The sequence below is a fragment of the Photobacterium sp. BZF1 genome (assembly GCF_014349205.1).
Taxonomy (GTDB): domain Bacteria; phylum Pseudomonadota; class Gammaproteobacteria; order Enterobacterales; family Vibrionaceae; genus Photobacterium.
Genome location: NZ_JACSOF010000043.1, coordinates 1 through 43047, shown reverse-complemented (window position 1 = coordinate 43047; position 43047 = coordinate 1). Strand labels below are relative to the sequence as shown.

The 43047-nt window shown below is 50.4% G+C and carries 38 protein-coding genes; 6 read left to right on the top strand and 32 right to left on the bottom strand.

Annotation, left to right across the window (positions count from 1 at the left end; translation table 11 throughout):
- Nucleotides 1-200: 200 nt before the first annotated feature.
- The 4 genes from glnB to purL all read right to left on the bottom strand — a co-directional run bounded on the left by glnB (nt 201) and on the right by purL (nt 5972).
- Nucleotides 201-539 carry a nitrogen regulatory protein P-II gene (gene glnB / locus BIZ37_RS11695; RefSeq protein ID WP_107301208.1) on the bottom strand — a complete coding sequence of 113 codons (339 nt, stop codon included), beginning with the start codon at nt 537-539 and terminating at the stop codon, nt 201-203.
- Nucleotides 540-656: 117 nt separating this feature from the next.
- A complete protein-coding gene (locus BIZ37_RS11690) occupies nt 657-1061 on the bottom strand; it encodes a hypothetical protein (RefSeq protein WP_187461660.1) in 405 nt (134 codons plus the stop codon).
- Between the two features lie 160 nt (nt 1062-1221).
- The gene (locus BIZ37_RS11685) at nt 1222-1935 is read right to left on the bottom strand and encodes an HAD family hydrolase (RefSeq protein WP_187461659.1); all 714 of its coding nucleotides are present in this window, start codon (nt 1933-1935) and stop codon (nt 1222-1224) included.
- Nucleotides 1936-2075: 140 nt separating this feature from the next.
- Entirely contained in the window at nt 2076-5972 is a 3897-nt protein-coding gene (gene purL, locus BIZ37_RS11680; protein WP_187461658.1) for a phosphoribosylformylglycinamidine synthase, read from the bottom strand.
- Between the two features lie 387 nt (nt 5973-6359).
- Between purL and mltF the strand changes: the two genes are divergently transcribed.
- Together mltF and BIZ37_RS11670 are read left to right on the top strand one after the other, a co-directional pair.
- Nucleotides 6360-7889 (top strand): membrane-bound lytic murein transglycosylase MltF, encoded by a 1530-nt coding sequence (gene mltF, locus BIZ37_RS11675; RefSeq protein WP_187461664.1) that lies wholly within the window; start codon nt 6360-6362, stop codon nt 7887-7889.
- A 167-nt stretch (nt 7890-8056) separates the two neighbouring features.
- Nucleotides 8057-8206: a hypothetical protein gene (locus BIZ37_RS11670; protein ID WP_187461657.1), complete on the top strand. Its 150-nt coding sequence runs from the start codon at nt 8057-8059 to the stop codon at nt 8204-8206.
- Nucleotides 8207-8234: 28 nt separating this feature from the next.
- Here the strand turns inward: BIZ37_RS11670 and tadA are convergent, their stop codons facing one another.
- A complete protein-coding gene (gene tadA / locus BIZ37_RS11665) occupies nt 8235-8771 on the bottom strand; it encodes a tRNA adenosine(34) deaminase TadA (protein WP_187461656.1) in 537 nt (178 codons plus the stop codon).
- Nucleotides 8772-8836: 65 nt separating this feature from the next.
- Nucleotides 8837-9706, bottom strand: coding sequence for a LysR substrate-binding domain-containing protein (locus BIZ37_RS11660; RefSeq protein ID WP_187461655.1), 870 nt, complete (start codon nt 9704-9706; stop codon nt 8837-8839).
- Nucleotides 9707-9908: 202 nt separating this feature from the next.
- On the opposite strand from BIZ37_RS11660, the gene BIZ37_RS11655 reads away from it, so the two are divergent.
- Complete coding sequence (locus BIZ37_RS11655; protein WP_187461654.1) at nt 9909-11039, top strand: S-(hydroxymethyl)glutathione dehydrogenase/class III alcohol dehydrogenase; 1131 nt, start codon at nt 9909-9911, stop codon at nt 11037-11039.
- A gap of 57 nt (nt 11040-11096) precedes the next feature.
- Nucleotides 11097-11939, top strand: a complete 843-nt coding sequence (gene fghA, locus BIZ37_RS11650) for an S-formylglutathione hydrolase (protein ID WP_222939646.1) — start codon at nt 11097-11099, stop codon at nt 11937-11939.
- Nucleotides 11940-12030: 91 nt separating this feature from the next.
- Here the strand turns inward: fghA and BIZ37_RS11645 are convergent, their stop codons facing one another.
- The 4 genes from BIZ37_RS11645 to guaB form a co-directional block, all read right to left on the bottom strand.
- A complete protein-coding gene (locus BIZ37_RS11645; protein ID WP_187461653.1) occupies nt 12031-13587 on the bottom strand; it encodes an AbgT family transporter in 1557 nt (518 codons plus the stop codon).
- A gap of 402 nt (nt 13588-13989) precedes the next feature.
- Complete coding sequence (locus BIZ37_RS11640) at nt 13990-15549, bottom strand: AbgT family transporter (RefSeq protein WP_187461652.1); 1560 nt, start codon at nt 15547-15549, stop codon at nt 13990-13992.
- 509 nt (nt 15550-16058) lie between these two features.
- Entirely contained in the window at nt 16059-17642 is a 1584-nt protein-coding gene (guaA, locus tag BIZ37_RS11635; RefSeq protein WP_187461651.1) for a glutamine-hydrolyzing GMP synthase, read from the bottom strand.
- Between the two features lie 114 nt (nt 17643-17756).
- A complete protein-coding gene (gene guaB / locus BIZ37_RS11630) occupies nt 17757-19220 on the bottom strand; it encodes an IMP dehydrogenase (protein ID WP_107301197.1) in 1464 nt (487 codons plus the stop codon).
- Nucleotides 19221-19490: 270 nt separating this feature from the next.
- Between guaB and xseA the strand changes: the two genes are divergently transcribed.
- Entirely contained in the window at nt 19491-20858 is a 1368-nt protein-coding gene (xseA, locus tag BIZ37_RS11625; RefSeq protein WP_187461650.1) for an exodeoxyribonuclease VII large subunit, read from the top strand.
- A gap of 104 nt (nt 20859-20962) precedes the next feature.
- Here xseA and BIZ37_RS11620 read toward each other — a convergent pair whose 3' ends face one another.
- The 22 genes from BIZ37_RS11620 to trmJ all read right to left on the bottom strand — a co-directional run bounded on the left by BIZ37_RS11620 (nt 20963) and on the right by trmJ (nt 41841).
- Nucleotides 20963-21187, bottom strand: a complete 225-nt coding sequence (locus BIZ37_RS11620) for a zinc ribbon domain-containing protein (protein WP_187461649.1) — start codon at nt 21185-21187, stop codon at nt 20963-20965.
- A gap of 406 nt (nt 21188-21593) precedes the next feature.
- On the bottom strand, nt 21594-22469 hold the full coding sequence (locus BIZ37_RS11615) for an alanyl-tRNA editing protein (RefSeq protein WP_187461662.1): 876 nt from the start codon (nt 22467-22469) through the stop codon (nt 21594-21596).
- Nucleotides 22470-22558: 89 nt separating this feature from the next.
- Nucleotides 22559-24061, bottom strand: a complete 1503-nt coding sequence (gene der, locus BIZ37_RS11610) for a ribosome biogenesis GTPase Der (protein ID WP_107301194.1) — start codon at nt 24059-24061, stop codon at nt 22559-22561.
- 181 nt (nt 24062-24242) lie between these two features.
- Entirely contained in the window at nt 24243-25400 is a 1158-nt protein-coding gene (bamB, locus tag BIZ37_RS11605; RefSeq protein ID WP_187461648.1) for an outer membrane protein assembly factor BamB, read from the bottom strand.
- A gap of 10 nt (nt 25401-25410) precedes the next feature.
- Nucleotides 25411-26022 (bottom strand): YfgM family protein, encoded by a 612-nt coding sequence (locus tag BIZ37_RS11600; protein WP_187461647.1) that lies wholly within the window; start codon nt 26020-26022, stop codon nt 25411-25413.
- Between the two features lie 13 nt (nt 26023-26035).
- Complete coding sequence (gene hisS, locus BIZ37_RS11595; RefSeq protein WP_187461646.1) at nt 26036-27304, bottom strand: histidine--tRNA ligase; 1269 nt, start codon at nt 27302-27304, stop codon at nt 26036-26038.
- A gap of 102 nt (nt 27305-27406) precedes the next feature.
- Nucleotides 27407-28522, bottom strand: a complete 1116-nt coding sequence (ispG, locus tag BIZ37_RS11590; RefSeq protein WP_187461645.1) for a flavodoxin-dependent (E)-4-hydroxy-3-methylbut-2-enyl-diphosphate synthase — start codon at nt 28520-28522, stop codon at nt 27407-27409.
- A 12-nt stretch (nt 28523-28534) separates the two neighbouring features.
- Nucleotides 28535-29509 carry a cytoskeleton protein RodZ gene (gene rodZ, locus BIZ37_RS11585; RefSeq protein WP_187461644.1) on the bottom strand — a complete coding sequence of 325 codons (975 nt, stop codon included), beginning with the start codon at nt 29507-29509 and terminating at the stop codon, nt 28535-28537.
- Nucleotides 29499-30257, bottom strand: coding sequence for a type IV pilus biogenesis/stability protein PilW (pilW, locus tag BIZ37_RS11580; RefSeq protein WP_187461643.1), 759 nt, complete (start codon nt 30255-30257; stop codon nt 29499-29501). Before pilW ends, rodZ begins: the two co-directional genes overlap by 11 nt.
- A 77-nt stretch (nt 30258-30334) precedes the next feature.
- On the bottom strand, nt 30335-31456 hold the full coding sequence (locus tag BIZ37_RS11575; protein WP_107301187.1) for a bifunctional tRNA (adenosine(37)-C2)-methyltransferase TrmG/ribosomal RNA large subunit methyltransferase RlmN: 1122 nt from the start codon (nt 31454-31456) through the stop codon (nt 30335-30337).
- Nucleotides 31457-31785: 329 nt separating this feature from the next.
- Nucleotides 31786-32214 (bottom strand): nucleoside-diphosphate kinase, encoded by a 429-nt coding sequence (ndk, locus tag BIZ37_RS11570; RefSeq protein ID WP_107301186.1) that lies wholly within the window; start codon nt 32212-32214, stop codon nt 31786-31788.
- A 29-nt stretch (nt 32215-32243) separates the two neighbouring features.
- Nucleotides 32244-33521 (bottom strand): aminopeptidase PepB, encoded by a 1278-nt coding sequence (pepB, locus tag BIZ37_RS11565; protein WP_187461642.1) that lies wholly within the window; start codon nt 33519-33521, stop codon nt 32244-32246.
- A gap of 57 nt (nt 33522-33578) precedes the next feature.
- The gene (pepB, locus tag BIZ37_RS11560; protein ID WP_187461641.1) at nt 33579-34874 is read right to left on the bottom strand and encodes an aminopeptidase PepB; all 1296 of its coding nucleotides are present in this window, start codon (nt 34872-34874) and stop codon (nt 33579-33581) included.
- 378 nt (nt 34875-35252) lie between these two features.
- Nucleotides 35253-35453 (bottom strand): Fe-S cluster assembly protein IscX, encoded by a 201-nt coding sequence (iscX, locus tag BIZ37_RS11555; protein ID WP_187461661.1) that lies wholly within the window; start codon nt 35451-35453, stop codon nt 35253-35255.
- A 192-nt stretch (nt 35454-35645) separates the two neighbouring features.
- On the bottom strand, nt 35646-35984 hold the full coding sequence (gene fdx, locus BIZ37_RS11550) for an ISC system 2Fe-2S type ferredoxin (RefSeq protein ID WP_036816639.1): 339 nt from the start codon (nt 35982-35984) through the stop codon (nt 35646-35648).
- 2 nt (nt 35985-35986) lie between these two features.
- Nucleotides 35987-37837, bottom strand: coding sequence for a Fe-S protein assembly chaperone HscA (hscA, locus tag BIZ37_RS11545; protein WP_187461640.1), 1851 nt, complete (start codon nt 37835-37837; stop codon nt 35987-35989).
- A gap of 38 nt (nt 37838-37875) precedes the next feature.
- Complete coding sequence (gene hscB, locus BIZ37_RS11540; RefSeq protein ID WP_187461639.1) at nt 37876-38391, bottom strand: co-chaperone HscB; 516 nt, start codon at nt 38389-38391, stop codon at nt 37876-37878.
- Between the two features lie 94 nt (nt 38392-38485).
- Nucleotides 38486-38809, bottom strand: coding sequence for an iron-sulfur cluster assembly protein IscA (gene iscA, locus BIZ37_RS11535; protein ID WP_107301180.1), 324 nt, complete (start codon nt 38807-38809; stop codon nt 38486-38488).
- Nucleotides 38810-38827: 18 nt separating this feature from the next.
- Nucleotides 38828-39211 carry a Fe-S cluster assembly scaffold IscU gene (gene iscU, locus BIZ37_RS11530; RefSeq protein WP_107301179.1) on the bottom strand — a complete coding sequence of 128 codons (384 nt, stop codon included), beginning with the start codon at nt 39209-39211 and terminating at the stop codon, nt 38828-38830.
- Between the two features lie 33 nt (nt 39212-39244).
- Nucleotides 39245-40459: an IscS subfamily cysteine desulfurase gene (locus BIZ37_RS11525; RefSeq protein WP_187461638.1), complete on the bottom strand. Its 1215-nt coding sequence runs from the start codon at nt 40457-40459 to the stop codon at nt 39245-39247.
- Nucleotides 40460-40490: 31 nt separating this feature from the next.
- Entirely contained in the window at nt 40491-40997 is a 507-nt protein-coding gene (iscR, locus tag BIZ37_RS11520; protein WP_107301177.1) for a Fe-S cluster assembly transcriptional regulator IscR, read from the bottom strand.
- A gap of 112 nt (nt 40998-41109) precedes the next feature.
- Complete coding sequence (gene trmJ, locus BIZ37_RS11515; protein ID WP_187461637.1) at nt 41110-41841, bottom strand: tRNA (cytosine(32)/uridine(32)-2'-O)-methyltransferase TrmJ; 732 nt, start codon at nt 41839-41841, stop codon at nt 41110-41112.
- 242 nt (nt 41842-42083) lie between these two features.
- On the opposite strand from trmJ, the gene suhB reads away from it, so the two are divergent.
- On the top strand, nt 42084-42884 hold the full coding sequence (suhB, locus tag BIZ37_RS11510) for an inositol-1-monophosphatase (RefSeq protein ID WP_187461636.1): 801 nt from the start codon (nt 42084-42086) through the stop codon (nt 42882-42884).
- Nucleotides 42885-43047 lie beyond the last annotated feature (163 nt).

Below are 43047 nucleotides of genomic sequence, written 5' to 3'. Positions count from 1 at the left end.
GTGCTGGGTGCTGGGTGCTGGGTGCTGGGTGCTGGGTGCTGGGTGCTGGGTGCTGCAGGATGTTGAAAAGACTATAGAACGTCAAGTTCTTTCTTTGCCTTTTGCTTTACCTAGGATCTAGGACCCGCTCTTCCTATGGCCCTCTGTCATCGCTGTTATTCACTGGCAAAGAGAATAAAACAGCGATGACAGAGACGGTTTTAAATCGCGTCTTCGTCTTCCTCGCCGGTACGGATACGTACCACACGATCTACATCGAACATGAAGATCTTGCCGTCGCCGATCTTGCCGGTCTGGGCGGTTTCGATGATGGTATCGACACATTGGTCGGCTACTTCATCGGCCACGACGATTTCCAGTTTCACTTTAGGAAGGAAGTCGACCATGTACTCGGCGCCACGGTAAAGCTCAGTATGGCCTTTCTGACGACCGAAACCTTTGACTTCAGAGACGGTCATACCGGTGATACCAACATCGGCTAGCGCTTCGCGGACATCATCAAGCTTGAATGGCTTGATGATGGCTTCAATTTTTTTCATTCTCATCATCCTTTGCTGAGCAAGGTACTGCTGGCAGATGCTTTTGGGGAAACTGCCAACAACCTGTTTAATTTAAGCTGAAGTATATCAAAAGCCTGGCGCTGAAAGATCAGCGTTTCAGTATTTTTCTACCGAGAATATGACATCGTTGTCCATCATTTTCAGCAGTAGCAAGACAGCAAAAAGCAGTACGCTACTATTGAGGAAAAAAACGGCCATGCCACGAAACTCGGGGGCAACCAACTGAGGGAGATAAGGGATCAGGCTATAGTTGAAAAACATAGTGATCGCGGGAATAAAAAAGTAAAGCGGGATGAATCCCCAGCGGTTTCCGCGGCTAAGACCCAGTATCGCACCGATACCGGAGAGTAGGACCAAGATAGCGATATAACTTGGCACGATGCCTACCTGATTGAGACTAAATATCAAGGCAAAGCTGTCGGCGTATCTTACCAGGCAAATCATTACTAGTACTGCCAGGCCCTTGGTGGCCAAATGCAGTCCACGACGTGTTACATCCATTATTGTCTCTCTTCCATGAGGTAATGACATTTAGAGCCCGCAAAAATAAGCGCATATTCTATGCGGGTATTTTAACCAGTACAACAATTATTCAATCAATTCTTAGTTTAATTTTGCTCCTCTTGATTAGACCTCGGTTTGGCAATAGGTTCCCTCTCAGCTAGTAATGCACGGTAACCAGATCAACCAATCCTTCGAGGCTTCTGACCACCCGGGTTGGCACCTTGGTATCGTTGTTGTGCCGATTGAGCCATACCGCCTTGAACCCCAACTCGCTGGCTGCCGTGGCATCATTGAGCGGGTGGTTGCCGATATACCAACACTCAGCGGCTGATTTACCAGATTGCTTCAATGCATGCTGGAAAATTTTCGGATCGGGTTTCGCCGCCCCTACTTGCTCGGAGATCACCAGATACGAAAAGAACTCACGGATCCCTGTCGTCTTTAGCTTCGCTTCTTGATGGTAGGTAAAGCCATTGGTAATAATGGCAAGCGGAGAGACATTCCTCAGCTTTTCCAGTGCTGGTTGAACATCGGGGAACAAACGCCAATACTGGCGGTAGCTCGAGTAATATTCGTCGATCAGTCTGTCAGCCAGCTCTTCACTGAGCGGGCGACGAAACAAGGCACTGATCCTCGCCCGGCGCAGCCCTTCGAAGTTAAGCTTTCCGGTCCGCCACTGCTGACGCTTCTCATCAGTAATTGTCCGCCACATCACCTCGATACCGTCAGGACAATCAATAATTTCATCACGGTAACGCTTGGCAAAATCACAAATGGCGTCTTGCTCTGCACCATCATGATCAAGCAGGGTGTTATCCAGATCGAAGAAAATCATTGCACCTCCAGTACCGGCTTTTGGCTTAAGCCACATTGGTTATTCACCAGATGGATAAGTTCAGCTTAATCATAGTCTTGCATTTGTTGCTACTTTTATTTCCCAAAAATGATACAGATAATAAAAAACCGCTCACTGGGAGCGGTTTTTTTCATCAATATTAAGCGATTAGCTTATTAGCCGATATTCACACGGGCATTGCGGAACATGCGCATCCATGGGCTGTTCTCGCTCCAGTCATCTGGATGCCAAGAGTTAGCCACGGTACGGAATACACGCTCTGGGTGAGGCATCATGATAGTCACACGACCATCTTGAGTTGTCAGACCGGTGATAGCGTTTGGCGAACCGTTCGGGTTGTTCGGGTACTGCTGGGTTGGGTTACCGTGGTTGTCCACGTAACGAACCGCAACTGTACCAGATGCTTCAATCGCAGCCAGGTGGTCGGCGTCACGTACTTCGACGCGACCTTCACCGTGAGATACTGCGATTGGCATGCGAGAGCCTTCCATGCCGTTGAAGAACACAGAATCAGACTTCTGTACTTCAACTAGGCTGAAGCGTGCTTCAAAACGCTCAGATTCGTTACGAACGAAGCGCGGCCATAGGTCAGCACCCGGGATAAGCTCTTTCAGGTTAGATAGCATCTGACAGCCGTTACACACACCTAGCGAGAAGGTGTTGTCTCGGTTGAAGAATGCCTGGAACTGCTCGCGAGCCTGGCCATTGAACAGGATAGACTTCGCCCAACCTTCACCCGCACCCAGTACGTCACCGTAAGAGAAACCACCACATGCCACTAGGCCGTGGTACTCATCCAATACTGCCTGGCCTGTCAGGATGTCGCTCATGTGGATGTCTGTTGCTTCAAAACCAGCACGGTCAAAAGCTGCCGCCATCTCAACGTGCGAGTTAACACCCTGCTCACGCAGGATAGCCATCTTAGGCTTGGCACCCTTGGCAATGAACGGCGCTGCCACGTCTTCGTTGATATCGAAGCTTAGCTTGGTGTTAAGGCCTGGGTCCGTGTTGTCTTTCTTCGCTTCAAACTCTTGGTCGGCACACGCTGGGTTGTCACGAAGACCTTGCATCTTATGCGTGGTTTCAGCCCAGATGGTACGAAGCTCAGTACGAGAGCGCTCAAGAACAACCGCATCGCCTGCAGTGATAACAACGCTGTCAGAAGCTTCAACGCTACCGATAACGTGCGAGCAAGCTTCAAGACCATTTTCAGCCAATACCGCTTTAACTGCGTCAAGGTCGTCGTTCTTAACCTGAACAACCGCACCTAGCTCTTCGTTAAATAGTGCAGCTAGTACATCGTCACCAAGAGCTGCAACGTCCGCTTTCACACCACAGTGACCGGCAAATGCCATCTCTGCCAGTGTAACGAATAGACCGCCATCGCCCTTGTCGTGGTAAGCCACAAGCTTGTCATTACGAACCAGGGTCTGCATCGCATCGAAGAAGCCTTTCAGCTGCTCTGCATTGTCGACATCAGCAGGCTTGTCACCCAGCTGCTTGTAAACCTGTGCCAGTGCGGTTGCACCCATACGGTTCTTACCGTTACCTAGGTCAACAAGAACCAGAGATGAATCGCCTTTGTCAGTGCGAAGCTGTGGCGTCACGGTCTTACGTACATCTTCAACACGGCCAAATGCAGTGATAATCAAAGATAGCGGTGATGTAACTTCTTTGTTTTCGCCATTCTCTTCCCACTTGGTCTTCATCGACATTGAGTCTTTACCAACAGGGATAGTCAGACCAAGCGCTGGACACAGTTCTTCACCAACAGCCTTAACCGCTTCGTATAGGCCCGCATCTTCACCTGGGTGGCCCGCAGGAGACATCCAGTTTGCAGATAGCTTGATGCGCTTGATATCACCAATATCAGTACCGGCGATGTTAGTTAGGGACTCACCCACAGCGAGGCGTGCAGAAGCACCAAAGTCTAGCAGGGCAACAGGCGTGCGCTCACCCATAGACATGGCTTCACCATGGTAAGAGTCGTAGCTTGCTGCTGTTACAGCGCAGTTAGCTACTGGCACCTGCCAAGGACCAACCATCTGGTCACGGGCAACAAGACCGGTCACGGTACGGTCACCAATAGTGATCAGGAATGTCTTCTCGGCAACGGTTGGAAGGCGCAAGACACGGTCTGCCGCTTCATTAATTTCGATGCCGTCACGGGTGATCGCCGGGCTATCAACTTTCAACGTTTTCGCATCACGGTGCATCTTAGGTGTTTTGCCAAGCAGGATGTCCATCGGCATATCGATTGGCGTGTTGTCGAAGTGTGAGTCTTCCAGTTTCAGCTCACGCTTCTCTGTTGCTTCACCAACGACTGCGTACGGTGCACGCTCACGCTTACAGATAGCATCGAACGCTGCCATGTTCTCAGGCGCGACAGCCATTACGTAACGTTCTTGTGATTCGTTACACCAGATCTCAAGTGGGCTCATGCCCGGCTCGTCGTTTGGCACATCACGTAGCTGGAAGATACCACCACGCTCACCATCATCGACAAGCTCTGGCAGTGCATTCGAGATACCGCCCGCGCCTACATCGTGGATAAAGGCAATTGGGTTAGCATCGCCTAGCTGCCAACAACGGTCGATCACTTCCTGACAGCGACGCTCCATTTCTGGGTTCTCACGCTGTACCGAAGCAAAATCCAAGTCTTCTGCCGACTGGCCTGATGCCATAGAAGAAGCTGCACCGCCACCAAGGCCGATGTTCATCGCAGGACCACCTAGTACGATAAGCTTCGCACCAACAGGGATCTCTTTCTTCTGAACGTGCTCGTCACGGATGTTCCCCATACCGCCAGCAATCATGATTGGCTTGTGGTAACCACGTACTTCTTCACCAGCATGTGAAGTCACTTTTTCTTCGTAAGTACGGAAGTAACCAAGAAGGTTTGGACGGCCAAATTCATTGTTGAATGCCGCGCCGCCCAGAGGGCCTTCCAGCATGATATCCAGGGCGTTTACAATACGGCCCGGCTTGCCGAAATCCGTTTCCCATGGCTGTTCGAAGCCAGGGATACGCAGGTTAGAGGTTGTGAAACCGACTAGGCCAGCTTTTGGCTTACCACCAATACCGGTTGCGCCTTCGTCACGGATCTCACCGCCTGAACCTGTTGAAGCACCCGGCCAAGGAGAAATGGCGGTTGGGTGGTTGTGCGTCTCAACCTTCATCAGGATGTGCGCATCTTCATTGTGGTAGTTGTACTGGCGAGTCTCTGGATCTGGGAAGAAACGGCCAACCTTCGAACCTGTCATTACCGCTGCGTTATCTTTGTAGGCAGACAAAACGTGGTCAGGCGTCGTTTCGAAGGTGTTCTTGATCATCTTGAACAGGGATTTTTCCTGCTTCACGCCGTCGATTGTCCAATCTGCGTTGAAAATCTTGTGGCGGCAGTGCTCGGAGTTTGCCTGGGCAAACATCATTAGCTCGATGTCAGTCGGGTTACGCTCTAGCTTGTTAACGAAGCTGTCTACCAGGTAGTCAATCTCATCTTCGGCAAGTGCAAGACCCAGTGTTACGTTCGCTTCTTCAAGTGCCTTGCGGCCACCTGTCATAAGGTCAACGTCTGCAACCGGAGCAGGCTCAGCCACTTGGAAAAGCGCGGCGGCTGAATCAAAATCGGTAAACACGACTTCCATCATGCGGTCGTGGATCAAACCTTTCAGTTCTACCACTTGCTGGGCAGACAGCTCAGAAGAAGTCTCGATGTAGTATGCCGTACCGCGCTCAAGACGCTTGATCTGTGCTAGGGCACAGTTATGGGCGATATCGGTAGACTTAGATGACCATGGGGAGATTGTACCCGGACGCGGGGTAACCAGTAGCAGTAGGCCAGATGGCTCATGCTCTGCAATCGTAGGGCCGTAAGTTAGCAAGCTTGCCAGCTTTTCTTGCTCTTCGGCACTCAATGGCGCAGACAAGTCTGCAAAGTGCATGAACTCAGCATAAATACCTGACACAGGCAGATCCAATTCGCGACAACGCTCAATTAGCTTGTTTACGCGAAACTCAGACAGTGCGGGTGAACCACGCAAAATTTCCATGTGCTTACGTCTCTCGATTAGCAGTTTAATGAAGGTGATATTGGCCTAATCCCCGGCGCTTTACCGGGCTAATTACGTCAATGCCACCTCGCGTACCAGACCCTAGGTGAGGCGAAGTGCTCATGATGGGGCGTAGTATAAGGGAATTTTTTTTGTGACGTAACACCTGACGCAACCGTTTGCGTGTTTTTTTTTCAATCAGCACCAAAAACCAGTGAGATATTGGTCACACTGCCCCAGCCAATCACATTTTTTTACGATTTCAGGGTTAATAAATGTGCTTTGCCACAGCAAACCCACCGTCAAAGCATTGGGATTATTTTGCGGTTCGGTCAAGCTTTGGTATAAAGGACGTCCTATTTTTACCAAGGGCGTACCTCGTTGAGTATTCTTCGACCGAATTCAAGTATCAAACATTTCATTGCCTTACTATTGAGCGTTTTGGTCCTCAATGGTTGCCTATGGCAAGAAGAGCCCCAATCCGATCTTGAACGGATCCGCGAGGAAGGCGTACTGCGTGTGGGTACGCTAAACAACCAGCTCTCTTACTATATCGGTAACGAAGGCCCAACCGGTTTAGACTACGAGTTGGCCCGCCGTTTTGCCGACAAGCTTGGCGTGAAACTGGAAATGAAGGCCATGTTCACCCTATCAGGCCTTTTCCCTGGCCTTGAGCGTGGCGATGTCGATATCCTTGCCGCCGGCTTAACCATGACCGATGAGCGTCTGGCCCAGTTCCGTGCCGCACCGGCTTATTACTACGCCAGCCAGAAAGTCGTCTACAAAAAAGGCCAATGGCGCCCCCGTAGTATAGAAGACCTGGCCGAGAACAAAGGGACACTTGCAGTAGTAAGCGGATCCAGCCACGAAAAGACCCTGCAGGCACTCAAACTGGACCACCCAACCCTTGAATGGCAAGCACTGGAAGAGATTGACAGTGACGAGTTGCTACGCCAAGTTGCCGAGGGTGAGCTTGACTATACCCTCGCTGATTCAGTGGATATCGCCCTCAACCAGCGCATCCTGCCGGATGTCACCACCGCCCTGGAACTGACCGAAGATGAACCGATCGCCTGGTTCGTCAACCAAAGCAATGACGATAGCCTGTATGCGCTGCTAATCGAGTTCTTCGGTGAAATCCAGCAGAGTGGTGAACTGGCCAAGCTCGAGGAGAAATACCTCGGCCACGTTGACAAGTTTGATTACGTTGATACCCGCGCCTTCCTGCGCGCGGTTGAAAGCAAACTTCCGCAGTGGAAAGGTTTGTTCAAGCAGTATGCCAACGAATTCGACTGGCGCCTGATTGCAGCCCTGTCCTATCAGGAATCGCATTGGAACCCACGTGCCGTCTCCCCAACCGGCGTGCGCGGTATGATGATGCTAACCCTGCCGACAGCACGTTCGGTTGGCGTTAAAAACCGACTCGATCCGGAGCAGAGCATCCGCGGCGGTACCGAGTACCTACGCAAGATGATCAACCGGATCCCGGATAGCATCGAAGAGCACGAAAAAGTATGGTTTGCCTTGGCATCATACAATGTCGGCTTCGGCCACTTGATGGACGCTCGCCGACTGACCCAGTCGCAAGGCGGCAACCCTGACGCATGGAGCGATGTAAAACAGCGGCTGCCGCTGCTACGCCAGCGCAAATACTACAAGCAGACCCGTTACGGCTATGCGCGCGGAGACGAAGCCCAGCACTATGTCGAGAATATCCGCCGCTACTACCAGAGTATCATCGGCTACGAGCAAACCCACAGCCAGGAGCCGCAGCTCGAAGATATCGAACTGATCGATGGCCTGCATACCATTTCGCCGGTATCAACGACCAGCGACCTTGCCCAACAGCCAGCAGACGGTGGCGAAGCGCCGGTAGCCCCCGACGCGGCAACCCCGAACAAAACCGTCAGCAATTAACTGCCCGATCCCCCTGAGCAATCAGGGGGATCTTGCTCACATCTTGTTGTTCTTACCTGAAAGAAATGATCGCAAAGCGTGACCGCCATCGTTAGAGAAAGAACGGTGATCAGAGATACTAACTTTGTAACCTCATGATCCCGAGCAGTTCTAAAGGAGGAGGCTCTATGCACTTTTCAAAGAAAAAAGCCATCGGCAAAATGCGCCAGCGAATGGCATCTGCAGCGACGCGTCGCAAGCGGCTCAATGCCAACATCAGAAAGAAAATACTGTGGCGCCAGCGCAGCTATATCATCAATAGTACAGCGGGGATCTGACCCCGCCGATATAGCAATAAGGTAAGAATCAGGTAGGTTTGCCAGCGGCTAGTTGGCGGGCTTTCTTTTCAGCCTTTTTTTCAGCCCGGCGGCGTTTAAAAAAAGCCTGCAGCTGGGCACGGCACTCTTCGGCCAGCACCCCGGACTCGATTTCCACATGGTGATTGACCTGCTCGTAGCTCAGCAAGTTCATGATGCTGCCCGCCGCCCCGGTTTTCAGGTCGTGAGCGCCAAAAACCACTTTGCCAATCCGGCTGTGGACCATCGCACCGGCACACATCGGGCATGGCTCAAGGGTGACATACAAGGTGGCATCAACCAGGCGGTAGTTCTGCAAAACCTGGCCTGCTTGGCGCAGTGCCATAATCTCAGCATGGGCGGTCGCATCATGCTGGGTAATAGAGCGGTTCCAACCTTCACCGACAACCTGCCCCTGATAAACCACGACCGCACCGACCGGCACCTCACCATCAGCCTCGGCACGGGCAGCGAGCTCCATGGCGCGGCGCATGAAATCTTCGTCGCTATATTGATGAAGGGCATGTTTTGTGGATGGCTCGGTCATGGAACATTTACTCTCTGTGGCTTGAGGCCGCTGATTATACCCAAATGCTTCCAGGATGCGAGGCACTACGATAAAGAATCAGCAAGGAAGTCCACCAGCAACCTGACCTTCGGTGATAGGTGGCGGTTATGGGGGTACAAGGCCCAAATCCCCTCTTCCGGCTCCCGGAAGGTATCCAGTACTGTCAGCAGTTCGCCCTTCTCCAAGTCATCGCTAATGTAATAGTCAGGCAATTGCACCAAACCCAATCCTTTCAAGGCGGCATCACGCAATGCATGGCCACTGGCACAACGCAGGGTACCATCAACTTTAACACTGCGTTCTTTACCCGACTCCTGAAAGCGCCAATGATCATAGTTACCCACCAAGCAATTATGGTGACGGAGTTCGGATAGCGAATGGGGGACGCCATACTTTTCCAAGTAAGAAGGTGACGCACAGACATACTGGGTTCGGTTAGCAAGGCGCTTTGCCATCATGGTCGAACTGCTCAGCTTGCCTAGGCGAATGGCCAGGTCATAGCCCCCCTCGACCAAATCTACCGTCTGGTTGGTCAAATTCATTGCCACATCAATTTCTGGGTACTGCTGCATAAAATCAACCACCAGCGGCATGATGTATTGCTCACCATAGGTCACCGGTGCGGTAAGCTTCAGACTGCCCTGCGGGGTATCACGCCGATCACTTATCGCCCGCTCAGCCTCCTCAAGCCCATCCATCAGCCGGCGGCAGTGCTGGTAATAGATGGTCCCCTCTTCGGTCAGCGACACTTTACGGGTTGTCCGGTAGAACAGCTTGGTATTGAGGCGGTTTTCCAGTGCACTGATCTGGCGGCTCACCTGGGCTGTGGAAATACCCAGCTGTTTGGCTGCGGCGGTAAAGCTCTCCGCTTCCGCGACCGCGACAAACTCACTGACCCCTTCCCATAAAAACATACACCACCATTATTACCTGACAGAAAAAGTTATTTGCATTATAGGGTAATTATCATCGTCAAAGAAATAAATATACTAAGCCCATCACAACGAGGAAGCGGAGCCAACAATCTCTGCGCCTTAGTTAAAAATCTCTCCTACTGTTAAAACAACCGTAGGAACAGCAAAGGGCCTTGCCCACCTAATATAAGAGAGAAACTAAATGTCTGAGCAATTTATCAAATCCAAAGCGGCGATTGCATGGGGTCCAAACCAGCCACTATCGGTAGAAGAAGTTGATGTGATGCTGCCGAAAAAAGGCGAAGTACTAGTCCGCATCATCGCAACCGGCGTATGCCACACCGATGCCTTTACCCTGTCTGGTGATGATCCAGAAGGGATCTTCCCGGCGATCCTTGGCCACGAGGGCGGCGGTATTGTCGAGATGGTAGGCGAAGGTGTCACCAGTGTTGAAGTGGGCGACCATGTTATCCCACTTTACACCCCAGAATGTGGCGAGTGTAAATTCTGTAAGTCAGGTAAAACCAACCTGTGCCAGAAGATCCGCGAAACCCAGGGCAAGGGCCTGATGCCAGACGGCACCACCCGTTTCTACAAAGATGGCCAACCAATCTTCCACTATATGGGTTGCTCGACATTCTCTGAGTACACAGTACTGCCAGAAATCTCACTGGCGAAAGTGAATAAAGAAGCACCACTGGAAGAAGTTTGCCTGCTTGGTTGTGGTGTAACGACCGGCATGGGCGCAGTTTTGAAAACCGCCAAAGTACAAAAAGGCGATACCGTTGCTGTATTTGGCTTGGGTGGTATCGGCCTTTCAGCCATCATCGGTGCCACAATGGCCGGTGCTAGCCGCATCATCGGTGTTGATATCAACGAGAGCAAATACGCCCTAGCGAAAGAGCTTGGTGCGACTGATTGCATCAACCCGAACAACTACGACAAGCCTATCCAGGAAGTGATCGTCGAAATGACTGACGGCGGTGTCGACTTCTCGTTCGAGTGTATCGGTAACGTCAACGTGATGCGCTCTGCGCTTGAGTGCTGCCACAAAGGTTGGGGTGAATCCGTAATCATCGGTGTGGCTGGTGCGGGCCAAGAAATCTCTACCCGTCCATTCCAGTTAGTCACTGGCCGTGTATGGCGTGGCTCTGCGTTTGGTGGTGTGAAAGGCCGCTCTGAGCTACCTGAAATTGTAGAACGTTACATGGCGGGTGAATTCAAGCTTGATGATTTCATCACCCACACCATGGGCCTAGATGACATTAACAATGCTTTCGACCTGATGCATGAAGGCAAGAGCATCCGTTCTGTTATCCATTACGACAAGTAAAACGCTTGACTAGGTTCCTACGGGAGCCTAGTAACTTTGGCAACGAAAGAGACGCTAATGACTATCGAAAACGTAAGCTGGAACAAAAGCTTTGGCGGCTGGCACAAGCAATATACCCACCACTCATCGGTATTGAATTGTGATATGCGCTTCGCAATTTTCCTGCCGCCACAAATCGCCCAGGGTGCTAAGGTCCCTGTGCTTTACTGGCTATCGGGCCTTACTTGCACCGATGAAAACTTCATGCAAAAAGCCGGTGCGCAGCGTTTGGCAGCAGAGCTTGGCATCGCCATAGTTGCCCCAGATACCAGCCCTCGCGGTGAAGGTGTGGCCGATGATCCTGAAGGGGCCTATGACTTCGGATTAGGTGCAGGCTTTTATGTCAATGCCACCCAGGCTCCTTGGAACCGCCACTACCAAATGTACGACTATGTGGTGAATGAACTCCCGGCTTTGATTGAGGAACACTTCCCAGTCAATGACAAACGTGCGATCAGCGGCCACTCAATGGGCGGCCACGGCGCCTTGATGATTGCCCTGCGCAATCCGTCTCGCTATAGCTCGGTGTCGGCTTTCAGCCCTATCAGCAACCCGATGAACTGCCCTTGGGGAGAAAAAGCGCTAACCGGTTACCTCGGTGAAGACCGAACCAGCTGGCTACAATACGACACCACAGAGCTTCTCAAACAAAACCAGCAGCCTATTCCTGCCCTCGTTGACCAAGGCGATCAGGACGGCTTCCTTGAAGAGCAGCTCAAACCGGCTACCCTGGCAGAAGCGGCACAAAGTGTTGACTACCCGCTAGAGCTCCGTATGCAAGAAGGCTACGACCACAGCTACTACTTCATCGCCAGTTTCATCGATGACCACCTGCGCTTCCATGCCCAGTACCTGTTGTGATTGAGAGTTTGTAGTACCCCTTAACAAGGTGGTATTTGCCACATATAAAAAACCCCGCAGAAGCGGGGTTTTTGTGTCAATCCGTCGTTGCTTAGAAGCCCAATGGAATGTTGAAGGCAAAGAATGCAACCAGTACCGTGGTCCAGACCGTCAGGAATGCAACCGAGTAAGGCACCATCATCGCAATCACATCACCGAACGACAACTCAGGCTTGTACTTACGCATGAAGGCTAGGATAACGCCTGCATAGCTCATCATCGGTGTGATGATGTTGGTTGAAGAATCTGCTACACGGTAAGCCGCAGTCACAAGATCCGGGGTCATATTCGGGTTTACCTGGTACAGCATAGGAACGAAGATCGGGCCAAGTAGCATCCACTTCGATGTCAGGCCACCTACGAACAGGTTGATAACCGCCGTGGTCAGGATAAAGCCGATGATCAGCAAGATTGGGAACTGCTGCAAGCCCAGTGCACTCAGGAAAGTCGCCCCTAGGTAGGTCACATAAGTACCTAGACCAGAGAAACCAAGTAGCGCCAGGAAGTTGTAACAGAAGAACGTCAATACCAAGATATAGCCCATGGTGTTCATCTGGGTAACCATCGCCTTCACTACATCCTGTAGTGACTTGAATTTACCCGTTGCTACACCAAAGAAGATACCGACAACCGCAAAAACCATTGCAATCAGTAGGATAACATTATCAAGGTAAGGGGTTACCTCACGGCCAGCTTCGTTGGTGTAAGTTGCCAGAGGGCCCATCGCCAGGCCAGCAACCGCCGCCAGGGCCAGTACCAAGCCAATACCTGCAGCACGAAGGCCCTTGTTCTCAGCATCCGTTACCTTGAAGTCATCCAGGTTTAGATCTTCAGGTAGTTGGTAAGACATTTTTTCAAGGCGAGGCGCAACAAAGCGGGTCGTTACCCAAGCACCTAGGCCGGCCAAGATAAAGGTCGATATAAAGATAAAGAAGTAGTGCATCGTCGCCGGGTTGATTGGCTCACCCGCCGCCGTTTCAAAAGGAATACCCTGAGATTCTGCGAAAATACGTGCGTTAGCACCCAAGATCACGTCAACTGGCGTTGCAGGGATAAGGTTAGCACTGAAGCCGGCAGATACACCGGCAAAGCCTGCCGCCATACCAATCAATGGGTTTTTACCTAGACCCGCATAAAGTAGACCAGCAAGAGGGATAAGGATCAGGTAACCAGCATCAGTCGCGATTGAGCTCATGATACCTAGGAAGATAACCAACAGAGGTAGGTAGCGATCGTTAATACGAAGGCCCACTTTCTTGATAACTGCTGATAGGAGACCAGAGTTTTCTGCGATACCCACACCTAGCATCACAATCAGGATCACACCCAGTACACCGCCACCGAATGATAGCCAGTTAGTTAGCAGGGCATTATCAAACATCCAGCGGACGTTCTCGGTTGCCAGCATGTTTTTAATGCTATGGGTAACTGCACCACCGTCGGCACCCATTGTTTCGAACTGAAGGCCACCGATAGCAGCAGTCAGCACCAGACAGAAGGTGAACAGTGACATAAAGATGATCACAGGATCCGGGATTTTTTTACCGGCACGCTCAATGAACGCGATGATGCCTTTCTGCGAAGGCGGGTTTGAAATGGTCTCACTCATAATCGAACTTCCTTACTATACCGATTGAGTTTTTGATGTTGTGTTTTCAAAGGAAAGTAACAAATCATTTCATCTGAGTAAAACCAACGCAGACACTTACTTTCAGATTAAAAAACCAACCAAAAGACATCGAAAAGAATAAAACCCCACACAATAGCAACTAAATAACAATCAAACTCCGTACTATCCAGTTAGTACAGCATTTAAGTTTTGCAAAATTAAATTTCAATTAATGCAATAAAATCAGAATTAACAATCAAACAACATATGATTATTGATATAGACAATACCGCTCTACTTTTTAACAACACAATATCCCAAGAGGACATAACAAATGCTTGCTTTACCAGCATAAAAAAGCCCCGCAATGCGGGGCTTTAAAATTATTGGTAATTCTCAGGCTTACATGCTGTAAGTGTAAGGAGCCTGGATACCTAGTGGGATACCGATTGCCCAGTAGATTAGCAGGAAGATAGTCCAACCAATTAGCATCGCAATCGAGTAAGGCATCATCATAGAAGCCAGGGAACCAATACCTGAGCTCTTCACGTAACGCTGCATGTATACAACAACCAGCGGGAAGAACACCATCATTGGAGAAATGATGTTAGATACTGAGTCACCTACACGGTAAGCCGCCTGAGTCAGCTCAGGAGAGATACCTACAGCCATTAGCATCGGAACCATGATTGGACCGATCAATGCCCACTTCGCAGAAGCAGAGCCCACTAGTAGGTTAACGAAAGCTGTTAGCAGGATCATGCCGACGATAGTCACCTGACCCGGTAGGTTCATTGCCTGTAGGAACTGGGCACCAGATAGCGCAAGCAGTGTACCTAGGTTCGACTGGGTGAAGGCAACCAGGAACTGGGCAATGAAGAACGCCATTACCATGAAGCTACCCATGCTGCTCATTGTCGCAGACATAGACTTAATCACGTCATCGCTTGCCTTGAACGTACCCGCAATGCGGCCATAAACCACACCAGGGATCACGAACAAGATGAAGATAAGCGGTACGATTGACTGCATAACCGGCGCGTCAAAGGCAGTGATTTCACCTGCTGGAGAACGCAGCGGCGAAGTTTCAGGGATCAGTGACACAAACAACACTGCGATACCTGCCATCATAGCCCAGCCAGCGCGAGAGAAAGCTTTACTTTCTAGCTCGGTGAAAGAGCCCATGTCAGGTGCTTCTTCAGCATCTTCATCGATTGGCGTCTGAGATAGGCGCGGTTCGATGATACGGTCAGTAATGTACCAGCCAATGCTCACGATAAGCAGTGAAGACAGGCCAGTGAAGAATAGGTTTGAAAGTGGGTTAACAACATATTCAGGGTCTAGGATATTTGCCGCTTCCTGAGTGAAGCCAGCCAAAAGAGGGTCAATACCTGAAGGGATGAAGTTAGCAGCGAAACCACCCGATACACCCGCGAATGCAGCAGCAATACCTGCTAGAGGATGACGGCCAGCGGCGTGGAAGATGATACCACCTAGTGGGATAACCAGAACGTAACCCGCATCTGCAGCTGTGTGCGATACGATAGCAACCAGGATCAACACAGGTGTGATGAATTTAGCTGGTGTCACATTCAGCATTTTCTTAAGGCCAGTGTTGATGAAGCCAGATGCTTCAGCCACACCCACACCCAGCATTGCCACAAGAACAATACCTAGAGGTGCAAAGCCAGTGAAGTTCTTCACCATAGTCGCAAGGAAGTTTGCGAACGCTTCGCCGGTCAGTAGGTTGTTAACTTCTACTGCTTGGCCTGAAACTGGGTGAATTAAACCAAATTCGAACTGAGAGAAAACTGCAGACAGAACCCATACAAGGATCAGTCCCCAGAAGAAAAGCAAAGCAGGATCTGGGATCTTGTTACCTGTTCGCTCAATAAAGTTAAGAAACTTATTCATCGCACTCGGCGATTCATTAGGTGTCTTATTGACAGCTTGATTGCTCATGGGAACTCCATGGTCATTAGTGATGTTGTAAATTTGCGGCGCTTGGTTGTCGTTGTATCGCCGTCAATCCAATTTTTCTACTACGAAAAATTCTGCGGTGAATTGTAATGAAAAGTTCAAACAAAAACGCACGATACACCATGCATTCAGGAATATTCATAATACCATATTGTAATAAAATATTAATCCAAAACATTTACCTAACAAGCACATTACAAGCCCGCACCCAAAGCACAACAATACTTTCATTTATATAAATTATTTCTTATCCCCCCCTTCCCTGAAGGCCTACAGACAATTAAAAACACCACTGGTATCACCCAAAAGCAAGATAATGCTACTCCCGGTATAAAAAGGCAGCCTCATGACTATTTCAGCACTTTTAAACATTGCTACAACCAAGCAACATACCGCTTCGCATGACTACAGTGTAGCCAAAAAAAAAGAGCACCCATGGGTGCTCCTTTCTATCGCTGGTATCTAAACCTTGCTTGATATTCCTGTGAGGATTATTCCCACTCGATCGTTGCTGGTGGCTTACCAGATACGTCATAAACAACACGGGAGATGCCGTCTACTTCGTTGATGATACGGTTGGAAACTTTACCTAGGAAATCGTATGGCAGGTGTGCCCAATGCGCGGTCATAAAGTCGATAGTCTCTACCGCACGCAGTGATACAACCCAGTCATACTTACGGCCGTCACCCATTACACCTACCGAGCGAACTGGTAGGAAAACAGTGAATGCCTGAGAAACCTTGTGGTACAGGTCGGCTTTGTGCAGCTCTTCGATGAAGATAGCATCGGCGCGACGTAGCAGATCACAGTACTCTTTCTTCACTTCACCCAGTACACGTACACCTAGGCCTGGACCTGGGAACGGGTGGCGGTAAAGCATGTTGTAAGGCAGGCCAAGCTCAAGGCCAATCTTACGTACTTCATCTTTGAACAGCTCTTTTAGCGGCTCAACCAGACCCATTTCCATGTCATCAGGTAGACCACCTACGTTGTGGTGAGACTTGATAACGTGCGCTTTACCCGTCTTAGAAGCCGCAGATTCGATCACATCTGGGTAGATAGTACCCTGTGCCAACCACTTCGCGTTTGATAGCTTCTTCGATTCTTCGTCGAACACATCAACAAATACATGGCCGATAATCTTACGCTTGGCTTCTGGTTCAGCTTCACCAGCAAGGGCATCAAGGAAACGGTCTTCTGCTTTAACATGAACAATCTTCAGGCCGAAGTGGTCACCGAACATTTCCATTACCTGCTCACCTTCGTTGAGGCGAAGTAGGCCGTTGTCGACGAATACACACGTTAGTTTGTCGCCAATCGCACGGTGGATAAGCATGGCAACGACTGATGAGTCAACACCGCCAGATAGGCCAAGGATAACTTCATCGTCACCCACTTGCTCTTTGATACGGGCAACCGCATCGTCGATAATGTTGGCAGACGTCCACAGCTTCTCACAGCCACAGATGTTAAGAACGAAGTTCTCAATAATACGCATACCTTGGCGAGTGTGTGTCACTTCAGGGTGGAACTGCACACCGTAGAAGCGTTTCTCTTCGTTCGCCATTGCCGCGTAAGGACAGGTCTCGGTTTCAGCAACCTTAACGAAGTCAGACGGGATCTCTACCACTTTGTCACCGTGGCTCATCCATACGTCTAGTAGCGCTTTACCGTCGTCGGCAATCGCATCTTCGATATTCTTGAAGAAAGCAGTTGGCTCAACCACTTTCACCTGAGCATAACCAAACTCACGCTCGGTAGAGCCAGCAACTTTACCACCTAGCTGCTCTGCCATAGTCTGCATGCCGTAGCAAACACCAAATACAGGCACACCGGCTTCGAACACATATTGCGGTGCGCGAGGTGAACCTTCTTCAGTCACACTTTCCGGGCCACCGGAAAGGATGATGCCGTTAGGGTTGAAGTCGCGAATATCCGCTTCATTAACGTCCCAGCTCCATAGCTCACAGTAAACACCAATTTCACGGATACGACGTGCAATAAGCTGGGTGTACTGGGAACCAAAGTCCAGGATCAGGATACGCTGGTCATGAATATTTGTGGTCGTGGTCATTCGAGCTGTCTCAAAAAATAATGGAAAGGTGGGGGCATTAAAACGCCCCCGATCTTATACAAGTTTCGCGTTTAGGCAAACGTTTTCGTCAGATGCTAGTGCAGCTGATGAAAATTAACCCAAGCGGTAGTTAGGTGCTTCTTTAGTGATCGTCACGTCGTGTACGTGAGACTCATTCAGGCCAGCACCTGAAATGCGGACAAATTCAGCTTTGGTACGAAGTTCTTCGATTGTCGCCGAGCCCGTTAGGCCCATGCTTGAACGCAGGCCGCCCATTTGCTGGTGTACGATCTCTTTCATGTGGCCTTTGTATGCCACACGGCCTTCGATACCTTCCGGAACCAGCTTGTCAGCAGCGTTGTCTGTCTGGAAGTAACGGTCAGAAGAGCCTTTAGACATAGCGCCCAATGAGCCCATACCACGGTAAGATTTGTAAGCACGGCCTTGGTACAGCTCAACTTCGCCCGGTGCTTCTTCAGTACCTGCAAACATTGAACCTACCATCACACAAGATGCACCTGCAGCGATGGCTTTACACATATCACCAGAGAAGCGGATACCGCCGTCAGCGATAACTGGGATACCGTATTGGTCCGCAACAGCAACAGCGTCAGCAATCGCAGTTACCTGAGGAACACCAACACCGGTAACAATACGGGTTGTACAGATAGAGCCAGGGCCAATACCTACTTTCACAGTACTTACACCAGCTTCGATAAGGGCACGCGCACCTTCAGCTGTAGCCACGTTACCACCTACGATAGGTAGATCAGGGAAAGCTTCACGAGTTTCGCGAATACGTGCTAGCACACCTTCAGAGTGGCCGTGTGAAGAGTCGATAAGCAGTACGTCAACACCAGCTTCAACCAGGGCTGCAACACGCTCTTCGTTACCAGCACCAGCACCAACAGCGGCACCTACGCGAAGACGACCACGCTCATCTTTACAAGCATTAGGCTTACGCTCTGCTTTCTGGAAGTCTTTAGCAGTGATCATACCGCGAAGCTGGAAGTCATCGTTGACTAGCAGTACTTTCTCAACACGGTACTGCTGCATGATAGCTTCAACTTCTTCACGTGATGCACCCTCTTTGGCTGATGCCAATTTGTCTTTTGGCGTCATCACTTCTTCAACCTTAAGCGAAAGGTCAGTAACAAAACGAACATCGCGGCCTGTGATAATACCAACAAGCTCATTGGTATCAGAAACAACAGGGTAACCAGCAAAACCGTTCTCGATAGTCAGACGCTTCACGTCTTCAATCGTATTGTTAGGTTTTACGGTTACAGGCTCAGAAACCACACCGGCTTCGAATTTTTTCACCATGCGAACTTCATTGGCTTGCTGCTCAATAGACATGTTCTTGTGGATGAAACCAATGCCGCCTTCCTGAGCAAGGGCAATTGCCAGGCGACCTTCTGTCACGGTATCCATTGACGCAGACACCATAGGGATGTTCAGCGTAATGTCTTTCGTCAGGCGGGTGCGCAGATCGGCAGTGTTAGGCAGTACGGTTGAATGGGCTGGAACCAGCAGGACATCATCGAAAGTCAAAGCTTCTTGTTTGATTCGTAACATTGCAATATCTCACACCAAGTAAAGGTTTAAAGAAGGATAAAATATTGCGGACGAATTATACGGAGGAAGCAATCGATTGGCTAGACTTTTTTTATTTTTTTTAATTGACAAAAAACTCTTGATGTGTAGTATATATCGGTTAAGTATCCGGTGCTGCGGTCAGCATATTACGACCAAGATCTGTCCATAGATCTGCCTAGGCCCTTTTAACCTCGTCCTAGCCTCTGTCAGCCGCTCACTTTCAGCCTTCCAAAACAGGTATCTTGTCTCGTGACGTTATTTGCTCAACAGAACCAGACCAATGACCGTATCTATACTGTTTCCAGCCTCAATGCCCAAGTCCGTTTGATCCTTGAAAACGAAATGGGTGTCGTGTGGCTGGTCGGTGAACTGTCGAATCTTTCCATGCCCGTTTCCGGCCATTGGTATTTCACCCTCAAGGACTCCCGGGCACAGGTCAAATGTGCCATGTTCAAGGGCAGCAACCGCCGTGTGACCTTCAAACCCGCCAACGGTACCCAGGTGTTGGTCAAAGCTCGCCTGTCACTTTACGAGCCTCGTGGTGACTACCAGTTGATTATCGAGAGTATGCAGCCAGAAGGCGATGGCCGCCTGCAACAGCAGTTCGAGCAGCTAAAAATGAATTTAGCTGCCGAAGGTTTGTTTGCCCAAACCCTCAAGCAACCACTGCCGGAGCAACCACAGCGGGTAGGCATCGTGACCTCGAAGACCGGTGCCGCACTGCACGATATCCTCAATGTCCTGCAGCGCCGTGACCCTAGCTTGCCTGTCGTCATCTACCCGACAATTGTCCAAGGTGAAGGTGCAGCAATTTCAATAGCTCAGGCCATTGGCCGGGCCAATGCCCGCCGTGAGTGTGATGTGCTGATTGTCGGCCGTGGTGGTGGCTCACTGGAAGATCTATGGGCCTTCAATGAAGAGATTGTGGCAAGGACCATTGCCGCCAGCCAGATCCCGATTGTCAGTGCTGTCGGCCACGAAGTAGACGTTACTATTGCGGATTTTGTCGCCGATGTCCGCGCCCCGACGCCTTCGGCTGCCGCAGAGCTAATCAGTCGTGACATGGGCTTCCAAACTCAGAAGATCAGCCAGAAAGTACAACAAATTCAGCATGCTATGCGACATTACCTTTCGGGTAAGCAAGCACAGACAATTAGGCTGCAGCACCGCCTTGATCGCCAGCATCCGCAGGTCCGCCTCAACCAACAGCAGCAGCAGCTGGATGAGTTGGCCGGCAAGCTTGAGCTAGCAATGAAGCAGCGCTTAAGCCGCCACCAGCAGCACATCGACCGCAACAATTACAAACTGTCCTTGAACTCACCAGCCAACATTGTTCAGGCACAGCAGAACCGGCTCGACCGCCTGCAACAAAGGCTGCAAGACGGCATGGACAGGCGTTTGCTCAATGCTAGCCATAAACTGGCTTTGGCAGCAGAAAAGTTGGAAACAGTCAGTCCACTGGCAACCCTAGGGCGCGGTTACTCAATTACCCGCAACACCAAGGGGCAGGTCATCCGCAGTGCAGGGCAGGTCAAGCAAGGTGATAATCTTCGGACAACACTTGCCGACGGAGAAATCCACTCCGTTGTTTCGGGTTCGTCGCCATCCCCAGAATAACTTCAAAGTCAAAAATGCCGCCAAGTGTTATCCACTAGGCGGCATTTTCTTGCCCTGTATCCACAATACGGGACTCAAGCTATGGAAGTCGCTGGCATCCCTACTCAAGCTTTTTCGAAATGGATCCTGACCCGCGATTTAGACTTCAGCTCATTACAAGTGTTGCAGAAATAGCTTGCTGCTCCACAAGCCTGTAGCTTTTCCAGTTCAGCATCGCAATCAGGACAAAATGCCTGCTTGATAAACGTCTGGCTACATTGCTCGCAATGGTATTTCCCATCCTGCCACTCGAGCTCTTGGCTACAGCTTGGGCAAATATTCTGGCTCATAGTCTCTCCCTCAATCTAACTATCCCCATAATAACTTAACCGAGCACCCTGCTCTCTTGATCCAACTCAGTAACAGCAAACGTCGATTGTACCCGTCAGGATTGCGTACCCTGATCGTACTTCAAACTGTTGATCAACGACAAAAGCCACCGTGATCAGCGATCAGCTAGCAAAAGAACATTTATCAATACACATCCCGAAAGCATAAGTTACATGTCCTGTTTTTCAATTTTAAACGATATTTAAACCTGCAACTTCCGGATAAAAGCGACATGATCCAGCAAATAATAAAAACAGAACATAAGGATCAAATAACTGCCACCAGCACATCAAGGACAAGCTTAAATTATTGATATTAAATAACTTTAATACGAATGATGACATTCAGCCCTTTATTGCTAGCCGATCAAGCCGGTTGGCTATGGGTAACCATGACCAGTTCCTGTTCATTGATTAGCTGGAATTCAACCCGCAGCGCCGCATATTCTGCTAGCGAAGTGACGTGGGTACCTCCACAAGGTATTTCTACCACTTCCCCCTCTTGCAAATCACAGCGCCAGTAACGGGAGTCCGTGAGCGCTTCCCCTTCCCTGCGCATGTCCACCGGGAAGCCAGCCTCACACCATGCAGCAAGCTGTTGGTTGATTTGATCGGCTATCGCAGGTAAGGCTGCAATCATATCAGCAGCATTGAGTCCGCGCTTACGCAGGGTTTTGCCGATACGGTAAGTATCTGTACTGCAATCTTCCGTTACCCGGCTTTCTGTTTGGGCATAGCTATGGAAATCGTAATGGCCCAGCTCATCCTTGCGTGAGGCATCTTTACGCCAGAAGTCATGGTGCAAAACCTTATTAAGGGCCAACGATGACAGGTGGCCACCACTGTGTCCCCGGCTCAAGGCAAGCTGGTATTGCTCGTCCACGTTTAGGGTTACCTTGGTACCAACCGAGCTTTCAATACTCTCTGCCAAATGGTGTACTACCACAAAGACCCATCCTGGCTCATCACGCTTGACCGGGATATCAGCCCCAACATAAAGCTGTCCGCTTTCCTGCTCCACGGCACCGACCAGGCAATCAACCACCTCATGCGCTTGGCTCTGTAGAACCAAGGTTCCGCGATCCGCGGGATGATCTGGCCAGATATGGCTTACCGGATGGAAAGGCGTACGGTCGGTAACAACATAACACCCTTGTTCAGGATGGGCGGCAATCAATTGAATGTTAGCTTCGCACTGGTAAATGCGTTCTGGGAAAAGAACCTGGGTCGCGCTGGTCACTATAGGGATATCCTTACTGCTCGGTGGAGAGTCGATAATAACAAAAAACCCGGCCAAGGGGCCGGGTTTGTCTATACGGTTTGACAGGTTAATTAGCTGTCACGGTCACGGTTTTTCAGTGCCGTTGCCAGACGCTTGCGCTGGCGTTCCTGAGAAACGGTCAGCTTCTGCTTCTTAGCTTCGAACGGGTTATCGCTGCTCTGGAACTGGATACGGATTGGCGTACCCATCATTTCCAGCGACTTGCGGTAGTAGTTCATCAGGTAACGCTTGTACGAGCCCGGTAGCTCGTTCACCAAGTTACCGTGGATAACGATAATCGGCGGGTTGTAACCACCTGCGTGCGCATACTTCAGTTTCACACGGCGGCCACGGATCATAGGTGGCTGGTGATCGTCCTGTGCCATCTGCATAATACGCGTCAGCATTGAGGTACTGATACGCTTAGTCGCAGACTGGTAAGCTTCCTGTACGGATTCGTACAAGTGGCCAACACCGGTACCGTGCAGTGCCGAAATGAAGTGGATACGGGCGAAATCTACAAAGCCCAGACGACGGTCCAGTTCAGACTTAACGCGCTCTTTGACTTCGTTATCCAGACCATCCCACTTGTTCACGGCAATCACCAATGAACGACCTGCGTTCAGGGCAAAGCCAAGCAAGCTCAGATCCTGATCAGAGATGTTTTCACGCGCATCGATAACCAATAGCACAACGTTGGCATCTTCTACCGCTTTCAAAGTCTGGATCACCGAGAACTTCTCAACGGCTTCGTGCATGTTCTTACGGCGACGGATACCCGCTGTATCAATCAGCACATACTCTTGGCCTTCGCGCTCCATCGGAATGTAGATAGAGTCACGAGTAGTACCCGGCATATCGTAAACAACCACACGCTCTTCACCGAGGATGCGGTTAGTCAGCGTTGACTTGCCCACATTCGGGCGGCCAATGATAGCCATCTTGATCGGTTGCTCTTGCAGGCGCTTATAGGCCGCTTCTGCATCCGCTTCAGACAGGTTAGCCTTCTCGATATCTTCTACCGATGTCAGATCTTCGATGAAGACTTCATCGCCGTCTTCCTCGGCTTTTGCCTTAAGGTCGTCAGCAAATGGTGCCAGAGCACGCTCCATCAGCGCCGTCACACCTCGGTTCTGTGCTGCAGCGATCTGGTACATACCGTCCATACCCAACTTCCAGAATTCGGCACAAGCGCTATCTGCATCGATACCGTCAATCTTGTTTACCACTAGGAAGGTTGGTTTCTCACGGCTACGCAGGTGCTTAGCAATTGCTTCGTCAGACGACGTCAGACCGGCACGACCATCAACCAGAAACAGAACAACATCGGCTTCTTCGATAGCTGCCAGTGATTGCTCGGCCATTTTGGTTTCGACGCCTTCTTCAGTACCGTCGATACCGCCGGTATCAATCACAATAAATTCATGCTCTTCGAGCTCAGCCTTACCGTATTTACGATCCCTTGTTAGGCCAGGAAAGTCAGCTACCAGCGCATCCCTTGTACGGGTAAGACGGTTGAATAACGTCGATTTACCCACGTTTGGGCGCCCGACAAGGGCAACAACAGGAATCATAAGTACCTCTTACTTTTCATAGTCTTAATGACATATTTTCCATTCATTCTTGCCTCCAGCCAGGCCACTAGCCTGTACCTTCATCCGACAATAATATCGCGAACGGATATAACAACAACGGCCCCTGACTGTGTCCACAGCAGGAGCCGAGAATAATAATGGCGCGTATTATAGCGGCAAATTAAGGCATTTGCATTTTGTTAATACGCCCATCTCGAGTGATCACTAAGTAGCCATCGCTCATCCGGACTGGTGGTACCGCAATACCACTGCCGTCGATTTCCTGCTGGGCAACAAAGTCACCCGTGTATGGATCGATCCAATGCAGGTAACCTTCGCTATCACCAACAACAAGATAGCCGTTGATCACAGCAGGGGCGCTGAGCAAACGGTGTTCCAACTGGCTATTAGACCACAGCTCCGTGCCGCTTCGGGTATCAACCGCAACAACATGGTCTTTATCTGTGATCAAATATAGCTGACTCCCATCAATGGCAAAGTCAGTCGCCGAGGAATAATTACGTTTCCATGCCGCCTGACCAGTACGCAGATCAATCGAGACCAAGCTACCGTTGAAACCAAGGGCGAACAGGCGCTCACCATCGATAACTGGCGAGGCATCGACATCAACCAGACGGTCGATTTCTGTGCCGCCTTTCGGTGAACCGATAGGTTGTTGCCACAGCATCTGGCCGTTGCCCATCAAAGCACCAGCCAAACGGCCATTGGCCTGTCCCCAGAAGACACCACCAGAAATAGAAACTGGCGAGCTGTCACCCCGGAGGGTCAGTGTCGGCAGTTCACTACCAAGCTGCCAACGGCTTTCACCGGTGTTGGCATCTAGCGCCTGCAAAATACCACGGCTAGTATTAACAACAACCAAGCCTTCATCAACCAATGGCTTAGACAGGACTTCGCCTTCTACTGTTTGACGCCAAGCTACTTCACCGGTTTCTTCATCAAGGGCAATCACCTCGGCATTTTCCGAGCCGATAAACACCTTGCCGTAGGAAAGCGAAATTCCACCGGCCAATCTTGCCGGGATATCCCCTTCAAGATCCTGCTGCCAGATTTCCGAACCCGTATCTGGATCCAGCGCTTTGACCAGGCCGTTGCGGTCAGCGACAAATACCTTGCCATAACCTACCGCTGGGGTAAGCTTGGAGAAGAAGTGGCCAACGCCATCCCCTACCTTGCTGCTCCATCCCTGCACTGGGGTAAACGTGTTTTCAACTACCGGCAACGGTGCCATTTGGATAGTGTCTTCCTCGCTGGCACAACCAGCAAGCAGACCTACAGCCAAGGCAACCGAAATAGCTTGCTTCAACACCTTCTGCATACGCTCTACCTTATTGTGCCAAGTCGTCTAGCTTGATCTGCAGGGCAGGAGAAGCACCAAGCTGTTGTGCGCTAACATAAGCTTCACGCGCTGCTTGGGTCTCACCTTTTTGCAGCAGGACGTCACCACGAAGCTCAGCAACTTTCGCCGCCCAGCTTTCAGCAGTAACTTTGTCCAATTCAGCCAACGCCTTGTCAAAGGCATCCTGCTCAGCATAGATACGAGCCAAGCGGGTTTGGGCGATAGGTAGAATCGCTACATCTTGGGTATTGGCAATTGCCCAGTTCAGCTGTTCAGCGGCTGCATCCAAGTCACCATTTTCTACCTGCGCTTTGGCCAGTTGCAATGACGCAAGTACAGAATACTGGCTGCTTTCATGGGCTGCGATAAACGCCTGCACATCAGCAACGGCAGATTCGCTACCACTTTCCAAGCGGTTAACCACCTGGGTGTATGCATCAGATGCCTGCTCCTTGGCTGATTGAACTTCCGACTGGTAATAACGCCAGCCAAACAGACCACCCAAACCAATCACAGTACCGAGAACAACGGCTTTACCGTTTTCTTTCCACCAAGCCTTTATCTGTTCAACTTGTTGTTCTTCTGTGATATTGCCGTCCACTTCCTGTCCTCTCTTAAATCAATTCGGCCAGCTTTGCTGCCACATCGTCTTGCGCCATCGTGGTTTGCTCACCGCCGCGAAGATCTTTAACTACCACTGTATTTTCAGCGATTTCATTTTCGCCCAATACCAGTGCCACTGCCGCGCCGACATTATCAGCACGCTTGAATTGTTTCTTGAAGTTACCACCACCGAAATGGCTCATCACACGCAGGCCAGGTACATCTTCACGTAGCTTCTCAGCCAGTTTCATACCTGCCATCATAGTGCCTTCGCCAGCGGTTACCATGTAGACGTCAACTGGACGACGTACATCAGTCAACTCTAGGGTTTCCATCATAAGCACTAGACGCTCAAGACCCATCGCAAAGCCCACTGCTGGTGTCGCTTTGCCACCAAGTTGCTCAACAAGACCGTCGTAGCGTCCACCGCCACATACCGTACCCTGCGCCCCAAGGCTTTCAGTGATCCACTCAAATACCGTGCGGTTGTAGTAATCCAAACCACGAACAAGACGTTCATTTACTTGGTATTCGATACCTGCCGCGTCCAATAGTTCACACAAACCGGTAAAATGTTGTTTTGACTCTTCACCTAGGTAGTCTGATAGCTTAGGTGCATCGACTAGCACTTCCTGGATAGCAGCATTCTTGGTATCCAATACACGAAGCGGGTTAGTGTGCATACGGCGCTTGCAGTCTTCATCCAAAATGTCGATGTGCTGCTCAAGGAATGCCACCAGTGCCTGGCGGTAGTTAGCACGGTCTTCTAGCGAACCGATAGAGTTCAGCTCAAGGCGAACGTGCTTGTCGATACCCAGTTCACGCCACATACGGGCTGTCATCATGATCAGTTCTGCGTCAACATCCGGACCATTCAGACCGAACACTTCCACACCGAACTGGTGGAACTGACGGTAGCGGCCTTTCTGCGGGCGCTCGTGGCGGAACATTGGGCCGGTGTACCACAGGCGCTGTTCTTGGTTGTATAGCAGGCCATTCTGGATGCCCGCACGTACACAGCCCGCAGTCCCTTCAGGACGCAGAGTCAGGCTGTCACCGTTGCGGTCATCAAATGTGTACATTTCCTTTTCAACAACATCCGTTACTTCACCGATTGCCCGACTAAACAAATGCGTCGATTCAACGATAGGCATACGGACTTCACTGTAACCGTACGCGCTCACTACTTGTTTAATGGTCGATTCCACTTTCTGCCAAAGCGGAGATTGGGTTGGAAGGCAGTCGTTCATGCCTCGAATTGCTTGAATTTGTTTCGCCACGTTTATTCTCGTTAACCGATGGGGAATGGAGTTGAATATATAGGTTATAACGCAAATAGTGAACCGCCCCAACGCGAGTCGGGGCGATTCTTGTCAATTTCGTTATTTTTCTGTCACATCAATGCGGTTTGCTGTGTCCAGCATTGATGCTTTAGCACGAATTTTAGCTTCCAGCTGCTCAATAACATTGTCGTTATCGAAACGCTCTTTCTGGCGCAGGCCATCTTCATAAAACGCACTTTTACGGTTGCCGCCGGCAATACCCAGATGGGAGACTTCTGCCTCACCCGGGCCATTAACCACACAACCAATCACGGAGACATCCATTGGTACTGTGATGTCTTCCAGTCGCTGCTCTAACTCATTCACTGTGCCAATAACGTCGAATTCCTGACGTGAACAAGTTGGGCAGGCAATAAAGTTGATGCCGCGAGAGCGGATGCGCAGTGATTTCAGAATATCAAAGCCCACTTTGATTTCTTCAACAGGATCGGCCGCTAGCGATACTCGCAACGTATCACCGATACCTTCCGACAGCAGCATACCCAAGCCAACAGCTGATTTCACCGCACCGGCACGCGCACCACCGGCTTCGGTGATACCCAAGTGTAGCGGCTGCTGGATCTGCTGAGCCAGTTTGCGGTAAGAGTCTACCGCCAAGAACACATCAGATGCCTTAACACTCACTTTGAATTGGTCGAAGTTCAGGCGGTCCAAAATATCCACATGGCGCATGGCAGATTCTACCAAGGCATCCGGTGTCGGCTCACCGTATTTCTGCTGGATATCTTTCTCAAGAGAACCACCGTTAACACCGATACGGATTGGGATATTCTTGTCACGAGCACAGTCCACTACCGCGCGGATACGATCTTCACGGCCGATATTACCCGGGTTGATACGCAGGCAGTCTACGCCGTATTCCGCCACTTTCAGGGCGATACGGTAGTCGAAATGAATATCCGCCACCAGCGGGATATTCACCTGTTGTTTGATTTGCTTAAACGCCTCGGCCGCATCCATAGTAGGCACAGAAACACGGACGATATCCGCACCGACGTTTTCCAGCGCTTTGATCTGGGCAACAGTCGCAGCCACATCGGTGGTACGGGTGTTAGTCATGGACTGCACCGCAATAGGTGCACCGTCACCGATTGGCACATCACCGACATAGATTCGGGTGGACTGACGGCGTTTAATTGGAGACTCGTTATGCATTACATCTACTCTTTACTGCGGCAGTTTCAATCGCGCCACTTTACCTGCAGGGTACCTGCTCAAATCAACAGGTTCACCTTTGTAGCTCATGGTTACAACGCTCGGTGCACCCAGCACCACGCGGAATGGTTCGTTGCCATCCAGTTTAAGGACATCACCGGCTTTCTTGATACCAGTATCCAAACGGCGGCCATTAGCATCACGGATATCGATCCAGCAATCACCGGTAAAGCTCAACTCAAGATCTGAGCTTGCGACTGCGGTTTCGTCTTCCGATACCACATCACTCAACTGCTCTGCCGCCAAGCTATCCGCACTGTCGACATCGGTATCTGCCAGTTCTTGCGGTTCGGTGAAACTGTCTTCAAAGCTTGCCTGCGGCTCGGGCTCAATTTCTGGCAACTGGACCGGTTCGGCTTCAACCGTAGTCAAAACACTCGCGGTTTCCTCGGCATCCGACTCAGACACTGTCGTCAAAACCGAAGTGCTTGAACCATTACCAGCATTGGCAATTGACTCATCCAGCGCCTGGACTTCAGCCGGAGCGGCAGTGAATTCCGCTTCTGGGGTCATCTGCAAGCTTTGCCACCACCAAATACCAGTGAGGCCAATAAACAGTGCGCCCAGCACCCAAGTCAAACGCATGATTCGATTATCGTGCGCTTCACGCTTGGTACGACGCGAAAAGCTCTGCATTTCCTGCTCTTGAGGTTGAGCATGGCCTTGCTGATCCAGCTTCGCCAGAACCTCGGCTTCATCTAAACCGACAAATTTGGCATAGGAACGCACATAACCACGGGTAAACGTGGCGAGCTGCGCTTCTTCGAATTGGTTGTTTTCGATATCACTGACCACCGAGAGGCGGAGCCTCAATCGGCTTGCAACATCCTTCTGTGAATAGCCTAGCTTCTCTCGAGCCTGACGCAGCATATCCCCTGGAAGAATGATTTCTTCTGTTGATCGTTCTTCGTTCTGTTCAGTATTCATTGGCTAGATAGTTTTGATATTGCAGAGAGTCCGGGTATTGGGCTTTGAGAATGCCAGCATATTTATCCGCTTGGCTATCATAGCCAGCTTGCTGTTCAAGCTGGATCAACAGCCATAGGCTGTCGGCCTTGTACCCGTATCTCTTGTTAAATTTAAACAGCCTGACGCGAGCTTCCTTGAAGTTCTGCGCCTCAATATCCAACTTCGACAGCTGCAGCATAGACTTGGCTCGGTATGGGTCATAAGCCAAAGCTTTATCAAAATAACCCCGAGCCTGAGGTTGGTTACCCTGCTCTAGGCTACACAACGCCGCATTTTCATAACTGGTCGAAGTCAGGTAATAATATGGTTGCTTGATGGCGCTCTCAAACTGGTCGATCGCCTCATCATAGCGTCCCTGACTACACAAGAATACACCATAGTTGTTTCTTACATCGCCATTTTTTGGTGAATATTTCAGAGCTTGGCGGTAAATTTTTTCCGCTGACTCTGGCTCATCCACCCGCTGGTAGTAATAGGCCATGGCATTTTGCGCCCGGTAATACTGCGGGGCATACTGCAGGGCAAGTTCGAAATTATCCCGTGCCCGCTGCCATTGTCCTTGTTCCAAATATCCCAGCCCAAGGGTCACTCTGGCTTCTGCTGCCTCTTCCTTGTTAATGCTCTGTGGGGTATTTCCAGACTCATCGACGGTAACACAACCGGCCAATAAACTACACAATAATAGGCACTTCTTCCATCGAACCATCCCAATCCCGCCTTAATATCCATATCAAAGTGCAACTGGGGCAGGCTCGTCACCCACCCCAGCAAGGTAACCGTCTATTAGACTGATTTTACCGGGATTTGTTCACCGTTTTGAGCCTTAGCTTGGGTGCGTTTCGTGCGGTCAATCACATCGCCTACCAATTGTCCACATGCCGCGTCGATATCATCGCCACGGGTCTTACGTACCGTCACCGTAAAATCATACTCCATCAGGGTCTTCATGAAGCGATCAATACGCGAGTTGCTCGGCTTTTTGTACGGCGAACCTGGGTAAGGGTTGAATGGGATCAGGTTTACTTTCGCAGGGGTATCTTTCAACGTTTCTGCCAATTGACGCGCATGTTCCATGCCATCATTAACATGATCAAGCAGGATATATTCCACTGTAACCCGGCCACGGTTAGCATTCGACGATGCAATGTAGCGACGTACCGAAGCAAGGAAATCGTCGATGTTCCAGCGGTCATTGATTGGCATGATTTCAGAGCGAAGCTCATCGGTCGGCGCGTGGAGAGAAATCGCCAGGGCGACATCTATATTGCCCGTCATCTGATCAAGGCCTGATACAACACCCGACGTTGAAACTGTTACACGACGCTTGGACAAGCCGAAACCTAGATCATCTAGCATGATTTCAAGAGCTGGGATCAGGTTCTTCATGTTAAGCAAAGGCTCACCCATACCCATCATTACCACGTTGGTAATTGGGCGACGGCCCGTTTCTTTCTCTACACCGATCTCTTTGGCTGCACGCCAAACCTGACCAATGATTTCCGACACGCGCAGGTTACGGTTGAAGCCTTGCTGGGCCGTTGAGCAGAATTTACATTCCAACGCACAACCCACCTGAGACGATACACACAGCGTCGCGCGGTCATCTTCTGGGATATAGACCGTTTCTACATCCTGATCGCCAACCTTCATGGCCCACTTGATAGTACCATCACTAGAGTGTTGCGCTTCCGATACATATGGCGCACGGATTTCAGCAACTTGCTTTAGCTTTTCACGCAATTTCTTGTTGATGTTCGTCATCTGATCGAAATCATCACAACCGAAATGATAAATCCACTTCATAATCTGATCCGCACGGAAGGCTTTTTCGCCCAATTCCTCGGCAAAATACTTTCGCAGCCCCTTGCGATCAAAATCCAGCAGATTCGTTTTAACAGTTGTCATCGGTTGTTGCCTCTTTAAATTACGTGACGTTATCTGTGCCTTGGGCATACCCATTCGCGGTATACGACAGGACCTTTGAATACCAAACCCACAGCAAGTGGCTTTTTCCACCAGCCTGTTTATCAGTTTGGTTTTATAGCCAAGTAACTGCAAGGCGCTAAATTCAGCGAGGAAGACCTGAAGTCACTTGGCTATAAGGCGCGAAATTGTACAGGCTTTGACGGTGAGATTCCACTTGTTAACCAGCGTGGTTACGACTGTCAGGCAAATAAAAACGGGAAGCGTATAGCTTCCCGTTTCATTTTGACTGATTGAATGACTAGGCTGACTTAGCCGCGAGGGCAAATCTCATCATCAGCAAAGAAATAGGCGATTTCACGTGCGGCAGAGACCGGGCTGTCAGCACCATGTACTGAGTTATGGCGCAGGCTCAGGGCATAGTCAGCACGCAACGTACCGCAAGCGGCTTCTTCCGGGTTGGTCTTACCCATTAGCTCGCGGTAACGTACCACGGCATTTTCACCTTCCAGTACCTGCACCATTACAGGACCAGACGTCATAAACGCCACTAGATCATCAAAGAATGGCTTGCCCTCATGCTCGGCATAGAAGCCTTTGGCTTTATCGGCATCCATGTGGATCATCTTGGCGGCCACCACGCGAAGGCCTGCTTTTTCGATCCGGTTGTAGATAGCACCAATCAAATTACGTTTAACGGCATCTGGCTTTACGATTGAGAATGTTCTTTCAATTGTCATTATTATATTTCCCCTCAGGCTTAAATCTTCTAAAGCAGCATCGCTGCTATGTTGGCCACACCTACCCCGGTTGCACCTGCCGCCCAGCGGGCATCGGCACTGTCACGGAAGCAAGCCGCCAAATCAAAATGGACCCAGCCGCAGTTGTCGGTATCAACAAAACGCGACAGGAAAGCGGCAGCATTAGATGCGCCGCCCATACCGCCACCTTTTTGCACTCGGCTGTTGGCGGTATCTGCGTAGTATGACGGGCAGTTCGACTGGTGCCAGGTTTCCAGCGGCAACGGCCATGCAGGCTCGTTAACCAAATCAGACAGTTGCTGTGCCTTGAACACCAACTCCTTGTCTAGCCCAAACAACGCATTGTAGTCAGTACCCACTGCCATCATCGCAGCGCCGGTCAGTGTCGCGGCATCAATAATGAGTGGCGCTTTGGTTTCACTGGCCGCAATCAAACCATCAGCCAATACCAAACGCCCTTCGGCATCGGTATTAACGATTTCTACCGTCTGACCATTCTTGTACGTTAACACATCACCAAGCTTATAGGCGTTTCCGGCAATCAGGTTTTCGGCACAACACAGGATCAACTTCACACGTTGGCGCAAACCTTGCTCGATAGCATACCCCAAGGCAGCCGTTACAGTGGCCGCACCACCCATATCGCACTTCATAGTAACCATACCGGCACTCGGTTTGATACTGTAACCACCTGAGTCGAAAGTGATCCCTTTACCGACCAAACAAGCAGAAACCGGAGCATTGGCATCCCCCGTCGGATTGAAGTCTACGGTCAGCATAACAGGTGGCCGGCTGCTAGCACGACCAACACTGTGGGTCCCTATCCAGCCTTGCTCAGCCAAAGCATCACCCACCACTACCTCATGGGAGAGGGCGTCGCCGGCAATGGCAGACAAGAAAGATACGGCTTCATCCGCAAGCTTTTCTGGATACATATCTTCCGGTGTGGCATTGACCACTTTACGCACCCAGTCAGCACTGCGGCGGCGGGCATTGAGCAGTTCAAGTTCGTCCTCGTCAATCGAGGCCCAACGCAATACCACTTCGGCTTTTGGCGTGGCAAAACCGCAATAGAACGCCCATTGGCGCTCATAGCTCCAGCCTTCACCTTCCAGGCTAGCTGCGGTGATCCCCTGTGACTGCAACTGACGGGCAGCCTGTTGGATACGGCGCAATGGGAAATCACCGGTAAAATGAATAACCGCGCCGTCAGCTTCATACGCCACCAGCGCTTTGTCACCCCATACACCTTCGTATTGGGCTGACGATAATGAAATTTTTAACATACTTTCTTCCTGAAAAAAGCTGCCGCCCTTAGGCGGCAGCAATAAGTCTTTTTAGTTTTAGTCTTGTTCGTGGTCACACAGGATGTTGGCTAGTGTACGTACCCCCATACCTGTCGCACCTGCAGCCCATTTGTCGTTTGCAGACTTACGGTAAGTACCGCTGGCATCGATGTGCATCCAGCCGTTCTGGTAATCTTCAACAAAGTAAGACAGGAATGCGGCAGCCGTACTTGCACCTGGCATGAAGTCACCCTGGGAGATATTGCTCAGGTCTGCAAAGTTAGAAGGCATCATTGCACGGTGGTGATCAGCCAGAGGAAGCGGCCACAAACCTTCGTTCTCATCACTTGCTGCCATCAGGGCTTTCTGTGCCAGACCGTGGTCAAAACTAAACAGCGCGTGGTAATCGTTGCCCAGCGCATTCTTCGCCGCGCCGGTTAGGGTCGCACAGTCGATGATCAGCTCTGGGTTCTGGCTGCTTGCATAGATAAGGCCATCAGCCAATACCAAACGGCCCTCAGCATCGGTGTTGAGCACCTCAACTGTTTTGCCGTTCTTGTAGGTAATGATATCGCCAAGCTTGAAGGCACGGCCAGATACCATGTTCTCAGCACAGCATAGGATCAACTTGATACGTTTGTTGGTACCACGGGCGATAGCCAGTGCCAGTGCGCCTGTTGCCAACGCAGAGCCACCCATATCCGCTTTCATCGCCGTCATACCCGCCGATGGTTTCATGCTGTAGCCACCAGAATCGAAGGTGATCCCTTTACCGACCAAGCAAGTATGGACCGGCGCTTCGGAGTTGCCCGTTGGGTTATAGTCAAGGCGTAGCATTGCAGGCGAACGCTCTGAGCCACGGCCAACAGTATGGATACCGTTCCAGCCTTCATCCAACAGATCGTTACCCTTGATGATTTTGTAAGTAACATGTTCCGGGGCAAGCGACTTGATAAATTCGCCCGCACGAGAAGCCAACTGCGATGGACGCACCACTTCTGCCGACTGGTTGATGATCTCTCGTACCCAGTTGGTTGCCATCAGGCGTGCCTGAAGTTCAGCTTCATCTGCCTCTGACAGGCCGCTCCAGCTAACTTCGTTACCCGGCTTAGCATTACGGTGGCCCTGGACAAATGCCCAAATACACTCGAGATCCCAACCTTCACCAGCCAGTTCGACCTTCTTGATACCTTGTGAATCCAGCTTGCGGCCCGCACGCTGCAAAGAAGGCAGCACATTTTCTTCTGTCAGGTGTACTAGCGCACCGTCAGCTTCAAAGGTTACCAGGGCGTTCTTGCCCCATTGTTCACCCGCTGCTTCCGCAGACAATAGCACACTCATTTTGGCAGACATGAATTACTCCTTGGATTGATGTTACCCCGCAGCTATGGCGCGGTAACGAGATGAGATAGGGCGTGCCTAACGCCTGAATACATTATCTTGCATGCATCTGGATAACAAATGAATGACAATGATGTTACCCGCTATAACAGTTGTTATTGGGGTTCATTTTAGCATTACAAGGGGTTTCACAGCGATTTCAGCACGTTCCGAGCTGCTCTCCCGCTAAGGGGAGGACAATATAGTTGAAAATATGGCCTATCAGCCAGTTTTCAGAATTTATCTTACTCTGCCTTGGTTGCAGCCAAGAAACAAGCTGTTTACAACGAGACTAAGAGCAAGATCATAAGGAGGTGGGTCTACAAGAAGGGAAATAAACAACCCAAATGATCAGTCTGCTTCTTCAATCCAGTACATTTGCACCGCTTCCAATACCCGCTCGCTACAATGTTTCGGGTCATCGTCAAAGTCATCCAACGCCAAAATCCACTCTCTTAGGTCGGTAAAGCGGATCTTCTCCGGATCAACATCCGGATGCAGTTCGGACAGCTCGATAGCCAGGTCCCGTGAATCAATCCATTTCAAGCCCATCATTCTCTCCTCTTCGAATTAGCCTCTAGCCTCTAGCCTCTAGCCTCTAGCCTCTAGCCTCTAGCCTCTAGCCTCTAGCCTCTAGCCTCTAGCCTTTTTAGTTTAGCCAACGTAGCACTACAAACAACGATCTTTCGGGCATAAAAAAAGCCCTGAGGGTATAACCATCAGGGCTTCAATAAGTATCGGGTTTTAGTGGTTTTCCGACGCCAAGTTCAGGGTGTACTTGGGAATCTCAACAACAAGATCTTCGTCGGCAACCTTGGCCTGGCAACCCAAACGTGATTCAGGCTCCAATCCCCATGCCTTATCCAGCATGTCATCTTCCAGCTCATCACTTTCTTCAAGTGAATCAAAGCCTTCACGAACGATACAGTGGCAGGTAGTACATGCACAGGATTTTTCACACGCATGCTCAATGCCAATACCGTTACGCAGAGCCACGTCAAGGATTGTCTCGCCTTCCTGCGCTTCTAACACTGCGCCTTCCGGGCATAGCTCATCATGGGGTAATACAACAATTTTAGGCATGCCTAAACCTCATCAATCGACTGACCAGCCAGGGCACGGCGGATAGACTGATCCATCCGGCGAGATGCAAATTCCTGACTTGCCTTATCTGTTTTCTTAATTCCAGCTTCAATCGCGTGCGGATCAGTACCCTGACGCAATTGAACCAGTTCCATCATTACGGCTTCCAGCTCGTCGCGCTCTTCTTTGCTCAGTAGGGTTTCACCGTCCTGAGCCAGCGCTGCAATCAACCCTTCCAGTACACGGTCCGCTTCCACTTGTTGCTCGGCAAGGGCGCGGGCGTCTTTATCGTCCTGGGCAAAGGTCATTGAATCGCGGATCATCGTCGCGATTTCATCATCAGTCAGGCCGTAAGACGGCTTGACCTGAATAGAAGACTGTACGCCACTGCTCTTCTCCATCGCGGTCACCGATAGCAAACCATCGGCGTCTACTTGGTAGGTCACGCGAATATGCGCAGCACCTGCAGCCATCGCAGGAATACCACGCAATGTGAAGCGTGCCAGTGAACGGCAGTCACTGACCATTTCACGCTCGCCCTGTACCACATGCACTGACATTGCAGTCTGGCCATCTTTAAACGTGGTGAATTCTTGGGCACGCGCGACAGGAATAGTCGTGTTGCGCGGGATGATTTTCTCGATCATGCCGCCCATGGTCTCAATACCTAGCGACAGTGGGATCACATCCAGCAGCAACATGTCTGCATCCGGCTTGTTACCCGCTAGGATATCAGCCTGGATAGCGGCACCAATCGCCACCACCTGATCAGGGTCGATAGAAGTCAGCGGCTCTTTGCCGAAGTAGTTACCCACCATTTCACGAACCAAAGGAACGCGGGTCGAACCACCCACCATAACGGTTTCAATAACTTCCTCTGCGCTGACGTCAGCATCTTTCAATGCACGGCGGCAAGCCATCAAGGTCTTTTTCACCAAAGGTTGGATCAAGGCATCGAACTGCTCACGGGTGACTGTGCCCTGCCAGCCAAGTACATCTACCGGCACTTCGTCGGTATCAGACAAGGCTTCTTTCGCTGCCTGCGCCGCATCTTGTAATTTACGCTGGGCAATCGCATCACGCTCAGTGATACCGGCTTGCTCGGCAATCCAATCAGCGAGCAGGTGGTCAAAGTCATCACCACCCAGGGCGGAATCGCCACCGGTTGCCATCACTTCAAACACACCTTTCGACAAGCGAAGGATAGAAATATCGAATGTACCACCGCCCAAGTCGTAGACAGCAATCACGCCTTCCTGACCTGAATCCAAGCCATAAGCAATCGCTGCAGCTGTCGGCTCATTGAGCAGGCGTAGTACATTGAGGTTTGCCAATTTAGCCGCATCTTTGGTACCCGCACGCTGGGCATCATCAAAGTAGGCAGGGACAGTGATCACCACACCTTCTAGTTCACCGCCCAGAGTATCTTGTGCACGCTGGTTAAGTGTCTTGAGGATTTCAGCCGACACCTGAATCGGGTTAACTTCACCACCACGGGTGATCAGTTGGGGCAAACCGTTATCCGTTGCACTGAACTGATATGGCATCTGCGGGTAGCGTGCTTGGATATCCGCCAGAGAGCGGCCCATCATACGCTTAACAGAAATAATGCTATTGGCCGGATCCTGCTGGGCGATATCGCGGGCATCGTGGCCAACAACCACTTCGCTTTCGCTGTAATGAACCGCCGATGGCAAAATCGCACGACCTTGCTCATCTTTCAGTGTTTCCGGAACGCCGCTGCGTACTGCAGCCACGAGAGAATTTGTAGTGCCCAGATCAATACCCACCGCCAACTTATGTTGGTGCGGCGCAGCGCTTTGACCGGGTTCAGCAATCTGTAACAGTGCCATTTTCGTTCCTGTGGTGTTTATACCGGGCTTGGACAAAATCAATCAAGCAGGCTATCTTCCAAGCGCTCGACTTCTTCACGCAGCTTAACAATAAATTTCAGCTTGCGCACGGCGTCTGCCGCCACTTCCCAGTTTTCATCAACAAGTAATTGCTCAAGTTCAACCAACTGTGACTTGTACAGGGTTGAGGCGTGCTGTTCAAAATCAAACAACGCGCTTTGTGGATCGCTCGACTCAGGGATCTCTTCCAGCTCTTCACGCAGCTCCATCTGTTGCATCAAGAAGGCAGGATCCTGCAACGTCTTCTGCTCACCCCGAATATCTACGCCGTTAACCGACAACATGTACTCTGCACGGGAGATAGGATTTTTCAACGTCTGGAAGGCATCGTTGATTTGCGCAGCTTTCTGTACCGCCATCAGACGATCGCGTTCTGATGCCGTAGCAAAATTATCCGGGTGGAAGTGACGCTGCAGTTCGCGGAACTGTGTTGCAAGAAGGCTACCGTCCAGCTGAAACTGAAAAGGTAGCCCAAAGAGTTCGAAATGATTCATAGCGCGTGAGTTTCTGTAAAAACTGAGTCTGAAAATAATTGAACCTGATTCTCCCTTAAGAAAAGGCAGCAATCAGGTTCAATTGGCTCAGCGATTATACGTTGAAGCTTTCACCACAGCCGCATTCGCTGGACACGTTAGGGTTGTTGAACTGGAAACCTTCGTTGAGACCTTCTTTGGCAAAGTCCAACTCGGTACCATCCAGATATACCATGCTCTTGGCATCGATGATGATTTTCACACCTTTTTCTTCAAAGATCTGATCGCCTTCATCTAGCTGGTCAACAAATTCCAGTACATAGGCCATTCCTGAACAACCTGAAGTCCGGACACCCAACCGTAGGCCGATGCCTTTTCCTCGGTTTTCTAGGAAAGTAGCTACGCGACTTGCTGCCGCTTCAGTAATCGTTATGGCCATACAACAACCCTTTGAGAATTAATCTTCGTGTTTCTTCTTGTAATCGCTTACTGCTGCTTTGATTGCGTCTTCCGCAAGGATTGAGCAGTGAACTTTTACAGGTGGAAGCTCAAGTTCTTCAGCAATCGCTGAGTTCTTGATGCTAGCAGCTTCGTCTAGCGTCTTACCTTTTACCCACTCAGTGATCAGTGAGCTTGAAGCAATCGCAGAACCACAGCCATACGTTTTGAACTTGGCATCTTCAATGATACCTTCTTCAGTCACTTTGATCTGAAGTTTCATTACGTCGCCACAGGCAGGTGCACCCACCATGCCGCTACCTACATTTTTGTCGCTTTTATCAAATGAGCCTACGTTACGCGGGTTCTCATAATGATCGATAACTTTTTCACTATATGCCATGACAGTTTCCTCGAATACGTGATGACCGCAAGATTAGTGGTGTGCCCACTCGACCGTGTTTAGGTCAATACCTTCTTTATACATATCCCAAAGCGGAGACATGTCACGTAGTTTCTCTACCGCACCGCGGATCTGTGAAACTGCGTAGTCTACTTCTTCTTCCGTCGTGAAGCGACCGAAAGAGAAACGAATTGAGCTGTGTGCCAGTTCATCGTCCAAACCAAGGGCGCGAAGAACGTAAGACGGCTCAAGGCTGGCAGATGTACATGCCGAGCCAGATGATACTGCAAGGTCTTTCAGTGCCATCAGTAGTGATTCACCTTCGACGAAGGCAAAACTAATGTTCAAGTTGTGCGGTACGCGCTGCTCCAGATCACCGTTGATGGTCATCGCTTCGATACCTTCAAGGCCTTTCAGCATACGCTCGCGCAGGGCAAGGGCGTGCTGGTAGTCTTTGTCCATCTCTTGTTTGGCGATACGGAACGCTTCACCCATACCCACGATTTGGTGGGTAGCCAGAGTACCAGAGCGGAAACCACGCTCATGACCGCCACCGTGCATCTGTGCTTCAAGGCGGATACGCGGTTTACGACGTACGTAAAGGGCACCAATACCTTTAGGGCCATAAGCTTTGTGGGCAGACAGGGAGATCAGGTCGATCTTCATGTTCTGCACATCGATCACTTGCTTACCAGCAGACTGGGCTGCATCGACATGGAAGATAACTTTCTTCTCTCGGCATAGCTCACCGATAGCTGCAATGTCCTGAACAACACCGATTTCGTTGTTCACGTGCATGATTGACACTAGCACCGTGTCTTCACGCATCGCGTCACGCAGTTTCGCCATGTCGATAATGCCATTTGCTTCAGGCTCTAGGTAAGTTACCTCGTAGCCTTCACGCTCTAGCTGGCGGCATGGGTCAAGCACAGCTTTGTGTTCTGTTTTACAGGTGATCACGTGCTTGCCCTTCTTACCGTAGAAGTGGGCTGCACCTTTGATAGCCAGGTTGTCTGACTCAGTTGCACCTGAAGTAAATACGATTTCGCGCGGGTCTGCATTTAGCAGCTCAGCAATCTGCTCACGAGCGGTATCGACCGCTTCTTCAGCCTGCCAACCAAAGCGGTGAGAACGAGAAGCCGGGTTACCGAAGTTTCCATCCATGGTCATGCATTGCACCATTTTTTCTGCAACGCGAGGATCTACTGGGCAAGTAGCGGAATAATCAAAATATATTGGCAGTTTCATCTTCATCTCCGAAAACACGGACGTCTGGTCTCTAGGAGCGAACATCGACACCGATTGAGGTGTTGTCGTGTGTATTTTTATGTCCAAATGACGACTTAGTTAGAATCTGGTCCTGACGACCGGAAATTTCTTGTACGTCATTGTCTTGCATCAACTCACCAAGAGTGATGTTGTTCAAAAAGCCGCTGATACGGGAGCTCAAGTCACGCCATAGCGTGTGTGTCAGGCAACGCACGCCACCTTGACAGTCTCCTTTACCGTGACACTTAGTCGCATCTACGGATTCATCGACGGCAGCGATCACCATACCGACAGCAATGTCGTTGGCATCTTCGCCGAGGCGATATCCCCCACCCGGTCCACGAACACTGGCTACCAAACCAGCCTTGCGCAGGCGAGAGAACAACTGTTCTAGATAGGATAATGAGATCCCCTGACGTTCTGAAATATCAGCCAGAGGAACCGGACCATCCTGAGAGTGCAAAGCCACGTCTAACATGGCCGTGACTGCGTATCTTCCTTTTGATGTCAATCTCATAACACACCGCTACCCACGTTTGTTTATGGAGCGAGTGTCGCATACCTGACTAAAACGGTCAAGTATTTACCTGAGTAATTTACTCAGGCTTTTAACCATTCAGAGTTTGTGTCTATTTCTCTGGGCGAGAGAGTGACTTTTCTATAGAAGAAAGGATACCACGCAAGATATTCAGCTCCTGTGATTCCGGTCTTGCCCGGGAAAACAGGCGACGCATCTTGGTCATCACCATTGATGGCTTGTCTTTACTGATAAAGTTGGTCTTGGTCGCAACATTTTCAAGGTGCTGGTAGAACATTTCCAGCTCCTTCATCCGAGGATATTCCTCAACCTTCTGTTGCGATTGGAATTTTTCCGATTCCAAAAAAGCCATGCGGATTTCATAGCTTACCGTTTGTACCGCCATCGCCAAATTCAACGAGCTATATTCAGGGTTAGCCGGAATATATACGTGGCAGTGGCAACGCTGTAATTCTTCATTGGTCAGACCGGTGCGTTCGCGGCCGAACAGAATAGCGACATTATGGGTAGGTGCTTCGGCAATGGTTTTGATCCCACACTCACGGGGATCCAACTGCGGCCACTCCAGCGTACGGGAGCGGGCACTTGAGCCAACCACCAAGCCACAATCAGCAATTGCCTCATCAAGGCTAGATACGATTTTTGCTTGCTCAACGATATCAGAAGCACCCGCCGCCAGTGCGTGGGTTGTTTCATCTATTTCACAGGCAGGATCAACCAGAACCAGGTTGGTTAGCCCCATCACTTTCATCGCGCGGGCAGCTGAACCGATATTGCCGGGATGTGAGGTGCCTACGAGAACGACACTGACTTTATCTAACATAGGAGGTGCTACTTTCAACTCTATCAATCGAACCGACAGATTTTAACACAGGCATTTTAAAAATGGTGAAAACATGTAAAAACTTTATACCAATAACGATTTGCCCCTCACTAACTGAGCAAAACCCAGTCGCCATAACATACTTCAGGGCTACGAATAAAAAATAACCACTTCCCTTTTGCCCTAGCTCTGATATACTCGCCGCCGCTTTTTAGTTCTTTAACATCCGTTGGGAAGATCCTATGCATCCTATGCTGAATATTGCCATTCGTGCTGCACGAAAGGCTGGTGACCATGTCATTAAATCTCTAGAAAAATCACAAGCTATTGAAGTAGCCAACAAAGGCAATGATGTTGTTACTAACATCGATAACGAAGCAGAAGCTATCATTATCGACACTATCCGTAAGTCATACCCTGAACACTGCATCATTGCAGCTGAAAGCGGTACGATTGAAGGCAAGGACAAAGAATGCCAGTGGATCATTGACCCAGTGGATGGCACCAAGAACTTCGTTCGTGGTTACCCTCACTACGCAATCTCTGTTGCACTACGTATGCGCGGCCGCACTGAAGTGGCAGCGGTTTACGACCCAGCACGCAACGAGCTATTCACAGCAACTCGTGGCGCAGGTGCGCAGCTAAACAGCCAGCGTATCCGTTCATCTCAGCCTCGCGACCTAACTGGTACGACTCTGGCTACTGGCCTACCGTTTGCTGCCAAGCAGCACTCTGAGAGCTTCATGAAAATCCAGAGCGCTCTATTCGTAGAGTGTGACGATATGCGCATGTCTGGCTGTGCTGCCCTAGACCTATGTTACCTAGCGGCTGGCCGTGTTGACGGTGTATTCCGCCTAGGTCTTAAGCCATGGGAAATTGCTGCTGGTGAGCTAATCGCTCGCGAAGCTGGTGCTATCTGTGCTGACTTCACTGGCAACACTAACCACCTTGTGACTGGCAACATCGTTGCTGGTAACGCACGCGTAGTTAAGCCTCTGCTAAGCAAAATCCGTGAACACGGTAGCGACGCACTAGCGAAGTAATTCTCGCTAAAGAAAAATATCAAACGCCCCGGTGATGAAAATCACCGGGGCGTTTTTTTATTCCGGCGATAGGCGATAGGCGATAGGCGATAGGCGATAGGCGATAGGCGATAGGCGATAGGCGATAGGCGATAGGCGATAGGCGATAGGCGATAGGCGATAG

Bases quoted from the DNA above. Each gene is read 5' to 3' on its own strand.
- guaB (WP_107301197.1), bottom strand. From the start codon at position 19,220: ATGTTACGAATCAAACAAGAAGCTTTGACTTTCGATGATGTCCTGCTG.
- iscR (WP_107301177.1), bottom strand. From the start codon at position 40,997: ATGAGATTGACATCAAAAGGAAGATACGCAGTCACGGCCATGTTAGAC.
- glnB (WP_107301208.1), bottom strand. From the start codon at position 539: ATGAAAAAAATTGAAGCCATCATCAAGCCATTCAAGCTTGATGATGTC.
- ndk (WP_107301186.1), bottom strand. From the start codon at position 32,214: ATGACAATTGAAAGAACATTCTCAATCGTAAAGCCAGATGCCGTTAAA.
- BIZ37_RS11620 (WP_187461649.1), bottom strand. From the start codon at position 21,187: ATGAGCCAGAATATTTGCCCAAGCTGTAGCCAAGAGCTCGAGTGGCAG.
- guaA (WP_187461651.1), bottom strand. From the start codon at position 17,642: ATGACCACGACCACAAATATTCATGACCAGCGTATCCTGATCCTGGAC.
- iscX (WP_187461661.1), bottom strand. From the start codon at position 35,453: ATGGGCTTGAAATGGATTGATTCACGGGACCTGGCTATCGAGCTGTCC.
- BIZ37_RS11660 (WP_187461655.1), bottom strand. From the start codon at position 9,706: ATGTTTTTATGGGAAGGGGTCAGTGAGTTTGTCGCGGTCGCGGAAGCG.
- hscA (WP_187461640.1), bottom strand. From the start codon at position 37,837: ATGGCACTGTTACAGATTGCTGAACCCGGTCAAAGCGCTGCGCCGCAC.
- fdx (WP_036816639.1), bottom strand. From the start codon at position 35,984: ATGCCTAAAATTGTTGTATTACCCCATGATGAGCTATGCCCGGAAGGC.
- ispG (WP_187461645.1), bottom strand. From the start codon at position 28,522: ATGCATAACGAGTCTCCAATTAAACGCCGTCAGTCCACCCGAATCTAT.
- rodZ (WP_187461644.1), bottom strand. From the start codon at position 29,509: ATGAATACTGAACAGAACGAAGAACGATCAACAGAAGAAATCATTCTT.
- hscB (WP_187461639.1), bottom strand. From the start codon at position 38,391: ATGAATCATTTCGAACTCTTTGGGCTACCTTTTCAGTTTCAGCTGGAC.
- BIZ37_RS11575 (WP_107301187.1), bottom strand. From the start codon at position 31,456: ATGACAACTGTTAAAACGAATCTGCTGGATTTTGATCGCAAGGGGCTG.
- BIZ37_RS11640 (WP_187461652.1), bottom strand. From the start codon at position 15,549: ATGAGCAATCAAGCTGTCAATAAGACACCTAATGAATCGCCGAGTGCG.
- bamB (WP_187461648.1), bottom strand. From the start codon at position 25,400: ATGCAGAAGGTGTTGAAGCAAGCTATTTCGGTTGCCTTGGCTGTAGGT.
- iscA (WP_107301180.1), bottom strand. From the start codon at position 38,809: ATGGCCATAACGATTACTGAAGCGGCAGCAAGTCGCGTAGCTACTTTC.
- pepB (WP_187461642.1), bottom strand. From the start codon at position 33,521: ATGTTAAAAATTTCATTATCGTCAGCCCAATACGAAGGTGTATGGGGT.
- der (WP_107301194.1), bottom strand. From the start codon at position 24,061: ATGATTCCTGTTGTTGCCCTTGTCGGGCGCCCAAACGTGGGTAAATCG.
- suhB (WP_187461636.1), top strand. From the start codon at position 42,084: ATGCATCCTATGCTGAATATTGCCATTCGTGCTGCACGAAAGGCTGGT.
- BIZ37_RS11645 (WP_187461653.1), bottom strand. From the start codon at position 13,587: ATGAGTGAGACCATTTCAAACCCGCCTTCGCAGAAAGGCATCATCGCG.
- iscU (WP_107301179.1), bottom strand. From the start codon at position 39,211: ATGGCATATAGTGAAAAAGTTATCGATCATTATGAGAACCCGCGTAAC.
- trmJ (WP_187461637.1), bottom strand. From the start codon at position 41,841: ATGTTAGATAAAGTCAGTGTCGTTCTCGTAGGCACCTCACATCCCGGC.
- BIZ37_RS11525 (WP_187461638.1), bottom strand. From the start codon at position 40,459: ATGAAACTGCCAATATATTTTGATTATTCCGCTACTTGCCCAGTAGAT.
- BIZ37_RS11685 (WP_187461659.1), bottom strand. From the start codon at position 1,935: ATGTGGCTTAAGCCAAAAGCCGGTACTGGAGGTGCAATGATTTTCTTC.
- BIZ37_RS11690 (WP_187461660.1), bottom strand. From the start codon at position 1,061: ATGGATGTAACACGTCGTGGACTGCATTTGGCCACCAAGGGCCTGGCA.
- purL (WP_187461658.1), bottom strand. From the start codon at position 5,972: ATGGAAATTTTGCGTGGTTCACCCGCACTGTCTGAGTTTCGCGTAAAC.
- BIZ37_RS11670 (WP_187461657.1), top strand. From the start codon at position 8,057: ATGCACTTTTCAAAGAAAAAAGCCATCGGCAAAATGCGCCAGCGAATG.
- pepB (WP_187461641.1), bottom strand. From the start codon at position 34,874: ATGTCTGCCAAAATGAGTGTGCTATTGTCTGCGGAAGCAGCGGGTGAA.
- fghA (WP_222939646.1), top strand. From the start codon at position 11,097: ATGACTATCGAAAACGTAAGCTGGAACAAAAGCTTTGGCGGCTGGCAC.
- pilW (WP_187461643.1), bottom strand. From the start codon at position 30,257: ATGGTTCGATGGAAGAAGTGCCTATTATTGTGTAGTTTATTGGCCGGT.
- BIZ37_RS11655 (WP_187461654.1), top strand. From the start codon at position 9,909: ATGTCTGAGCAATTTATCAAATCCAAAGCGGCGATTGCATGGGGTCCA.
- tadA (WP_187461656.1), bottom strand. From the start codon at position 8,771: ATGACCGAGCCATCCACAAAACATGCCCTTCATCAATATAGCGACGAA.